This is a genomic window from Cohnella baijiui (assembly GCF_020731285.1).
In the GTDB taxonomy this organism is placed as follows: Bacteria; Bacillota; Bacilli; order Paenibacillales; family Paenibacillaceae; genus Cohnella.
This window is the reverse complement of record NZ_JAJFOW010000029.1, coordinates 1-57671: the sequence shown is the minus strand read 5'-3', so window position 1 is coordinate 57671 and position 57671 is coordinate 1. Positions and strand designations below refer to the sequence as shown.

General features: G+C 61.4%; 53 protein-coding genes and 1 riboswitch (1 of these 54 running past the window's edge). Of the genes, 16 read left to right on the top strand and 37 right to left on the bottom strand.

Going from position 1 to position 57671, the window contains the following annotated elements:
- From LKX83_RS22320 to yyaC, 8 genes are all read right to left on the bottom strand, one after another.
- Window positions 1–168 carry the 5' portion of a FimV/HubP family polar landmark protein gene (locus LKX83_RS22320; RefSeq protein ID WP_227885041.1) on the bottom strand. Its footprint begins 2094 nt before the window's first position, so only the first 168 of its 2262 coding nucleotides appear in the window; it begins with the start codon at window positions 166–168; its stop codon lies off the left edge, out of view.
- Between the two features lie 395 nt (window positions 169–563).
- Complete coding sequence (locus LKX83_RS22315; protein WP_227885040.1) at window positions 564–1286, bottom strand: PilZ domain-containing protein; 723 nt, start codon at window positions 1284–1286, stop codon at window positions 564–566.
- A 93-nt stretch (window positions 1287–1379) separates the two neighbouring features.
- A riboswitch (cyclic di-GMP riboswitch) is annotated at window positions 1380–1467 on the bottom strand.
- A gap of 83 nt (window positions 1468–1550) precedes the next feature.
- Entirely contained in the window at window positions 1551–2228 is a 678-nt protein-coding gene (locus LKX83_RS22310; RefSeq protein ID WP_227885073.1) for a GGDEF domain-containing protein, read from the bottom strand.
- A 42-nt stretch (window positions 2229–2270) separates the two neighbouring features.
- Complete coding sequence (locus tag LKX83_RS22305; RefSeq protein WP_227885072.1) at window positions 2271–3938, bottom strand: histidine kinase N-terminal 7TM domain-containing diguanylate cyclase; 1668 nt, start codon at window positions 3936–3938, stop codon at window positions 2271–2273.
- 90 nt (window positions 3939–4028) lie between these two features.
- Complete coding sequence (locus LKX83_RS22300; RefSeq protein WP_227885039.1) at window positions 4029–5231, bottom strand: class I SAM-dependent methyltransferase; 1203 nt, start codon at window positions 5229–5231, stop codon at window positions 4029–4031.
- Window positions 5228–5890 carry a DUF6483 family protein gene (locus LKX83_RS22295; RefSeq protein WP_227885038.1) on the bottom strand — a complete coding sequence of 221 codons (663 nt, stop codon included), beginning with the start codon at window positions 5888–5890 and terminating at the stop codon, window positions 5228–5230. The genes LKX83_RS22300 and LKX83_RS22295 overlap by 4 nt, the downstream gene beginning before the upstream one ends.
- Window positions 5883–6695 carry an alpha/beta fold hydrolase gene (locus LKX83_RS22290; RefSeq protein ID WP_227885037.1) on the bottom strand — a complete coding sequence of 271 codons (813 nt, stop codon included), beginning with the start codon at window positions 6693–6695 and terminating at the stop codon, window positions 5883–5885. Before LKX83_RS22290 ends, LKX83_RS22295 begins: the two co-directional genes overlap by 8 nt.
- Before the next feature lie 22 nt (window positions 6696–6717).
- Window positions 6718–7260, bottom strand: coding sequence for a spore protease YyaC (yyaC, locus tag LKX83_RS22285; protein WP_227885036.1), 543 nt, complete (start codon window positions 7258–7260; stop codon window positions 6718–6720).
- Between the two features lie 539 nt (window positions 7261–7799).
- On the opposite strand from yyaC, the gene LKX83_RS22280 reads away from it, so the two are divergent.
- Window positions 7800–8021: a DUF1128 domain-containing protein gene (locus LKX83_RS22280; RefSeq protein ID WP_227885035.1), complete on the top strand. Its 222-nt coding sequence runs from the start codon at window positions 7800–7802 to the stop codon at window positions 8019–8021.
- Window positions 8022–8525: 504 nt separating this feature from the next.
- Here the strand turns inward: LKX83_RS22280 and LKX83_RS22275 are convergent.
- Genes LKX83_RS22275 through LKX83_RS22265 form a run of 3 tightly spaced genes read right to left on the bottom strand, consistent with a single transcriptional unit; the run spans window position 8526 to window position 12321 of the window.
- Window positions 8526–10109, bottom strand: coding sequence for a UDP-glucose--hexose-1-phosphate uridylyltransferase (locus LKX83_RS22275; RefSeq protein ID WP_227885034.1), 1584 nt, complete (start codon window positions 10107–10109; stop codon window positions 8526–8528).
- Window positions 10110–10151: 42 nt separating this feature from the next.
- Window positions 10152–11138, bottom strand: a complete 987-nt coding sequence (galE, locus tag LKX83_RS22270; RefSeq protein WP_227885033.1) for a UDP-glucose 4-epimerase GalE — start codon at window positions 11136–11138, stop codon at window positions 10152–10154.
- 1 nt (window position 11139) lies between these two features.
- Window positions 11140–12321 (bottom strand): galactokinase, encoded by a 1182-nt coding sequence (locus LKX83_RS22265; RefSeq protein ID WP_227885032.1) that lies wholly within the window; start codon window positions 12319–12321, stop codon window positions 11140–11142.
- Between the two features lie 178 nt (window positions 12322–12499).
- Here LKX83_RS22265 and LKX83_RS22260 point away from each other — a divergent pair, with 178 nt between their 5' ends.
- Window positions 12500–13357, top strand: coding sequence for an AraC family transcriptional regulator (locus tag LKX83_RS22260; protein WP_227885031.1), 858 nt, complete (start codon window positions 12500–12502; stop codon window positions 13355–13357).
- 304 nt (window positions 13358–13661) lie between these two features.
- On the top strand, window positions 13662–14567 hold the full coding sequence (locus tag LKX83_RS22255) for a LysR family transcriptional regulator (protein ID WP_227885030.1): 906 nt from the start codon (window positions 13662–13664) through the stop codon (window positions 14565–14567).
- Between the two features lie 989 nt (window positions 14568–15556).
- Here LKX83_RS22255 and LKX83_RS22250 read toward each other — a convergent pair.
- Window positions 15557–16558: a glycosyltransferase family 2 protein gene (locus tag LKX83_RS22250; protein WP_227885029.1), complete on the bottom strand. Its 1002-nt coding sequence runs from the start codon at window positions 16556–16558 to the stop codon at window positions 15557–15559.
- Between the two features lie 38 nt (window positions 16559–16596).
- Window positions 16597–18390, bottom strand: coding sequence for a glycosyltransferase family 39 protein (locus LKX83_RS22245; RefSeq protein ID WP_227885028.1), 1794 nt, complete (start codon window positions 18388–18390; stop codon window positions 16597–16599).
- 142 nt (window positions 18391–18532) lie between these two features.
- Between LKX83_RS22245 and LKX83_RS22240 the strand changes: the two genes are divergently transcribed.
- Complete coding sequence (locus tag LKX83_RS22240; RefSeq protein ID WP_227885027.1) at window positions 18533–18844, top strand: YtxH domain-containing protein; 312 nt, start codon at window positions 18533–18535, stop codon at window positions 18842–18844.
- Window positions 18845–19008: 164 nt separating this feature from the next.
- Window positions 19009–19251 carry a hypothetical protein gene (locus tag LKX83_RS22235; protein WP_227885026.1) on the top strand — a complete coding sequence of 81 codons (243 nt, stop codon included), beginning with the start codon at window positions 19009–19011 and terminating at the stop codon, window positions 19249–19251.
- A 173-nt stretch (window positions 19252–19424) separates the two neighbouring features.
- Here the strand turns inward: LKX83_RS22235 and LKX83_RS22230 are convergent, their stop codons facing one another.
- The 8 genes from LKX83_RS22230 to LKX83_RS22195 all read right to left on the bottom strand — a co-directional run bounded on the left by LKX83_RS22230 (window position 19425) and on the right by LKX83_RS22195 (window position 26245).
- Entirely contained in the window at window positions 19425–21359 is a 1935-nt protein-coding gene (locus tag LKX83_RS22230; RefSeq protein ID WP_227885025.1) for an ABC transporter permease, read from the bottom strand.
- Window positions 21331–22116 carry an ABC transporter ATP-binding protein gene (locus LKX83_RS22225; protein ID WP_227885024.1) on the bottom strand — a complete coding sequence of 262 codons (786 nt, stop codon included), beginning with the start codon at window positions 22114–22116 and terminating at the stop codon, window positions 21331–21333. The genes LKX83_RS22230 and LKX83_RS22225 overlap by 29 nt, the downstream gene beginning before the upstream one ends.
- 105 nt (window positions 22117–22221) lie before the next feature.
- Window positions 22222–23304: a sensor histidine kinase gene (locus LKX83_RS22220; protein WP_227885023.1), complete on the bottom strand. Its 1083-nt coding sequence runs from the start codon at window positions 23302–23304 to the stop codon at window positions 22222–22224.
- A complete protein-coding gene (locus LKX83_RS22215; protein WP_227885022.1) occupies window positions 23301–24029 on the bottom strand; it encodes a response regulator in 729 nt (242 codons plus the stop codon). The genes LKX83_RS22220 and LKX83_RS22215 overlap by 4 nt, the downstream gene beginning before the upstream one ends.
- 198 nt (window positions 24030–24227) lie before the next feature.
- A complete protein-coding gene (locus LKX83_RS22210) occupies window positions 24228–24578 on the bottom strand; it encodes a hypothetical protein (protein WP_227885021.1) in 351 nt (116 codons plus the stop codon).
- An 83-nt stretch (window positions 24579–24661) separates the two neighbouring features.
- The gene (locus tag LKX83_RS22205) at window positions 24662–25438 is read right to left on the bottom strand and encodes a sigma-70 family RNA polymerase sigma factor (RefSeq protein WP_227885020.1); all 777 of its coding nucleotides are present in this window, start codon (window positions 25436–25438) and stop codon (window positions 24662–24664) included.
- On the bottom strand, window positions 25435–25878 hold the full coding sequence (rsbW, locus tag LKX83_RS22200; RefSeq protein WP_227885019.1) for an anti-sigma B factor RsbW: 444 nt from the start codon (window positions 25876–25878) through the stop codon (window positions 25435–25437). The genes LKX83_RS22205 and rsbW overlap by 4 nt, the downstream gene beginning before the upstream one ends.
- Window positions 25879–25918: 40 nt before the next feature.
- A complete protein-coding gene (locus LKX83_RS22195; RefSeq protein ID WP_227885018.1) occupies window positions 25919–26245 on the bottom strand; it encodes an STAS domain-containing protein in 327 nt (108 codons plus the stop codon).
- Window positions 26246–26419: 174 nt separating this feature from the next.
- Between LKX83_RS22195 and LKX83_RS22190 the strand changes: the two genes are divergently transcribed.
- Both LKX83_RS22190 and LKX83_RS22185 read left to right on the top strand, forming a co-directional pair.
- A complete protein-coding gene (locus LKX83_RS22190) occupies window positions 26420–26575 on the top strand; it encodes a hypothetical protein (protein ID WP_227885017.1) in 156 nt (51 codons plus the stop codon).
- Window positions 26576–26631: 56 nt separating this feature from the next.
- Entirely contained in the window at window positions 26632–27885 is a 1254-nt protein-coding gene (locus tag LKX83_RS22185; protein WP_227885016.1) for an NAD(P)/FAD-dependent oxidoreductase, read from the top strand.
- A 1450-nt stretch (window positions 27886–29335) separates the two neighbouring features.
- Here the strand turns inward: LKX83_RS22185 and LKX83_RS22180 are convergent.
- From LKX83_RS22180 to LKX83_RS22155, 6 genes are all read right to left on the bottom strand, one after another.
- A complete protein-coding gene (locus LKX83_RS22180; protein WP_227885015.1) occupies window positions 29336–29854 on the bottom strand; it encodes a general stress protein in 519 nt (172 codons plus the stop codon).
- Between the two features lie 106 nt (window positions 29855–29960).
- On the bottom strand, window positions 29961–30809 hold the full coding sequence (locus LKX83_RS22175) for a CheR family methyltransferase (RefSeq protein WP_227885014.1): 849 nt from the start codon (window positions 30807–30809) through the stop codon (window positions 29961–29963).
- Window positions 30806–33706, bottom strand: coding sequence for a response regulator (locus LKX83_RS22170; protein ID WP_227885013.1), 2901 nt, complete (start codon window positions 33704–33706; stop codon window positions 30806–30808). The genes LKX83_RS22175 and LKX83_RS22170 overlap by 4 nt, the downstream gene beginning before the upstream one ends.
- A 4-nt stretch (window positions 33707–33710) precedes the next feature.
- A complete protein-coding gene (locus tag LKX83_RS22165; protein WP_227885012.1) occupies window positions 33711–34859 on the bottom strand; it encodes a PP2C family protein-serine/threonine phosphatase in 1149 nt (382 codons plus the stop codon).
- Window positions 34860–35013: 154 nt separating this feature from the next.
- Complete coding sequence (locus tag LKX83_RS22160; protein WP_227885011.1) at window positions 35014–35337, bottom strand: YflT domain-containing protein; 324 nt, start codon at window positions 35335–35337, stop codon at window positions 35014–35016.
- 47 nt (window positions 35338–35384) lie between these two features.
- A complete protein-coding gene (locus LKX83_RS22155; protein WP_227885010.1) occupies window positions 35385–35948 on the bottom strand; it encodes a DUF948 domain-containing protein in 564 nt (187 codons plus the stop codon).
- A gap of 298 nt (window positions 35949–36246) precedes the next feature.
- On the opposite strand from LKX83_RS22155, the gene LKX83_RS22150 reads away from it, so the two are divergent.
- Window positions 36247–37632: a mandelate racemase/muconate lactonizing enzyme family protein gene (locus tag LKX83_RS22150; RefSeq protein ID WP_227885009.1), complete on the top strand. Its 1386-nt coding sequence runs from the start codon at window positions 36247–36249 to the stop codon at window positions 37630–37632.
- Window positions 37633–37732: 100 nt separating this feature from the next.
- On the opposite strand, the gene LKX83_RS22145 is transcribed toward LKX83_RS22150, so the two are convergent.
- The 4 genes from LKX83_RS22145 to LKX83_RS22130 form a co-directional block, all read right to left on the bottom strand.
- On the bottom strand, window positions 37733–38716 hold the full coding sequence (locus LKX83_RS22145; RefSeq protein WP_227885008.1) for a mannonate dehydratase: 984 nt from the start codon (window positions 38714–38716) through the stop codon (window positions 37733–37735).
- Window positions 38717–38791: 75 nt separating this feature from the next.
- On the bottom strand, window positions 38792–40117 hold the full coding sequence (locus LKX83_RS22140) for an ABC transporter substrate-binding protein (protein WP_227885007.1): 1326 nt from the start codon (window positions 40115–40117) through the stop codon (window positions 38792–38794).
- 54 nt (window positions 40118–40171) lie between these two features.
- Window positions 40172–41005 carry a carbohydrate ABC transporter permease gene (locus tag LKX83_RS22135; RefSeq protein WP_227885006.1) on the bottom strand — a complete coding sequence of 278 codons (834 nt, stop codon included), beginning with the start codon at window positions 41003–41005 and terminating at the stop codon, window positions 40172–40174.
- Window positions 41002–41862 (bottom strand): carbohydrate ABC transporter permease, encoded by an 861-nt coding sequence (locus LKX83_RS22130; RefSeq protein ID WP_227885005.1) that lies wholly within the window; start codon window positions 41860–41862, stop codon window positions 41002–41004. The genes LKX83_RS22135 and LKX83_RS22130 overlap by 4 nt, the downstream gene beginning before the upstream one ends.
- A 377-nt stretch (window positions 41863–42239) precedes the next feature.
- Here LKX83_RS22130 and LKX83_RS22125 point away from each other — a divergent pair, with 377 nt between their 5' ends.
- The 3 genes from LKX83_RS22125 to LKX83_RS22115 all read left to right on the top strand — a co-directional run bounded on the left by LKX83_RS22125 (window position 42240) and on the right by LKX83_RS22115 (window position 45051).
- The gene (locus LKX83_RS22125; protein WP_227885004.1) at window positions 42240–43145 is read left to right on the top strand and encodes an RraA family protein; all 906 of its coding nucleotides are present in this window, start codon (window positions 42240–42242) and stop codon (window positions 43143–43145) included.
- 212 nt (window positions 43146–43357) lie between these two features.
- Entirely contained in the window at window positions 43358–44425 is a 1068-nt protein-coding gene (locus LKX83_RS22120; RefSeq protein WP_227885003.1) for an alpha/beta fold hydrolase, read from the top strand.
- A gap of 35 nt (window positions 44426–44460) precedes the next feature.
- Window positions 44461–45051, top strand: coding sequence for a TetR/AcrR family transcriptional regulator (locus tag LKX83_RS22115; protein ID WP_227885002.1), 591 nt, complete (start codon window positions 44461–44463; stop codon window positions 45049–45051).
- Window positions 45052–45175: 124 nt separating this feature from the next.
- On the opposite strand, the gene LKX83_RS22110 is transcribed toward LKX83_RS22115, so the two are convergent.
- A complete protein-coding gene (locus LKX83_RS22110; protein ID WP_227884999.1) occupies window positions 45176–46342 on the bottom strand; it encodes a helix-turn-helix domain-containing protein in 1167 nt (388 codons plus the stop codon).
- A 48-nt stretch (window positions 46343–46390) separates the two neighbouring features.
- On the bottom strand, window positions 46391–47038 hold the full coding sequence (locus tag LKX83_RS22105; RefSeq protein ID WP_227884998.1) for a GntR family transcriptional regulator: 648 nt from the start codon (window positions 47036–47038) through the stop codon (window positions 46391–46393).
- Between the two features lie 379 nt (window positions 47039–47417).
- Here LKX83_RS22105 and LKX83_RS22100 point away from each other — a divergent pair, with 379 nt between their 5' ends.
- The 4 genes from LKX83_RS22100 to LKX83_RS22085 all read left to right on the top strand — a co-directional run bounded on the left by LKX83_RS22100 (window position 47418) and on the right by LKX83_RS22085 (window position 51473).
- Window positions 47418–47582, top strand: coding sequence for a DUF1328 domain-containing protein (locus LKX83_RS22100; protein ID WP_227884996.1), 165 nt, complete (start codon window positions 47418–47420; stop codon window positions 47580–47582).
- Between the two features lie 348 nt (window positions 47583–47930).
- The gene (locus tag LKX83_RS22095; protein WP_227884994.1) at window positions 47931–49007 is read left to right on the top strand and encodes a nucleotidyltransferase family protein; all 1077 of its coding nucleotides are present in this window, start codon (window positions 47931–47933) and stop codon (window positions 49005–49007) included.
- Window positions 49004–50185, top strand: a complete 1182-nt coding sequence (locus tag LKX83_RS22090; protein ID WP_227884992.1) for a glycosyltransferase family 4 protein — start codon at window positions 49004–49006, stop codon at window positions 50183–50185. Before LKX83_RS22095 ends, LKX83_RS22090 begins: the two co-directional genes overlap by 4 nt.
- A complete protein-coding gene (locus LKX83_RS22085; protein ID WP_227884989.1) occupies window positions 50175–51473 on the top strand; it encodes a hypothetical protein in 1299 nt (432 codons plus the stop codon). Before LKX83_RS22090 ends, LKX83_RS22085 begins: the two co-directional genes overlap by 11 nt.
- A 240-nt stretch (window positions 51474–51713) precedes the next feature.
- Here LKX83_RS22085 and LKX83_RS22080 read toward each other — a convergent pair whose 3' ends face one another.
- Both LKX83_RS22080 and LKX83_RS22075 read right to left on the bottom strand, forming a co-directional pair.
- Entirely contained in the window at window positions 51714–53519 is a 1806-nt protein-coding gene (locus LKX83_RS22080) for a hypothetical protein (protein ID WP_227884987.1), read from the bottom strand.
- A 221-nt stretch (window positions 53520–53740) separates the two neighbouring features.
- A complete protein-coding gene (locus LKX83_RS22075) occupies window positions 53741–54949 on the bottom strand; it encodes an RluA family pseudouridine synthase (protein ID WP_227884981.1) in 1209 nt (402 codons plus the stop codon).
- Between the two features lie 299 nt (window positions 54950–55248).
- Here LKX83_RS22075 and LKX83_RS22070 point away from each other — a divergent pair, with 299 nt between their 5' ends.
- A complete protein-coding gene (locus LKX83_RS22070) occupies window positions 55249–55494 on the top strand; it encodes a hypothetical protein (RefSeq protein WP_227884979.1) in 246 nt (81 codons plus the stop codon).
- Window positions 55495–55550: 56 nt separating this feature from the next.
- Here the strand turns inward: LKX83_RS22070 and LKX83_RS22065 are convergent, their stop codons facing one another.
- Together LKX83_RS22065 and LKX83_RS22060 are read right to left on the bottom strand one after the other, a co-directional pair.
- Entirely contained in the window at window positions 55551–56222 is a 672-nt protein-coding gene (locus tag LKX83_RS22065) for a tetratricopeptide repeat protein (RefSeq protein WP_227884976.1), read from the bottom strand.
- A gap of 136 nt (window positions 56223–56358) precedes the next feature.
- On the bottom strand, window positions 56359–57671 hold a 1313-nt coding region (locus LKX83_RS22060; protein ID WP_304518342.1), incomplete at its 5' end, for an ATP-dependent helicase C-terminal domain-containing protein.

Genomic DNA, 57671 nt, shown 5'->3' with positions numbered 1-57671 from the left:
CCCGACGACGAGCGCGCAGACGGCGGCAAGCGCGATTAAGCCCGCCTCCCAGCGGTACAACGATTCGCCTTCGAAAAACAATCCTTTCGCGTAGGCCGCCCAAGCCAACGCGCCGGCAAAGGCGATTCCGCCTGCGGCTGCCGTCGCCTCATCCCAACTCTTGCGCATAATCCTGCCCACCTTCTTCCGCCCTGCGCGACATTGATCCTTCTAGCGTAACGGCTTCGCCGCTTCGCCGCAAGGCGAGAAGCCCAAAGACCCGCCGGCGGCGAACCCCCGCTGGGGCGACGCCCAAGCCAAATAGGCGGCCCCGTCGGGTCCGCCCATGCTAGCCGTAATGTTTGTAGGATTTTTCGAATAGGTTTGCCGGTTCTCCGCGTCTGCATCGACAATGAGTATGATTTTTCGAGTACATCTGCCGGATTCAGCGCCTAAATCGAAATATGTGTATGATTTTTCGAGTACTTTCGCCAGGTTCAACACTTAAGTCGGTAATTGTGTATGATTTTTCGAATACAAATTGCCGGAGGATCCATATCTGGCACTGCCATCCAGATTCGCAGTCAGCCTTTAAACTTCTTGGACGCTTTCGCTTCGGCGCGATGCCGAACGTGCATGTGCACCTGTTGGCGAAGCAAAAACGCCCGCAGCGGCCGGGTCATCTCCGGATCGATCAGCTGCATCTTTGCCCCGCAGAACAGGTCGTCCTCCATCCGTTCCCGCCGCACGATATCCATATCGCAGGCAAAGCTGATGCCGACGTCGAGTGCGGCGCGCAGACGCATACCGACTTTGAACTCGGGCAGGTCCGGCGCGACGAAGCCGATCCCGGCGACGCTGACGTCCTTGATCAGCACCTCCATGGGTCGCGCAATCGGCCGCGGCTCTTCGTTACCCGAGGAAGCGAGATGCGTGATCAGTCCCGTTCCCGGCGCCTCGATCCGGGCATACTCCCGCTTTTCCTGGAACTTCTGGTGCAAGGCGGGCGGCTGGATCGTCGCGATCGCGCCCTCGTATTTGGCGAATACGATCGACTGGAACGTTTGGATGCCCGCCGGCGAGTAGACGGTCAGCTTGACCGTTTCGCCCAGCTCGAACAACTGGTACTCGTGAAGCTCGATCTCGAACAATTCCCCCTCCACTTGGGTCATAAGTCCCGTCGTGACGAAGTTTTTCCTTTCGACGACAGTACGGCAGTGCAGCAGCACCTTAAGCGGCGGCAGTTCACGCTCGCCTCCACTCAACCCTCTTTTGCGCAATGCTCCTTCTTGGACCATGCTGCGCATCCATCCCTTCTCTTACGCATGCTCGTCTAATATGAAAAAAGGCCGATTCCGAGACGGAAGCAGCCTTCACCATACGATCCCAAGCGGGAAGCGTTCGGCGGCCAGGCTGTCATTGTTCTCGCGAACATTAGACCCTATGGCTTTGCGTCCTTGCCTTTCGACAAGTTTGCCTTTATCGTTGCTCGATTTCCGCTTCGATATCTTCGATTCTACCATATTTTGCGATCATCCGTAAGTCCCTAGACCTACGTTCCACCTAAGACTTTAGGCATTCATCCGATGGGCAGGAGCGGGCGCTTTGGCGCGCCTTTTATTCTCGTACATGCAGCGGTCCGCGGCCGCCGCGAGGGCGTCCAGCGACTGTCCGTCCCCGGGATAAACGGCCGCCCCGAACGAGATGGAAAGCTTCAGTCCTTCCTGCGAGGAGAGGCTTTCGAGCTTGTCCGCGATCAGCCGCTCCAGTCCTTCGAGTTCCTCCCGTTCGGCGTAGGGACAAAGAACTAGAAATTCATCGCCGCCCCAGCGGCCGACGATCTCCCCGCGGCGGGTGCAGGACCTAAGAGCCTCCGCCAGCCGGAGCAAAGCCAGGTCTCCCGTGCGATGTCCATGGACATCGTTGATCGCCTTGAAGTCGTTCACGTCGATGAGCGCAACGGCGAAGCGCTTCTGCGCGTGTGCGGCCCGCTTGGCGAGCGCGGGGTAGCAGCGGGCGACGAATCCCCGATTAAACGCCCCTGTCAGGCTGTCGCGCTCTGCGCGGTGCTTCATCCGGTCGTACTGTCTGCCCAGCGACCAGCCTAGCGGATAAAGGACGGAAGCGAACCCCGCGCCAATCCACAGGTCGGATGGCAGGGGCAAAGTGTGGCCGTGCGAGATCGCAAGCGTCAAAACCACGGCCGTGCAAATGCCGCTGGCCAACGCCATGCCGAGAATGCCGCCCATTCGCTCCAAATGCCGCCCTCCTCTCCTTTGGCTTGTCCGGTTTTAACCGCTCTGCGCGTAGACGACCCGGTTTCGTCCTTCGTTCTTGGCGATATAAAGCGCGGCGTCCGCTCTGGAGAACAGTTCCCGCAAGTATTCTTTCACGTTGTCGATGTAGAGGGCGTCCTGCTCTTCGGAAACGATCCCCATGCTGATGGTGATGCTTACCCGTTCTTCGCCCGCTTGCACCACGTTGTCCGAAACAGCCTGCATGATCCGCTGAGCCAGCACTTCGGCCTGCTGACGGTTCGTATGCGGCAGGTAGACGGTAAATTCCTCGCCGCCGTAACGGGCGAAAATATCGGTGCGCCTCAGCTGAGACCGGACGGCGTCGCTCGTGGCCCGGATCACTTCGTCGCCGATGACGTGGCCGTAGCGATCGTTGATCTGCTTGAAATAGTCGATGTCGAACAGGAATACCGAGAATGGAACGCGGTGCCGCGCGTTCAGCAGCACCTCGTGCTCGAGCTGGTTCATGAGGAATCGGCGATTGTAGCAGCCTGTCAAGCTGTCGGTGACCGCCATCTGCTCGAGCTTCTGATTGACGCGGAACAGCTCTTCCTGAATGGCGATGAGCTCGAGATTGCGTTCGTGGAGCGCTTCGTTTTTGCGGTTCATCTCGTCGACCAGCTTGCGCAGCTCGGTCACGTCGTGGAACGTAATGACGCGTCCGATCGCCTGCCTCACGTGATCGAGCACGGGGGAGATCTGGATGGAGACGTGGCGCCCGCTCTCGCCGAGCGTAATTTCGGTCCGCATCCGCTCGCCGGGATGATGCCGGTATCGGTAAAGAAACTCGTTGACCTCTCCTTGCATCTGCAGGGGCGACAAGTACTTTTCCATCTCGAAGCGGTCTCCCTTGGACAGCCGGAAAAAAGGAGCGGCGCCACGATTGACTTCGAGCACTTTGCCGTTTTCGTCTACGACGACGATGCCGATCGCGATATGGTGAAAGAGGTCCCGCTGCGCCATACTGAGAATATCGAACATCCCATAGCGATAGATCGCCACGACGAAGCAAATATCGGAGAGCAAAATGCCGAGCGACATCAATCCGGGAATGATCGGCAGCCAGTCGGACAATAGCACGTTCACCATGAGATCGATGGCGGCGAACAGCGTCAGCACGAACATGCCCACGAGTGTCGTGGCGAGCTGCTTGCGCTCGTTCGAGGTTCGAACGGTGCGGATCGCTTGGAACATGTTGATGAGTGCGTAGAAAAAGTAAGCGAACTGCACCAGCGTGAGCAGCCAGAAGAGCGTTCCGTATTCCCGTTGATCGTACATGCCGTCTACGGGCTTCAGGAAAGCGTGACCAGGATTCCAGACGACCGACGCCACGCAGACGAGCGCAGGCGCCAGGCAAACGCCCAACCGCCAGGACCGGAGCTGATGGGAACGCTGGGTGAGGAAAAGGACGAAAATCAGCCACCCCGGCCCCAGCAGGGACAAGGCCACGAAAGACAGGTTGAGGTAGAAGAGCTGAAAGTCGGGAAAATCGGTCGTCCGAACCGCGAACTGTCCCAAAGGCCACAGCATCATGACGAAGTGAAACGCCAAATAAACTTTGTGCGTCTGACTTATCCGATGAAGGGCAACGACGCTAACGAACAGCGCAAAGAGACAGATAAAGAGAAGAAAGTCAGGCCGGAGAAATCCCAAACGGCTCACCTTTTCACGTATCAACGGCCCCTAAACGCCCGGGACTTAATTGCTTTATTCTACCATAGTATGGTTTTTTTCGACAACATGAACTTGTTGCTACCGGTCGTTTTTAAAAGACTCTTTAGAATTCCGCTCCATAAAAGGGGCAATCGAGAGAAAATCGCGAAACGCCTCGTATTCCCGCACCGCTTCGGGGGATGGCGCCTGCCCGGTGCGAACGGCGCGAATGAGCAAGTTTTTGGGCGTATGAGCCATGTCGATGAACTCCAGCAGCTGCGTGCGGTAGCCGGACAGATCAAGGAGCTGCGCCCGAACGGCGTCGGTCGCGAGCGCTGCGAACCGTTCCTTCAGCAGACCGTGCTTGAGCAGCGGCTTCAGGAGAGGCTGCGAGATTTGCCCGAACAGTTCGTGCTGGCAGCAGGGGACCGATAGAATGACCGACGCCTGCCAGCCGATCGCTTGCAGCAGCGCCGCGTCGGTCGCCGTATCGCAGGCATGGAGCGTAACGACCATGTCGACCGCTTCCGAACCGCCGTACTGCGAAATGTCTCCCACCGCGAACTTCAGCTTGTCCCATCCGAGCTTGCCGGCCAGCCTGCCGCACGTCTCGATGACGTCGGCTTTCAGATCGAGTCCGATGATGTTGACGTCCCGGCGCTCTTTGACAGCCAGCAGATGATAGAGCGCGAAGGTCAAATAGGACTTGCCGCACCCGAAGTCGACGATCGTCAGCTCGCGTTCTTGGGGCAAATGAGGCACGACGTCGGCGACCATTTCGAGAAATCGGTTGATCTGCCGGAACTTGTCGTACTTCGCTTTGACGACTTTGCCTTCCGGCGTCATGACGCCGAGCGCCTCCAAAAACGGAACCGGCTCGCCTTCCGGAAGGATGTAAGACTTGGTCCGGTTATGCGATGGGACATCGGAGGCCGTCCCCGCTGCCCGGGATGTGGGGGCGCCGCGCAGCAGCGCAGGCTTGCCCTTTTTGCTGATCAGCACCTGAATGTCCGCCTCGGGCGTCTTCAGCAGCGCCTGCCGGTAGTCGTCCGCGAGCAACCGGGCGATCTTTTCCTTCGCCGCCGCGGGCGCCAGATTGTCATGATACGCTTTGTTCCCGAGCTGGCGCTCGAATTGATAGTGCAATCCGTCCTTTAAGCGAATGGGGCGCACGGATACTTTGCGCGCCACTTCGGCATCCTTGCGTCGAGGCTGGCTCAGCGTCGCTTGCAGCAAGCGGCCTTCTTCCACCTCAGTTCGCAGCACCGTTTCCAAGTCGCCGTCCATCGTTTTCAAGCTCATGAAGCCGTCTCTCCCGTCAGCAGTTGCCATTGTCTTCGTCCGTCGCGCAGCTCGTCGCGCGTCAGCTCGCCCGAAGTCAGCGCCTCGTCGGCGAGCCGCTCCAAGCGATCGTAAAAATCATAGCCTTCCTCGGGGGATACCGCCCCGTCCTCACGCAGGTCGTACAGCAAGTCCTCGGCCTCGGCATAGCGGCCTTCGTGCTCTTGCCACGCCCACATGGCGCGTCTCGTCTCGGCCGTGCACCGTTCCGATGCGAGCGCCGCGAACAGCGCGCCCGCGCGTTCTTCCAAGCGCAGCCCTTCGACCGGCCCGCTCACGCGCAGCACGTACAGCATGAGGCGCAGCGCCTTCTCGTAGCGCGGCACGCTCTCCTCCTCCCGGCCGAGCTCGCGCAGCAGATCCCCTTCCTCCTGTAGAAAGGAAGCGATGATCGCCACCGACTCGGCATTCGGCACGCCGCCCGTCGAAAACATCGCCAGTAGATCCTTGTCGGACAAGCCCAGCGCGAGCCTCGCCCGCAGCCGCAGCTCGCGGCTCAAAAATTCGTCGATGTGCACGATCGCCTCTTCGTGCTTCTTTTGCTCCTTCAAGCCCATCAGCTGCCCGAAAGCAACCGACATCTGGTTGATGAGCCGCATCAGATAATCGCGGTCATGCATGGGCAGCCCCTTCCGCTGCCTTCAGGTACGCGATAACGGACTCGGCGAACGCTTCGGGCGCTTCGTACATCCCCATATGACCCGCTCCGGCGAGCAACGACCGCGTCACCTTCGGGCCATCGACGGGGAACCGCTTCTCCGGCCCGATGACGCCGTCCGACTCGCCGGCCAGCAGCAGCACGGGCAGCGCCGTCTCCTCCAGCACGCGCTTGCGGTCGGGCCGCGCCTTCATCCCGAGGGCGCCGCCGATCGCGCCGAGCGGCGACGTCGCATAGCCGATCTCCAGCGCGCGATCGACCTTCCCCGGCATCGCGTCCCGATGGGCGGGCGCGAACAGCTTGGGAATCAGGTCCGCGATATGTCCTTTAATGCCCTCTTCGGCGACGCGCATCGCGACTTTGTCTCGGTTCGCCTTGCCCGTCTCATCGTCCGGAAAGGTCGTGGAGTGCAGCAGACCGATGCCGGCGAGCCGATCGGGGAACCGTTCGGCGATCGCCAGTGCCGTATAGCCGCCCATCGAGTGGCCGAGCACGTAAGCTTGGCGGATGCCCAAAGCGTCCAGCAGCTGAACCGCGTCTTCCGCCAGCTGCTCCATCGGGTACGCGCCTTCCGTTGCGGCGGTCTCGCCGTGTCCGCGTGCGTCGGGCGCGATGAGGCGACCGTGGGGCGCCAACTTGGCCCACACGTCCTCCCAGTAATAGCGGCTTCCGCAATAGCCGTGCAGCAGAAGCACCGGCGCGCCTTGTCCTTCATCGGCGAAGGCCACGTTCAGACCGTTGGCCAAGGTGAGTTGTCGGGATTTCATCGCTGTCGCACTTCCTTCCATATTAAGTTTCTTTATTGTACCTAATGACGTCCGGCAGACACAAATAAGCCGCCGCAGCATCCGCGATCTGGCGCGCCATGCCCATTACGCGGTAAAGCGAGGTCGTCTGCAGCGTCCAATAGGGTTTGGGGCTGACGGCATTCACAACGGCCGCGATGCTGTAATCGCCGATCGCAGGGAACGGGCGTCCGACCGATCGGGCTGGCACGAGCGGACCTTCGGAGAGCAGATAGCGCCCTACATTCTCGGGTCGGCCCAAGCAAGCGTCGACGGCAACGATCGTCGCTTCGGGCGGCAGGGCGGCGACCGCTTCGGCCAGCCTGTCGGCGTCGCATGGCTCGCGCAGCGTGCCGACGACGCGCGGGAAGCCGCGCTCCTCGAGCAGCGTGCCGACCCAGGGGCCGAGGCTATCGCCGGTGGAGCGGTCGGTGCCGATGCAGACGAACGTGAGATCCGCCAGATCGCACTTCGACGCAAGTCCCGCGAAAAACGTCGCGAGCTCGACGGCATCGACGGCCGCCGGACGGCTGGAGAGAGGGTTCACGGCGCGGGCACAGCTCCTTCGCAAGCATTTGTCGCTATCAATGTATCACGCCTCGCACCGCAACGCCAACTGCCTCGGGGGCGGATGGTGTTACGCCGTTTCCTACGGACGAATCCATTCCGCAGCCCAGCTCCGCCGTGACTTCTCCAACTTCGGCGGGCCGCGCCATCTTCAACTTCGGTGATCCACGCTTTCTCCAACTTCGGCGTTCAGCCTTTTCAATTTCGAGAGATCCGCACTTTCCCCAACTTCAGCGTTCCGAACCTTCTCCAACTTAGGTGATCCATTTCTTCTCCAGCCCTGGCAATCCGCGCTTTCTCCAACTACGGCGTTCTGCGCCTTCTCCTATTTCGGCGATCCGCTTCTTCTCCAACTACGGCTATCTGCGCTTTCTCCAACTCCGGCGATCCTATGTACCCAACCTCGGCGCAGCCGGCGTGATGGCGAGTTTTTCTCCTTTACCCAAGGACGCGTTTAGCCGAACCTGCTTGCCTATGGTACAATGGGGGCCAGATCCCCATTGAAAGGAAGCGGAATCCATGGATTTATCCCAACCTACGCAAGCGAACGTGGAATACATGATCGAGGCGATCAAGACGAAGCTCCGCATGGCGTCGGGTGCTGCGATGCAGGCTTCGCACTTCAGCGTCGACAAATACGAGGACATCAAAGACATCTACGACATGGTCGCCTCCAAGGAGCGCTTCAGCATCAGCGAGGTCGAGGCGCTGGTGTCGGAGCTCGGCAAACTGCGGGGTTGATGCGTCGGTTTCGACCGTTTGCGTTTAAGCGTTCAGCTTTATTACTTAAAAAAGGACCTCCCATCGCACGCAGCGAGGGTCGGTCCTTTTCTATTGCTGTGCGGCAGGTCCATATGCTCGGGTGAGCTTGAGATGGTCGATTTTTTCGACGATCTCTCATCGCCAACCACGTTTTGAGCGGGCTTTAGTCGATTTTTTCGACGATCGAAACGCTGAGGTGCGTAGGACCACATAAGTTATGCGGGTTTTCCGCACATCTCTCGCACAATTTCGCCCCGCGTACCTGAGTTATGCGGTTTTTCCGCACATCTCCCGCGTATTTTCACCTTGCGCGCCGGAGTTATGCGGGTTTTCCGCACTTCTCTCGCACAATTTCGCCCCGCGTGCCTGAGTTATGCGGATTTTCCGCACATCTCCCGCCGCTAGCTAGCTCGCGTGGCTACGACACGCCGCGTTTCCGCGCCGCCCGCAGCCGCGCCGCACACCGGCGCTCGTATCCCGCGCCTAGCGCGCTTCCGCGAAGCCCACCGCGGCCAGGAACCGGCCGAAGGCCGCTTGGCCGGCGGCGTCGGCCTTGAACACGCCGGCGTCGCGCAGCACGGCGTGGAACTTGTCGCCCACCGCGCCGCGCAGCGTCGCCTCTGCCTCCGGCTCGGTCAGCGACGTGCCGTGCGCCCGGACGAGCTCGGCGATCCACGCCGCATGCTTGGCCAGCGGATGGCCCGGATCTTCGAGCGCATCCGCCTCGTAAGGCGAGCGCCCCGTCAGAATGGCCGCCACCTGGGCCAATTCGTCCTGCAGCCGCCCCGGCAGCACGGCGAGACCCATCACCTCGATCAGGCCGATGTTTTCCTTCTTGATGTGATGCAGCTCCCGGTGCGGGTGAAAGATCCCGTCCGGGTGCTCCTCGCTCGCGCGATTGTTGCGCAGCACGAGATCAAGCTCGTACTCCCCGTCGTCGCGCATCCGCGCGATCGGCGTGATCGTGTTGTGCGGCACGTCGCCGGTGAACGCATGCACCTCCGCCGACGCGTCGCTGTAGCTCCGCCAAGCCGCCAACACCCGCTCGGCGACGCGCAGCAGCGCCGCCCGGTCCGTCGCCCGCAGGCGCAGGACGGACATTGGCCAACGCACGATGCCGCCGCGAACGCCAGGCTCCGACGCATGCGCCGTCCACGCGAAAACCGGCGCCTCTTCCATCGGGAACACGTGTCGCCCGCCCTGGAAGTGGTCGTGGTTCAGAATGGAGCCGCCCACGATCGGCAGATCCGCATTCGAGCCGATGAAGTAGTGCGGGAACTGCTCGACGAAGTCCAGCAGCCTCGCGAACGTCTCCGGCGAGATGCGCATCGGTACGTGCTCGCCGCAAAAGATGATGCTGTGCTCGTTGTAGTACACGTACGGCGAGTATTGAAAGAACCATTGCTGCCCCTGCAGCCGCAGCGGGAGGATGCGCAGGTTTTGCCGCGCCGGATGGTCCGGCCGTCCCGCGTAGCCTACGTTTTCCTTGCAAAGGAGGCACTTCGGATATTTGGCGGGCGGGAGCGTCTTCAGCAGCGCGATCTCGCGCGGATCCTTTTCCGGCTTGGACAGGTTCACCGTGATTTCGATCTCCCCGTCCGCAGTCGGATGTCGCCAGTAGCCGTTTTTGCGGATCCGGTCCATGCGGATGTAGTTCGAGTCGACGTTCAAGCGGTAAAACCAATCCGTCGCCTCGCTTACGCCCCGTTCCCGCGCCAACGCCTCGAACCGCGCCGCCGTCTCCGAAGGACGCGGCAGGAGCAGCCCCATGATCCGGGCGTCGAACAGGTCGCGGCTCGTGACCGTGTCGTCGGCCGTAAGTCCGAGACGCACGGCGGCGTCCAGCAGCGGCTCCAGGATGGACGTGGGGCTCTCCAGCGTCTCGGACGGAACGCTGCCCTCGGCCGGCTCCGTCAGGCCGTACAGATCCAGCAGCGCGTTCAGGGCAGCGTCCGCGTCCAGCGCGTCGATCAGCCCCCGCTGCAGGACGAATTGCACGAGCCGCCCGAGGAGCAGCCCGATCCGTTCTCCTTCTTCGGCAGAAGGAATCTTGCGAGATTCGGTCATTGCGGATAGCCTCCCGTATTCCTTCTCGTAACCTTTCGGATCTTACTTTTCGTAGCCTTTCGGATGCGACTGGTGCCAGGCCCAAGCGCTGGCGACGATATCCTTCAGGTCCGGAAAGCGGGGCGTCCAACCCAGCTCCTGACGGGCGCGGTCGGACGAAGCGACCAGCACGGCCGGATCGCCCGCCCGGCGGGCTTCGATCTTGGCCGGGATCGCGTGCCCCGTCACCTCGCGGGAGATGTCGATGACCTGCTTCACCGAGAAGCCGGTGCCGTTGCCCAGGTTGTAAATCGCGCTCTCCCCGCCGTCGCGCAAGCGTCCCAGCGCCAGAATATGCGCGGACGCCAGATCGCTGACGTGGATATAGTCGCGGATGCAGGTGCCGTCCTCGGTCGGATAATCGTCCCCGAAGACGGAGATGTGCTCCCGCTGCCCCAGCGCGACCTGAAGCACGAGCGGAACGAGATGAGATTCCGGCTGATGGTCCTCGCCGATCTTGCCGCTCTCGTGCGCGCCGGCCGCGTTGAAATAGCGAAGCGAAACGGACTTGATGCCGTGGGCGACGTCGAACCACCGGATCATTTTCTCCATCGCCAGCTTTGTCTCCCCGTACGCGTTGGTCGGCAGCGTGCGGTCGTACTCGTCGATCGGCACCTTCTCCGGCTCGCCGTACGTCGCGGCGGTCGAGGAAAAGACGATGCGGCTCACGCCCGCCTTTTTCATCGCTTCGAGCAGGCACAGCGTGCCGTAAACGTTGTTGTGGTAATACTTGCCGGGGTTTTGCATGCTTTCCCCGACCAGCGAGTTCGCCGCGAAGTGGATGACGCCGTCGATGTCGTTTTCTTCGAACACCCGCGCAAGGAACGCCTCGTCGCGCAGGTCCCCCTCGTACAGCTTGCCGCCGAGCACCGCGTCGCGATGACCCTGGTACAGGTTGTCGACGACGACAACCTCCTCGCCGCGCGCAAGCAGCGCCGCTACCGTATGGGAGCCGATGTACCCGGCTCCGCCCGTCACCAATACCGCCATATTAAGCCTCCTCCTTCATTTCGCGCACGCCGTCGCCGATGTCGCACACATAGAAGTCCGGGTGCAGTCCCGTTGCCGCTTCGTAACGGCTGCCTACCTGTTCGATAAACGTCTCTACCGCGTCCTGGTGCACGAGGGAGATCGTGCAGCCCCCGAATCCGGCGCCCGTCATGCGGGAGCCGAGCACGCCGGGCACCGCTCGCGCGGCGTCCACCATCGCGTTCAGCTCGTCGCCCGTCACCTCGTACAGATCGCGCAGCGAGTCGTGCGAAGCGTTCATGAGCGCGCCGAACGCGGCCAGGTCGTTCGCCCGCAGCACCTCGATCGAGCGGCCCACGCGGTCGATCTCCTCCACCACGTGCCGCGCCCGCTTGCGCACCGTCTCGTCGGCGATCAAGCCTTCGTTCGCGTTGTATTCCTCAAGGGACAGTTGGCCGAGAAGCGTCAGCTCCGGGAAAGCCGCGCGCAGATCGCGCACCGCCTGCTCGCACTGGGCGCGGCGCTCGTTGTATTTGGAATCGACGAGGCCGCGGCGTTTGTTCGTGTTGCCGATGACAAGCTTGTAGTCGCCGGAGCGGAACGGCACCAGCTCGTAGCGCAGCGTGTCGCAGTCGAGGTGGATCGCGTGGTCCCGCTTGCCGTTCGCTACCGCGAATTGGTCCATGATGCCGCATTTGACGCCGACGAACTCGTTTTCGGCATGCTGGGACCAGACGGCGATCTCGACCGTGTCGGTCGGCTTGCCCTCGAGCGACAGCAGGGCGTACGCCGTTACGACCTCGATCGAGGCCGAGGAGGACAAGCCCGCGCCGTTCGGAATTTCGCCGTGATAGAGCAGATCGTAGCCGGTGGACAGCGCGATGCCCCGTTGGTTCAACTCCCAGACGATGCCTTTCGGATAATTCGTCCAGTCGTCCTCCTCGCGGAACGAGATGTCGTCCAGCGAAATGGTCAGCGTCTGCGGGAAGTTCGTGGAGGCGAGTCCAAGCGAACGGTCGGCCCGCGGCCGGACGATCACCGTCGTGCCGAAGGTGAGGGCCGCCGGGAAGACGGCGCCGCCGTTGTAGTCGGTATGCTCGCCGATCAGGTTGACCCGGCCGGGCGCCTGAAAGACGCGGATGCCGGCTTCGGAGCCTCCGAAGCGGGTGATGAAGTCTTGTTTGAGCTGCGGGATATGCGGCATAAGGCCAGTTCCTCCTATGAGGTGCGGATTTGCTATTAGTATAACGAATCGACAAGGGGGCGGGAAATGGTTCGAAGTGCGCATCCTATGGAGAAATGTGACTTCATCGGGTACAATGCGGGTAGGTACCGACACCCGCCGTTTTGCGACCTACGGCGAAAGAGCAGGAGGAACGACGATGCCCCGAGCACACACCTACCGCGTCGCATCCAACCCCTCGGCCATGGAGCCGCGCAGCCTGAACGTGCTGTTCGCCGGCGAAAGCCAAACCCGGCCGCAGCATCAGGTCGGCCCCAAGATCGTCGACTATTATTTGCTGCACCATGTCCTCTCCGGCCGCGGGCGCTTCCGCGCCGGCGATACGGACGCCGAGCTGAGGGCCGGCCACACGTTCTTGATCCATCCGCGCCAGCTGTTCAGTTACGAGAGCGACCGGGAGGCTCCTTGGCGCTACCGCTGGGTCGCCTTCGCCGGCGAGCCGGCCGCGGCTCTGCTTGCCGAAGCCGGCCTCGGTCCCGACCGGGCCGTCGCCGATACCCGCGGCGACCGCTCGCCCGGCGAATGCTGCCGCGCCATCTACGAGGCGCTGCGGGAGCGGCGCCGCTCCGCCTCCCTCGAAGCGGCGGGCCAGCTGCACCTGCTGCTGGCCGCGCTGCAAGAGGCGTCGCCCGAGTCCGGCCCGGCGCTCCCGCGGCCGAACTCGCACGAGGAAGAGCTCGTCCGGCAGGTGATCGTATACCTGTCCACGCAGTATGCGGAGCCCGTCACGATCGAAGCGATGGCCGAGACGCTCGGCTACAACCGCGCCTACCTGTCCCGGCTGTTCAAGCGCCATGCGGGCGTGACGCCGATGGGCTTCCTCGCCCGGCTGCGGATCGATCACGGACGCCGGCTGCTGCGCGAACGGCCCGAGCTCACGGTCGAGCAGATCGCCTCCTCCGCCGGTTTTCGCGACGCCCTCTACTTCTCCAAGCAGTTCCGCCGGGCTTACGGCGAGACGCCGACCGACTACCGTACTTCCGTCCTTGGGACATGATGGCGCTTCCATCGAGAATACCGATTCGGCCGATGAAAAACGCTCGACAACCCCCTCCCCGGCGCCGGTGATATGATGTTTCCACCGAAGTCCGAAGGGGGAGAAAAAAGGGTTGATTCACGACTACGCGGCTTATAAAATATGGGAAAGCGAGACGAAGGAACGTGAACATGATCGGATGCTCGCACAGTGCCGGGACGGCGGGCGGAGCGCCGGGAAGCGCCGGCTTCTCTCCCCCCTACTCGCTTATCTAGCGGTATCCGTGTTCCAACGGCCTTGACAACAAGCGTCGGGCGGTGATGGTTTGGATTTCATTTATATTAGATCCTTCATGGAAGTAGCCCGCTGCCAAAGCTTCACCAAGGCGGCGGAGAATCTCGGCTATGTTCAATCCAGCGTTACGGCACACATCCAAAAGCTGGAACAAGAGTACGGCGTCACCCTCTTTGAGCGCTTCGGACGCACGATGCGGCTGACCTCGGCCGGCGAGAGCTTGCTCGACACTTTTGAGCAGATCCTCGAGCTCTTCGACAACTCGAAGCACTTGATCTCCCGCCAGGCGCGAGGCCACCTCGAAATCGGCACAATCGAATCGCTCGTCTCGTTTTTTCTCCCGCCGGTGTTTCACCGTTTCCGGCTTACCTTCCCGAATATCAACCTGCAAGTCAATCCGTCCCACGACCGCCAGGTGATTCAGCAGGTCAAATCGGGCGCCATGGATATGGGCGTCATTCTCGACGAGATCGTGCGGGACGACGATCTGCAGGTCATTACGCTTCGCCAGGAAGAACTCGTCGTCGTCGCCTGTCCCGGGCACCCGCTTCAAGGCTTGAAGAAGCTGGATCCGAACGCGCTGCACGGCGAGTCCTACATCGCAACCGAGCAGTCATGCACGTATCGCGGCGCCTTCGAGCGGCTCCTCGGCCATCATGGCGTGGACTATGCGATCCATCACGAATTCGGAAGCCTCGAAGCGATTAAGCAGTGCGTCTCCTACGGCCTCGGCATCGGGCTGCTGCCCCGCATCGCCGTCGCGCGGGAGCTGAGCGAGGGCCGGCTCGTGGAGCTGGACTTCTCGCATCCGGACATCGCCTTCTTCACGCAGATCGTGCTGCACAAGAAAAAGTGGATCGATCCCGCCATCCGTCATATGATCGACCTGCTGTTCGAAGCGTCGGGAACGGACATCCCGAAAGCTTCGTCCTCTTGAGCGGGGGGCGCGCCCGACAGAAAACGGAAGGGTTTTGCTCCATCTGGCGACGCCGCCGGTTCAGCGGGTCCGTTTGTGGATACTGCCCAGGCTTTCGCACATCTCTTCAAATAACGTGCTGATGAACCAGGTCCCGTTGTCGAGCCGTATGATAGGCTTGGCTCCCCCACAGGAGCCACATGCCGCTGCATTACTCATCCTAGCGTTTGCAGGTGATCATGGAATCATGGTTCGGCACCTAGCTAAAATCCGATCTGCTGCTTCTCAATCGAATCGTCTCCCTAGGGAACTTTTTTGTCCCTGTTTCAGCGAAATGGCGGGAGTGCGGGGGGGATAAGAACAATTTGTTCCCTATTTCGGCAGAGTGTCGGGAGTGCATGGGGGATAAGGAACAATTTGTTCCCTATTTCGGCGAAATGGCGGGAGTGCGAGGAATAAGGAACAATTTGTTCCCTATTTCGGCGAAATGGTGGGAGTGCGAGGAATAAGGAAAAATTTGTTCCCTATTTCGGCGAAATGGTGGGAGTGCGGGAGAATAAGGAACATTTTGTTCCCTATTTCGGCGAAGCGGCGGGGGTACGCGATTCGTGCCCAGATGGAGCATTTTGCTCCATCTGGAGGCCCCGGGGCTTCCAGAACGCCCTAGTTGGAGCATTTCGCTCCATCTAGCAGAATCGCGGCTTCCCGGCCGCCCTAGTTGGAGCATATTGCCCCCTCTGGTGGCCTCGAGGCCATCTAATCGCCCTAGTTGGAGCATTTCGCTCCATCCGGCGGCGCTGCGGTCTACTGCTGCAAAAACGTTTGCCCGACAGAGGAGCATCCCGACAATCAAACAAAAGGACCTCAACCTCCGCTATAAGCGAGGCTGAGGTCCTTTTTTCTCGATGAAAATCGGTGCTATGCGAGGCTAAGAAAATCACAGCATGACTGTGGGACAGCCCCTGCGGGCCAGCCTCCGTCTATGATATGCACCTTGCTCCCAGCACCGCTCAATGCCTGATGCCCGTGTCGCCGAGCGGAGGCAGGTCCAGCTGCCGCGACTCCGGGGCGGGCTCGCCGAAATTCAACTTGTCCGCGACAAGATACAGCGGGCGGCGCTTCGACTCCTCATAGATGCGGCCGATATACTCGCCGAGCACCCCGAGCAGCGACAGCGTGATGCCGTGGAAAAACAAGCTGATGACGATTAGCGAGGACCAGCCCGCCGTCGTCGTGTTCGTAAAGATCCGTTGGCAAATGACGACGATCAAATAAATGAAGCCCGCCGCCGACATCAAAAAGCCCAACACGCCCGCGATTTTGAGGGGCTTCGTCGAGAACGACGTGATCGCGTCCAGCGACAGGCGCACCATTTTACGCAGCGGGTACTTCGTCTCGCCGGCGAACCGCTCGTCCCGCACGTACTCCACCGACGTCTGGCGGAAGCCCGCCCAGGCGACCATGCCGCGGATGAACCGGCTGCGCTCCCGCATGCTGCTGAGCGCGTCGCATACCTTGCGGTCCATCAGCCGGAAATCGCCGGTGTCCACCGGGATGTTCACGGACGTCATCGAAGCCAGCAGCCGGTAGAACGCCTTGGCCGTCACTTTCTTGAACCATGTCTCGCCGCGCCGGGCGATCCGCTTGCCGTAGACGACGTCGTAGCCTTGCCGCCATTTGGCCAACATTTCCGGGATCAGCTCCGGCGGGTCCTGCAGGTCCGCATCGATCAGGACGACGGCGCGGCCCGCGGCGTGGTCCATGCCCGCCGTCACGGCGATCTGGTGGCCGAAGTTGCGGGCGAAATCGATCATCTTCACCCGCTCGTCCTTGGCGCCGAGCGCGCGGACGAGATCCGCCGTGCGATCGCGGCTGCCGTCGTTCACGAACACCAGCTCGTACGTCTCTCCCGAGTTGGTCAGCACGTCGGTCAAGCGCCGGTACGTCGTCTCGATGACTTCTTCTTCGTTATACATCGGCACTACGACCGACAGCACTACCGGTCCGCCCATTCGACTCCCCCCTATTATTCCGTCAAAACTCTCTCTTGTTAGAATCCCCAACTAGGCAGCCAGCGAATCCCCAAATTCATCCATTCCCGACTGATCGTCATCCCCGTCAGTACCGGATAGAACCAGACGAAGAGCACCGCTGCCGCCGTCAGCGTGAGCGCCGTGAGCTGCTTGCCGTAACGCGACCGTTCCTCGAACCACCTCAGCATCCAAACGATCGAAATGATGAGCAGCGGCACCATCGGGAAGTAATGATAAAGGAAGGTGATGCTCCGCGGCGCCACCATCCAGGGCACGTAGAAGGACAGATACATGACCGCGACGGTCAGAACGATCCGATCGCGGCTCCTCGCCCCCAGCCACCACGAGACGAGGAGGGCGATCAGGCCGCCCCACCAGACGAGCGGATTGCCGATCGCCGCGATACTCTGCGCCTGTCCGCCCGCCAGATCCTTGCCGCCGTAATACCAGACCGGCCGCAGCATCTCGGGCCAGGTGTACCACTTAGACGCGTAGGGGTGCTTCTCTTTGACGCCCTTGTGATAGTCGTACATGTTCTCCTGGTAGCGGATCAGATCCTTGAGCCCGTCGTCCGCCTTCGTCGCCTTCTCGTACGGAATGTAGGACGCCGTATAGATGCCCGCGGGCACGGCGACGAACAGAATCAGGCACGAGAGCAGCGTAATGGCGGTCTTCTTGGCGTAGCCGCGCTCTCCGCCGAGCCGGGACTCCCGCTTGCGCCGCAGCAGCGCGATAAGGAACAGGATCGCGAGCCCGGCGCCGCCGTACAGATAGTTCCACTTGACGGCGGCGGCGCAGCCGAAGAACGCGCCGGACAGCGCCAGATAGCGAAAGCTTCGGCCGAAGCCTCCGTTGCGCCAGGCGGTCTCCCCGTACAAATACATCATGTAGTACATCAGGATGGTGAACGTAACGCCGAAAATATCGACGTTGGCCATCCGCGAATGCACGAGATGAAAGCCTTCGAGCGTCAGCAGGAGCGTCGCAATGAACGCATAGCGCGTGCGTCTGAACATGCCTTTCGCGGCCGCGTAGAAGACCGGCACCATCAGCGTGCCGCATACCGCCGCCATGAACCGCCAGCCGTACGGGGTCATGTCGAACAGCCGGATGCCGAAGGTGAGCAGCCATTTGCCGAGCGGCGGGTGCGTATTCTCGTAGGGCTCGATTTGGTGGATGAACTCGTAAGCCGTGCGCCCGTGATAGATCTCGTCGAAATACATGCTGTTGCGGTAGTCCGGCCGGTACGGCGTGACGTCCTGCTCGTCGAATACCTGCCCGCCGCCGCCTTCCGATTCGGCGCCCGGCTTGCCGACCGGGGTGATCTCCGTCACCGGAATCGGCTTGTCGTCGCCCTTCGCGAAAAACCCGGCTTCGTACAATCGGAAGCCCGTCCGTTCCGCCGTGAAGCGCATATAGCGAGCCTGCACGGACTTGTCAGCCGATATCCACGTGAATACCCGGTTCGTCTTATGCTCCACATCCTCGTACGGCTCCCAGACGACGCCGTCTACGGACGATTCGATTTTGCTTTTGCCGGTTGCGCCAGGCCCTTCGTACAGATTGACGCGATCGACGGCCCGTACTTCACCGAAGTCCGCGACGAACCCTTCGCCGGAGGCATCCGGCTTCCAGAACGTCTGCGGGCCGGTGCGGTTGCCCAAGTCGGTAAACGAAGTCAGCGCCGAAAACAGCATCAAAGCCAATACCAAGACCCAATCCGGCCGCCGCCAGCGGCGGCTTGTCCGCTCGTCGGCGGAAACCCCGCCCCATCCGAACGGCGACGGCCTTCCGTCGTCTCTCCAGTCCATGTACGCCCTCGCCTTCCTCCCTGTCTTTCCCTATTGTAGACCAAAGTCCATCCCGCGGAAAGTCCCGCCATGATTCAGCCCGATGCCGGTTGGGTAATGAAAAACAAGCACGGCAGTCACGAGGAATGGAGGAGGAATTCATATGGCAGGAATGATCAAAGGCGCATTGATCGGCGGGGCGGTCGGAGCTGCGGCGGCGCTGCTGTTGGCCCCGAAGACGGGTCGCGAGCTTCGTCAGGACCTGAAGGCGACGTACAACAAGTCGATGGACAAGACGAAGCAATGGGTTTCCGAAGCCGGCACCAAGACGCAGGAAGCCGCCCAAAAGGTGAGCCAGCAGGCGACGGATCTGATCGGTCAGACGAAATCCGCGATCCAGACGGCCAAAGACGGCATCCAATCCGCGAAAGACGACATGCAGGAATCGATGTCGAACGCGCAAAAGCCGAACTGACGTTTGCAAATTCAAGGCCTTTCCCGGGTCCGTCCCGCGGCGGGCCTTTGTTTGCGGTTGGGGAACGCCGCGGACAGTCCGGATTCCGCATGGGGCTTCCGCCTAGCCGGACCGCCCGGCGGCATGCCCCGACCGCAGCCATCCGAGAGGAGCGTGAAGCAAAGATGAATTCGTCTGCGAACCTCCCCGACCGGCCCGCCTCCCGCGGCGCGGATTACGAGCCCGACGCGGATCGCAAACCTTCCGGTCCCATGCCGACCCGCCCTGTCGAGGAAGCACGCAACGGCTCGATGGTGCAGGACCTCGACGATCTGAAGCGGCTCGGCGCCGACATGGAGCGGGTCAAGACCGGCCGGGAGCTCAAGGAAGAAGGACTGGTGCCCGATCCGGCCCAGGACGAGGTTTGATCGTTGTCTCGCCAACGCAGCTTCCGATCGCCGAGCCTCCATTCGATCCGTGCGGCCCGGCCAAGTTGATCTTTGGCATAGCGGATGCGCAAAGAAACCGTCCTTGCAAAGGGGAGCCCGACGCTCCTCCTTTATAAGGACGGTTTTGTTCGTTCGTTGCTGAAAATCCGCGTCTACATCGCGACGCCCGCGTCTCGGGCGACCGTGCGGGCGTACGCGCGCCGGGCCACGAGGAAGTAGACCGTCTGAAGCGCGAGGTAGATGCCCATCACCTCGACCGCAGAGACGAAGACGGCTTTCGAATCCAGCAGCACCCGGCCGAGCGCCACCATCGCGAACGAGGCGTGTAGACCGCCGACGAGGCACGGGATGAAGAACAGGATGGCAATCTGCGTCGTCAGAATGCGCCCCAGTTCTTTCGGGGAGAGGCCGATCCGCAGGAGCGAGCGGAATTGCGACTGCTCCTCCCGCAGCTCGGTGAACAATTTGAAAAAGAGTAGGCTTCCGGATGCCAGGAAGAACAACGCGCTCACGAATAGGGCGATAAACAGCGAGAGCGAAGTGAACTGCCGCGTCGACTCGTACTCGGCCAGCCGGGAAGAGATTTGCAGCGAAGGAACTGCCTTGATCGCCCTGTCGATCGCCGCGCCCGCGTGGCGCCAGTCGCGCAGCTCGTACCCGTAGCTGTAGACGAGGGTGCCCGCGGCCGCTCCCTTCCGCCACTCGGCGAATTGGCCGTCGTCCAGAACGACGACAAAAGTCGAAGGCCCGGTCGCCTGGACGATGCCGCCGTTGCGCTGGCCGTCCATTCGGAGCTTCAGCTCGCGGTCGCCGGTGCGAAAGACGGCGTCCGTTCCGGGCGCCACGACCGCCGGTGCCGCATCCGCATAGGGATAGACGAACCAGGCGTGGCCGGGCTTCACCTCCACCGACTCCACACCGGGGAGGCGGGCGGCCAACCCGTTGTACGCCGACGCGGAGACGACCATCGCCGCATCGAGCTTGCGGCCGCCGCCCAGCTGCAGCGAGCCCGCGATGCCCGTCACTTCCGCCCGGTAGGCGATTGCGCCGCCTTCGGCCCGGACGGCCGCTTCGATCTTCGCCAGCTCGGCCTCCGACACGGGCTTGCCCTGCTGTTGAAACGCCAGCGTTTGCGGGAAATGCCCGACGATGCTCGTTTCAGCTGCGTTCATGAACACCGTGATCGTTCCCGCCGCCGTCACGACGACGGCGCACAGCACGGACGTCAGGAACAAGACGCGCGCATTGTCCTTGATGCGGTAGACGAGCTGCGAGAGCACGACGAGATTCGTCCCCCGGTGGCTGAGCTCCCGATTCCGCTGAAGGCGCCGCAGCAGTCCCACGCTGAGCTGCGTGAACAGGAAGTACGTCCCCGTCGTGACGAGGAACAGGATCGGCAGCATGCGGAACAGCAAATTCCCGGCCGACATCGTGACGGCCATCGCATAGCCGCCGGCGAGGCAAGCCGCCGCCAGCGCGGAAAGCCAAGGGGAAGCGGCCGGCGCTCGCTTCGGCTGCTTCGCGGCGAGCAGCAGCTCCGCGACTTCCTTGCGTCCCGCCTGCCTCATCGAAGCCGCCGCGATGACCAGGAACAGGACGAAATACCCCCCCGCAGTAACGGCGATCGCTTTCCACGGCCAGTAAAACGGAATCGGGTTCGCGACGTTCATGAGCCAGGTCAGCACCATGAAGAACAGCTTGCTGAACAACAGGCCGACCGCGGTACCCGCAACGATCGCCGCCGTGCCGAGCAGCAGATTTTCGCTAACGATCAGCTTGCGCAATTGCCCGCGGGTAAAGCCGAACAGAAACAGCAGGCCGAATTCCTTTTGCCGCGTCTTCAGAAACGAGGAGCTGGCGTATAGGATGAAGAAGAAGGAAAACACGATAATGATCCATTCGCAGCCGATCAGGGCCAGCTTCGTGCCGCTCCCGCCCGCGATCTCTCCCCGGGCCAGGGACGGATGAAAGATGAAGGCGGCATAGACGAAGAAGATCGCGACGGCGAAAACGCTGCTCAGGAAAAACGATCCATACGCGTGACGGTTGCCCCAAATATTACGGAAGGCGAGTTGACGGAACGTCATGGAACTCCCCTCCCAACACGCTGAGCGAATCTAAGATTTGCTGGAAAAACGCCTGCCGGTTCGCGCCGCGGCGAATTTCCGAAAAGAGCCGGCCGTCGCGGATAAAGACGATTCGCTTGCAATAGCTGGCGGCGAACGGATCGTGCGTCACCATGACGATAGTGGCCCGCAGCCCCTCGTTCAGCCCGACCAGGGAGGTCATCACGTCCCGCGACGCCTTGGAGTCGAGATTGCCCGTCAGTTCGTCGGCGAGCAGCAGGGACGGGCGATTGACGATCGCCCGGGCAATGGCCGTGCGCTGCTTTTGACCGCCGGACACCTCGTACGTACGCTTATCGAGGATCGCTCCGATGCCGAGCAGCCCGGCGCTCTCTTGCACCCGCCGGTCGATCTCGTCCACGGGCAGCTTGTCCATGGCGAGGGGGAGAATGATGTTTTCCCGGATGGAAAGCGTGTCGAGCAGGTTGAAGTCTTGAAAGACGTAGCCGAGCTCCCGTCTGCGGAACAAGGCGAGCTGGCCGTCCTTGAGCGTCTGCGGCCGCACGCCGTTGATTTCGAGCAAGCCCGACGAGGGCTTGTCGATCGTGGACAGCAGGTTCAGCAGCGTCGTTTTGCCGCTGCCCGACGGTCCCATGATGCCGAGAAACTCCCCTTCCTCCACGTGAAGCCTGATCTCGTCTAGCGCCTTGTACAGGACACCGCTCTGCGAGCCGTATATTTTGGTCAAACCTTCCGCTTTCAAAATCGTTTGCGTCATGCCGAAACCCTCCCGTTTGCCATTCGTTAGCCTTAGTGTACCAAGCGAAGTCGGATGAACCTATGGATCAGGCTTACGAACGGGCCGAGAAATCTTACAGTTTCGTCACGTTTCCCCGTCTCCCTCGCCGGACGTCGCCATCCGGATCCGAACGGTCGTCCCGGCGCCCGGTTCGGACGAGATCGATAGCCGGTGTCCAAGCAGCTCGCAGGTTTCCCGGACGAGATAGAGCCCCATTCCCGTCGATTCCCCGCTTATTCTCCCGTTGGCGCCCGTAAAGAAGGGCTCGGTCACCCGCGGCAGATCCTCCTCGGGGATGCCGACTCCTTCGTCGGCGATTCGCAGCTCGCACCCTTTGGGGACCGAGGCGATCGCGATCGTCAGCCGCTTGGCGCCCGGCTTGGGCTTGGAATATTTGATGGCGTTCGAGAGGAGCTGACCGAGCACAAAGATGAGCCACTTGGCGTCCGTGACCGCATGGAGGTCCTCCCCTTCCAACTGGGGATAGACGGCCGCGCGGAGCAGGGCGTGCTTGTGGCGGTTGACAGCCGCGCGGGCCGCTTCGCGCAGCGAGACGGGCTCGATCTTCAGATCCCGTTCGAACCGCTCCAGCCTTGCCTGATACAGCGCGGTCTCGAGTCCTTCCTCCAGGCGGCCATTCTCCTCGCGGATGCTGTGCAGCATCTCCCTGGCTTCGGCCAGGGAGGACACTTCCTCCGCTTGCTGCGTCAAAAGGTCGATTACCGACACCGGCGTTTTCATCTGATGTACCCATTGCTGAGTGAAAAGGTGGCGCAGCTCGGCTCTTCTTCGGGCTTCGCCCAGTTCGCCGACGTGCGCGTCGTATTGGGTAAGAAGCGCCTGGCGATAGTCCCGCTGATCGAGACCGCCTCCCTCCGGAAGCGAGAGCACGCGGGCCGGATCGCCGGGCCGCGACTGTTCGATGTCGCGCAACCCCCGATCGAACGCCCGACGTCGTCCGTAATCAATCGTAAGGGCGGCGCCTGCCAAGACGATCGTCAGGAGCGCCATATACCCGGCGATGCGCCAGTCCATCGGCAGTTCCGCTTCCGTCAGGCGGAGCGCCAGGACGGCGACGAGGATGCCTGCGATGGCCAGGCAGACGAGCAAATAGACCAGGCGGTCTTTCACGAGGCGCCACCAAATGGACTCTCCCGCTCCCTTCATCTCAGCCCCCCCTCTTCCCGGCCCGCTCCTCCGTCCGTCCGCAGCCGGTAGCCTTGGCTTCGGATCGTGTCGATCGCGCCGGGAAGGCCGAGCTGCTCCAGCTTTTTCCGGAGCCGCGTCATATTGACCGAAAGCGTATTGTCGTCTACGAAGCTCACGTCGTCCCACAGCTTGGCGAGCAGCGCTTCGCGCGAAACGATCTCGCCTGCCCGCATGCCCAGCGCCTCCATCAGGATGCATTCGTTGCGCGTCAAGTCGGTTTGCCGATCTTTCCACCCGAGCCGGTTGCGCGTCCGATCCAGCAGCAGCCCGCCGAAGTCCAGCAGCTCGCGGGTCTCCGGCGGCATGGCGTACTCCCCGTACGCCCTGCGCAGGCTGCTCTTGACCTTGGCGAGCAGTACCTCCAGGTTGAAAGGCTTGGCGATGTAGTCGTCCCCGCCGTGCTCGATCGCCATGACCTGATCCATCTCGTGCGTCCGCGCGGAGACGAACAGGATGGGGACGTTCGACACTGTACGGATTTGCCTGCACCAGTAATAACCGTCGTAATAAGGCAAATTGATGTCGAGCAGGACGAGGTCGGGCTTGCGTTCGAGAAATTCGCGCTTGAGATCGTCCAGCCGGGAGGCGACATGCGCTTCGTACCCGTACCGGGCGAGATATTTGGTCAGCTGAGCTGCGATCTTCTCGTCGTCCTCCACAACAAATATCGAATAACGCCTCATGGCCGTTCGCGCCTCCGTCGTTCGTGAAATATCGAATAAGGGTATGAACGTTATTGTAAGGAACATCTCGCCGCTTTGCCAACCGGCGCGTCAAAAAGGACGGCGCACGGATGTGCGCCGTCCCTTTATGAGTGAAACTGTTTCGGATGGATAATAGAAGGATCGGCCTCGTCTCTCGCAATTTGAAAACGCTTTAGATTAGCCTGCCGTTTCTTGCGTGCCATACACGAGCGCTTCCTGGTTGAGCAGGTTCCGCAGGCCGGATGGCGTAAGCCCCATGTCCAGCAATTGGACGACGGGAATCGAAGGCATTTCGGCCTTCACGAACTCGCCTCCCGACAGATGGTACCCGTACTCTCTGGCTATCGTGTACGACTCGCACAGCTGGTCGGCTGCATGAACGGCTTCCTCTTCGGATCCGTAATCGGCCAACCGGTTGCCGTTGCCTAGCGGATTTTTGCGGGATTGGATGCTGAGCTGGTGAGCATCGTTGTGTTCGCGAACGATGATGTCGCACTCGAAGCACGCGAGACGATACTTGACAGTCATCGTTTCCACCGCCTTTGGTGAAGAGAATGTTGTAGCTTACCGATATGTACCCGCAAGGCGGGATCTCTAAACATCGGCGCAAGCTAATTCTCTTCTTCCTCCGGCTCGGCTAGCCATCCCTTGAGCTTGTCGATCGCCCGGCGCTGGATGCGCGAGATGCTCATCTGCGAGACGCACAGCCGCTCGGCGGCGTTGCGCTGCGAGAGCCCTTCCTCGTAAAGCAGGACAAGCACCTGGCGCTCTTCGGGCTTCAGCTTCATCATCGCTTCCTGGAGATCGATGCGCCTGTCGACGCCCGCGAAGTCGTCGGCCGGCGACCCGATCAGCTCGCCCAAGGTGGCGGTGTTCTCTTCCTGGGATACCGGCGTGTCCAGCGAGACGTAATGATGCAGCTCGCGGCCGGCCAGCACCTCAAGCGTATCCTCGACGCTCATCTCGAGAAATTCCGCAATCTCCTCCACGCTGGGCGACCGTTCGAGGCGCACCGTCATCTCGTCGATCGCTTGCTGGACGACGAGTCCCTTTTCCTTGATCCGCCGGGGGACCTGGATGTACCAAGACTTGTCTCGCAAGTAGTTTTTCATTTGGCCGACTATGCTCTTCATCGCATACGGCTCGAAGGGCATGCCGAGATCCGGGTCGAACTGCTTGAGCAGCCGGAACAGCGTCATGCGTCCGACCTGGAACAGATCCTCTTGCAAGCTTAGATGACTGCGGGACATTTTATGCGCAGCCATCCGGACGAGCGGTTCATAATGGCGGATCAGATCTTCCGCCAGATCGTTGCGCAGCGTGCGCTGGTATTCTAGCAATTTATGAATCGCATCGTCGGGCAGACGCGCGTTCGGTTGCACGCTCATACCGTTTCTTGGACAGCTCGCCGCTTGGTCAAGATCACGCTCGTGCCTTGACTGCTGCGGATTTCGACTTGGTCCATCAAAGCTTGCATGAGATAAAGTCCCAATCCGCCCGACTGGATCTCCTCGATGGACTTTCCATGCAGACTGGAAGTGCTGCGATCTGTCGCTTGTTCGAAGCTGACGCCCGAGTCGCTGACCGAGATTTGAAGCTCGTTGTCCCCGACGATCGTAAAGACCACTTCCACCTGTCCGGGCTCTTCTTGGTCGTAGGCATGCAGAACGGCATTGTTGCAGGCTTCCGAAACGGCAACCTTCATATCCTCGATTTCTTCGAACGAAAATTTCATTCTCGCGGCAATGCCGTACAGCGTCAAGCGGACGATATCTACATATTCGGCTTTCGCCGGAACCGTTAGCGTTACGTTCGCGTCGTTTTTCATCGTTGTTTCGTCCTCGTTCCCTTCATTAATGAGTTCGCCGTTACGCATTATGGGAGGCGGCAAGAAAAGGCGTAATGCCGGTCATGTCGAACAGTTTTTGAATGGTGGGCGGGACGTCCTCGACGCCGAACGGCGCATTGCGCGCATGCCTCGCCTTGACGATGCTGATGAGGATCCCGATGCCGGTGCTGTCGATATACTTCAAATCGCGCAGATTCAAGACGAGACGCCGATCCGACAGCTCCACCAGCGGCTCCATCACGGAGCGCATTTGCGAAGCGACTTCAAGATCCAGCTCGCCGGCGATATGAACGACCGTCAATCCATCCAGGTTCTCTGTGTGAAAAGACAATTTATCGGTATGCATACGAAACCCCTCTCCAATGAATAAATAAGCGGATAAGAACATTTACCCCGTGTTTCGCCCTTTGAAACGAAAGGGGGCATTCCCGCTCGAATATGTTTCGGGTCCGCCGCCGGACGGGTAATCGGACATAGCGGAGCCCTCATCCATTTAATAACAAAAAAAGGAGCGATCGTCATGGACAACAACGTCGATATCGAGAGACGCGAAGTGGAACATAAGTCGGATTCCAGTGTGGTCTGGTCTTCGTTCATCAAATATGCGGCTTACCTGGTCATCTTCTTCGGGCTGTTGTACCTCATCATCTACTATTTGCTGCCCATGTTCAAGTAAAGATCGATGAAACGGCACATACTGGGTAAGCACAGATAACGGATGGAGGCGCAGACTTGAGACCGTTGCATTTCGGATCGTTATTTTGGCCTGCGAACAATCCTTCGATGCCGATCTACCCGTCTCTCAACGGCCGGACGGATTGCCAGGTCGCGATCGTGGGAGGCGGAATGACCGGCACGATCATCGGATACGTGCTGGCGCGCAGCGGCATCTCTACCATCTTGATCGAGCAGGATCGCGTCGCGTCAGGCAGCACGTCCGCCAATACGGGACTGATCCAGTATTCGAACGACATCATGCTCTCCGAGCTGGCAGGCCAGATCGGGGAGCCTGATGCCGTGATGTTTTACCGCGCATGCAAAAACGCCGTGGAAAAGCTATGCGATGTCGCGGAGGGCTTGCCCCAGGACGTTCATTTCCGGCGGCGCAGCAGTCTTTATTACGCAAGCACGCCGAATGACGTAGCGCCGCTGCGGCGTGAATACGAAATGCTGCACCGTCACGGCTTCGACGCCGAATGGTGGGACGCGGACCGCATCGCGTCGGTATTCCCCTTCCGCCGCGAAGCCGCGATCGTTACGCAAGGGGACGGAGAGATCGATCCGTACCGTTTCGTGTCGGAGCTCGCCCGGGATGGGGTTCAGCACGGACTGCGCATCCACGAGCATACGACGCTGAAGTCGGTGGAAGGGGAAAAGGGCGGCATCGTCTGCCGGACCGAGCGTGGGGAAATCCATGCGGAGCGCATCGTGTACGCGGTCGGTTACTCGCCGGAGTCGGCGGGCGGCCGCTGCGTGCGGGCGCTGCTCAACCGCTCCTACGTCATCGTCACCAAGCCGCTGCCCTCTCTCGCGGAATGGCATCAGCGGTGGCTGCTGTGGGAGACGGCCAGACCCTATCTCTATCTGCGGACGACGACGGACGGCCGCATGATCGCCGGCGGACGGGACGAGCCCGTGCGGCAGCCCGTACAGACCGATCGGGAGCTTGGCAATTATACGGCCCAGCTCATGAACGACCTGCGGGAGCTGTTCCCGACGTACGACGTGGAACTGGCCTACGAATGGTGCGCCACCTTCGGCGAGTCCGCGGACCAGCTGCCATGGCTCGGAGAGGATCCCGATCGCTCCGGGCAGTACTACGCACTTGGCTACGGCGGCAACGGCACCGTCTATAGCCAGATGGCCGCCCAGCTTCTACTCGACGATATACTAGGCATCGACAATTCGATCGCCCGCATCGTCAGCCCCGGCCGAACGCCGTCGCAGCAGCTGCCGGAGAGGACGACCGCCGTGACGAACGGGTAGCGCTGCCGCTGCCGGATCTGCGACGGCCGGGGATCCATGGGTGGAGCAATTGAAGGGCTGGGTGCGCAGCCCTTTTTGCTTGCGATGCCAGGTTCGGCGGTTGAGCGGATGAGCCAAACTTTTTACAGCACCTCGCATTCGCAGCGCCATTCGGGGCCGGTGAGAGGAACTTTTCACCACTCATCCGGCCGAGCCGGCACCTGGAGGGCCATGAGCGGTAAAGCTTACCGCTCATCCGGCCGAGCCGGCGCCCGGAGGGCCATGAGCGGTAAAGCATACCGCTCATCCGGCCGAGCCGGCACCTGGAGGGCCATGAGCGGCAAAGCTTACCGCACATCCGGCCGACTAGCGCCAGGAGGGCTCATGAACGGCAAAGCTTACCGCTCATCCGGCCGAGCCGGCGCCCGGAGGGCCATGAGCGGTAAAGCTTACCGCTCATCCGGCCGACTAGCGCCAGGAGGGCCATGAGCGGTAAAGCTTACCGCTCATCCGGCCGAACTAGCGCCAGGAGGGCCATGAGCGGTAAAGCTTACCGCACATCCGGCCGAACTAGCGCCAGGAGGGCTCATGAACGGCAAAGCTTACCGCTCATCTGGCCGAGCCGGCACCTGGAGGGGCCATGTGCGGTAAAGCTTACCGCTCATCCGGCCGAGCCTGCTCGTTCCCAACTCTCCTAGCCGAAGTTTCTCTACCCCGTCACGTGTCGTCTCCCCTAGCTATACGCTCGCCCTTGATTAGTTGCATTCGTACATCTAATTTCCCTATAAAAGGGGCTCGACGGCAAATAGTTGCGTTCGTGCATCTAATATTGGCGTTTGATCCGGTTTCGCGCCTTTTCGTGCCTTTTAGTTGTACTTTTGCAATTAATGAAGGGTTGAGAGGCGAATTAGCTGAAATTAGTTGTACGTTTGCATTAAACCGGTCCAACGTGCCTCAGACGAACCTATCGCGATTCACATACTGCCGTAACAATACTCCCTGCATACAACCGCCAACTACACTGCCACGAACATACTTCGCCTACAGTACCGTCACCAACAATACTTCGTCTACAGTACCGTCACCAACAATACTTCGCCTACAGCACCGTTACCAACAATACTTCGCCTACAGCACCGTTACCAACAAATCGTCCCCAACATACAGTTGCCAACAATACTTCGTCTACATTACCGTCACCAGCCTACCACACCCGCCCCCCCAGTGTCGTTCGGAGCCGATGAGCGGCACTTATTACCGTGCTTCGTCCTCGCAGCGCCGATCAAGCGTATCGTTTCTCGAAAATGGCGTGATCAGTTGGCAATGCGCAAATTCCGGCTGATCTTGATGCCTCATCGGTGTTTCGAATCGTCCGCCGGCAGCGGAAAAAGGCGGCCTTTGGGAATCCTCCTGGGCCGCCATTGCATCCTATTCCTTTTACAACTGCGATCTACCGCCGCCCAGCCATCCTTTAATGCAGCGTATCGATGGCGCCGGCCTGCCGGAGAATGCGCTCGGTTTGGCCGTCCGGGCGTTCCTCGGCTACCAGCACGTATTTCCCGCCGACCAGCTCCTCGGCGACGCGATCCGCTGCCCCGTCGGGCAAGCCCATGTCGGACAGCACGCGTTCGGAATCGGGGGCTTCACCGCCGTCCCAGTCGAACAGTCCCACCACCGGAACGAGCGGCCCCGATCCCGGGTAACCGGCCGTCCCCGTCATCTGCGGCGCGGCAGCCACGCCCGCGACCGGGAGGACGCCCTCGTCTCCCGTCCACGAACCCTCGTCTTCGCGAGCGACGCGTTCCCGCGCTTCGCGCACACCCGCGACGCCCTCTACGGGAACGTCGCTGTTCGACGAGAGCAGCGGCGCGTCCGATTCGCTCTTCACGATGACGCGCAAATCTTCCTTGTGCGCGCCTGCGGAACGCAGCATCTCGATCGCGTCGATCACTTGCTGCTCCTGGTTAAAGATTCCGATTGTCATCCCCAAGGGAAAGACCTCCTCTCGGCTCGGCGAAACTTCCGCCATCCGTCTTTCCCTTATTTTACCCGACCGGGACCGGTTTGAACCGAAACCTGTCCTTATCCGTGCGGCTTCAGCGCGTTTTGCGGTAGATCCGGAACTCGTCGTCCCATGTCTCGTACCGACCCGCGAAACCCGTATAGGCGACCGATTCCTTGCCGCCCAGGACGAGGAAGCCGCCCGGCGCCAAGCTCTCGTACAGCAAGCCGTGCACCCGCTCCCGCAGCGCGGCGTTGAAGTAAATCAAGACGTTTCGGCAGAAGATGACCTGAAACTCGTTGAAGGACCGATCCGTTACCAGGTTGTGCTCCGCGAAGACGATCCGCTCGACGAGCCCGGGATGAAGCTTAGCTCCCCCATGCGATAGCTCGTAATAGCTCGAAAGCGTTCGCTTTCCCCCGGCCGCTTGGTAATTTTTCGTATATAGCCGCATCCGGTCGATCGGGATCGCGCCCTTGCGCGCTAGCTGCAGGCACGCCTTGCTAATATCGGTGGCGTAAATGTGGGACCGGGCGAGCATCCCTTCTTCCTCCAGCTGAATCGCCATGGAGTACGCCTCCTCGCCGGACGCGCAGCCCGCGTGCCACACCCGCAGCAGCGGAATTTCCCGCATCGCCGGAATCAGCCGCCGCCGCAGCGCCTCGAACATGCCCGGGTCGCGGAACATCTCCGTCACCGGGATCGTCAGATCGGACAGCAGCCGCTCGAACGCCTCCCGCTCGTGGAGTACCCGGCTTTGAAGAAGAGAGATGGTTCCGAGCTGCTCCAGCGACAGACGGTGCCAGATGCGCCTGCGCAGCGATGGATATGCATAGTCGCGGAAGTCATAGCCATAGCGCAAATAAATCGCTTCGAGCAGCACCTCGATTTCGATTTTTTCCAGCTTCTCGTCGTACGGGGGAGAGGCTTCGATATCGGTCACGCATATAACCACACTTTCAGTAAGGAGAGCAGCTGATCGGTCTGGATCGGCTTGGCGACATAATCCGATGCGCCTGCTTCCAAGCATTTATTCCGGTCTTCCTTCATCGCTTTCGCGGTGACGGCCAGAATCGGCAGATCTTTCCAGCGCTCCTCGCTTCGGATGCGGGCTATCGCCTCATACCCGTCCATTACCGGCATCATGATGTCCATCAACACGAGATCGACGTCGTCCCGATGATTCAGCACCTCGAGCGCTTCCCTCCCGTTCTCCGCCGTCAGCACCGTCATCCCTTGATGCTGCAGCAAGCTCGTCAGGGAGTAGACGTTGCGCGCGTCATCGTCGACGAGCAAGATCGTCTTCCCCTCGTAGGAGGGGAAGATTCTTCCCCACTCCCGCGTCCCGCGAGCCGGAGCCGGCCGTTCCGTCAACGCCTCGGCCGCCGGATCGCTCATAGCGGCATCCTCCTCCGGCGCTTCGGCCGTCGCCGCCGACTCCAGATCCTCTGTCGGTGCATGCGCCGCCAAATCGTCCGAACTCGGCTCCGGCTCGTCTGTCGCCGGATCCGGACACGTCTCCGGCACGACCAAAGTGAAGACGCTGCCCCGACCGGGCTCGCTCTCAAGCGAAATCCAGCCTCCGAGCAGATTCGCCAGCTCGCGGCTGATGGCGAGACCAAGTCCGGTCCCTCCATAGTTGCGGCTCGTCGTGCCATCGGCCTGACGGAACGCCTCGAAAATGAATTCGCGCTTATCCGATGCGATTCCGATCCCGGTGTCCGACACCTCGAATGCGACATACCTTCCCTCCGCGCCCGCGGGACGCTTTTCCGCCTCCTGCTCCTCCGCCAGGCGCACATGCAAAGCGACGGAGCCTTCCGGCGTGAACTTCATCGCGTTGGACAGCAGGTTTTGCAAGATTTGCTTGAGCCGATAACCGTCCGTATGAAGCACCTTGGGCACGTCCGCCTCGGTCCGCACCTCGAAGCGCAAGCCCCGCTCCTGTGCGACCGGCGTGTACACCTGCTCCAGATGCGACGTGATGTCCTCGAGCACCGTCGACTCCGGATAGATATCCATCTTGCCCGCGTCGACCTTGGCCAGATCGAGGATCTCCTCGATCATCTTGAGCAGGTCGTTGCCCGAGGCGTGAATCGCGGCCATGTATTCCAGCTGCTTCTCCGTCAGGTTGCCTTCGCTGTTGTCGGTCAAAAACTGCGACAGAATAATCATGCTGTTCAGCGGCGTCCGCAGCTCGTGGGACATGTTGGCGAGGAACTCCGTTTTGTACTTGGACGCCAGCGACAGCTGCACGGCCTGGCGCTTGAGCGAGACGTTCGCTCTGGCGACATCGTGGTTCACCTGTTCCGTCTTGCGGATATGCTCCTCGAGCTCGGCGGTCTTGTTGGTCAGCTCGTGGTTGGCGTATTCCAGCTGCTCCTGCTGGCGCTGCAGCTCTTCCTCCGAGCGCTTCAGCTCCGACGCTTTCTTCTCGAGCTTCTCGTTGGTCTGCCGGAGCTCTTCCTGCTGGGAGATCAGTTCCTCGGACTGCACCTGAAGCTCCTCCGTCATCGTCTGCGACTCCCGCAGCAGCTCTTCCACGCGCAGCCGGGATTGGATATTGCCGACGAGATAGGCGAACTTCTCGCACAGCCTTTCCAGCAGTTCGCGATGGAGATTTGTAAACGGTTGGAGAGAAGCCAGCTCGACGACGCCGATCGTCTGCTCGTTGAGCTTGAGCGGATAAAGCAGCAGCTGGGTCGGTTCGGCGGAGCCGAGGCCGGAGCCGATGCGGATATATCCGTGCGGCAGGCTTTCGAGCGTCGTCTCCTTGCCGCTCGCCGCGCATTGGCCGACGAGGCCCTCGCCGATGCGGAACGAGCGGTGCGCCGAGTCCCCGGCGAAGGCGCCGGCCAGCACGAGGCGGACGCCGGCGATCGGATCTTCCTCGCGGAGGTACACCGCGCCGTACGCGGCGTCCAGCTCCGGGGCGAACTCTCCGATGAAGGACTGGGAAACGGCATTCAGGTCGATGCCGTTGTGCAGCTCCGTGAGTCTCGCGAGCTGGGCGGCGATCCAGGCTTGCTGATCCTTCGCCTGATTGTAGAGCGCTTCGCGCTCCTTTTGCATCTGAAGGTCCATCGCGATGCTGCGGAATACGCGGGCGAGATCGCCCAGCTCGTTGGCCGAGCGAACTTCGTACCGCTCGAAGCCCCGAAGCCGGCCCTGTCCGAATTTCCGCGCCATCATCTCGAGCAAGGCCAGGCCTCTCGTAATGTCCGGGAACACCCAGCGGATGACACCGAAGCCGAGGAGCAGCCCCGCGGCCGTCAAGCAGACGGCCCAGCGGACCGAACGTTCGTACATCCGCTTGGCCGTGGCTTGTTCTTGCTCCATCGACTTCTGTTCGTACGCAACGAGCACATTGACCGATCCGACGACATCATCCTGCTTGATCCGGCCTTCATCTCTATGCAGCTTGAGTGCGCTCTCGCGGTCCCCGTTCCGGACGGCCAGCTCGAACCGCTGCAACCAGGCGACGTAGCTGCTTAGATCGAGACTGACCCGATCGACCATTTGCTGCTCGTCGGCGTCGTTGTTTCCGTCCTTCAGCTGCGCCATCACTTGTTGGATGTCGCCGAGTTGGTTGTCCAGCCGCTCTCCGGCCAGCCGCTCGTCGTCGATCGAGCCGGTCAGGATATCGCTTACCGTCCGGCCGGCGACGTTGACCTTGCCTCTCAACTCGATCACGTTTTCCACCTTGACGAACCGATGTTCGTAGAAGCTGTCGAGCCGTTCGTTCATGCGCGTCAGCCGGTCGTAGCTGATGGCGGCGATTCCGACCAGGAGAACGAGCAGGACCCCGAATCCCCAGATGAGTTTCGTTTTGATCTTCATCGGTTCACCGCCTTGCCTTTTTCACCTCGACGCGAACCAGGCAGCGGTCGTCGGGACGCCGATCGAGCGATTCGGAGGCGATAAGCTGCTCCATTGCCTCGGTGCACGAGTCGGCTTCCGATACGCGCTGCTTGAGAAGGTCGATTCGCTCGTCCATATCGCCGGGAAACAGATCGAGCAAGCCGTCGGTGAACAGATGGAGGACGTCGCCCGTCCGCAGGATAGACGTCTCCATCTTTGCGTCCAGCTCCTCGAACAAGCCGATCGGCGGAGCCGTCGCGACGAGCAGATCCGTCTCGTTGCCGTCCGCGCGGGTCAGCAAACCCGGCGGATGTCCGGCGTTCACGTATTCGATGACGCCGTTCTCCAGGTCGATCCAGGCGCAGATGCCCGTGCAATAGTACTGCATCATCTCGCTGTCGTATTGGAGCTGCAGCAGCCGCCGGTTCAGCTCTTCGACGATGCGCTTCGGAGTGACGGTCGTGCGCATCGCTTCGTGCAGGACGGAAGCGGTGTACGTGCTGATGAGCGACGACGAGATGCCGTGCCCCATCGCGTCCATGACCGCGATCAGAAAGTGTTGCGAATCGAACACGTGCCAGGCGTACAAATCGCCCGCCAATCCTTCGGAAGCGCGGAAAAAGGCGTTGACGCGCAAATTTTCCTCGTCGACGTCGTTGGGCAGGACGGCTTCCTGGACTTGGCGGGCGAGATTCAGCTCCTCGCGCAGCCGTCGGTCCCGCTCCTTGTGCCAGTCCAGTTCCTTCTTCAGGCGGAGCGCCGAGCGGATGCGCGCGAGCAGCTCGATTTTGTTGATGGGCTTGGTGACATAGTCGGTCGCGCCCGCGTCCAGCGCCTCCGCGAGCTTGCGCGAGTCGCCGATCGCGGTCACCATGATGACCGGGATGTCCCGCAGCTGCTCATCCTTCTGCAGCATGCGGCAAGCCTTGATCCCGTCGATGGCGGGCATCATGAGATCCAGCAGGATCAGATCGACGGAGCCGCCTTCGACCGATGTTTCGGAAGGCCGCAGCAGCGCGAACATTTCCTCCGCGGAGTATGCGACCTGGACGTTCTCGTAGCCGGACCGGTTCAGCATCTCCCGGACGACCATGACGTTCATCGGATTATCGTCTACGACCAATATGCTCATGGAATTGAATTCTCCTCATTCTTCTCTTGCTCTCAGCCTATCGTAGGGGGGCGCGGTGTGTAAAGCACAAGCGGCAAACGGGAATAAGGAATGAGCGATTCCTCATTCCTTATTCCCGGGTGCCCTACACGCCTGCCGACTCGACGGACGGGGATCAATGCTTCGCCAGCACGAGCACTTTGCCGCGATCCAGCTCGGATTCGTACATCTCGGCTTCGCCGTCTTCAAAGCCCATCGCTCGGATCTTCGAGCGCAGCTCGTCCCCGCGGTCGCGGAACAAGTTGGCTACCGATTGCAGCACGCCTTCCTCGGATGCTCCGATCGTGTTGGCGTGAGAGACGTCGGCGATCCGGTCGGTCCGGCCCTCGCCGTGCGCCAGCACGTAAATTTCTTCTTCCCGATATCCTTGGCGATGCAGATCCTTCACGGCATCGAATGCTTCCAGTCCGTTGTTGACCAATTTGGCGTAAGCTTTCATCTTGCATCTCCTCCTTGGATCGAGCGTTTCGGAATGATTGATTTGGGTTAACGATTCAGCGTCAGGCTGTTCTGACCTTTATATACCCGGCCCGCCCGCGGCTGAAACGGCTCCGGCACGTAAGCGGCGCGCTCCTCCGCTTCTTCCCTTTCGTCTGCCTCCGACTTGCTGCGGCGGGCGTTGCGGATGGCCGCCGCGACTTTCATGCCGGCCTTGATCCAGGCGACGAGCGGTTTCTCCTTGGCCGGATCCGGCTCCTCAAGTGCAGCGACCTGCTCGCGCACGGCGCGGGTTAGCGTGCCGGAAATTTCCCGGACGGCGCCCGTCGTTTCCTTCAAGGTGACGCCCGCGTTGCGCGCGGCCTGGAAAAGCTCGTTCGTCGACCGTATTTTGTTTTTCACGTCTTCGGAGATCGTCTTCACGTTCTCCGTCAGCTCCTCCACCTTGCCCCGCATCGACTCCACGGTATCGCCCGCCTCCTTGACGGTGTTCTGCACCGAGAGCAGCGCCTCGCGTGCGGCTTTAAGCGTGACGATCAGATAGACGCACAAAGCGGCGAAGCTGACGGCGATGAGAACGACGCTCCAAGCCATGATCGCTTGGTTGCTCATGCGTATCACCTTCCTTTCCGATTGGGGGCGCGTGCGCCCGTGATAGCCCTTCTTTACCCGGCGGGCAGCGCCCCGAAACCGTTCGAGCGCCTTCGGCCGGAGCGTCCGCGTCCCAGCCCCGCCCCTGATCGATCCCCTTTCGAATCGTTGAAAAAAATCAAACAAAATCGTAAGTTTACGGCATCGCCTCGCAGTCGTCCCGATCTTAAGATGAAGGTGCGGCAAGGCGCCGTTCCGTGCGATCCGCAGGCCGGTCGCCGGCGCGGCACCCGCAACATCCGTTCGAGGGGGGTTACGCGTGATCGACAAAACGTACGAGGAGACGCTCGCGCACGTGAAGACGCACTCCAATCCGTCCGGACTTCGCATCACGGACATCCGGTTCGCCGACATCGTCGGCGGCCCTTTCCACAGCAGCCTGATCAAGTTGTGCACCAACCAGGGGCTGGTCGGGTTCGGCGAAGTGCGAGACGGCGCCGACAAGGTCTATGCGCAGATGCTGAAGGGCAGACTGCTCGGGGAAAATCCGTGTCACGTCGACAAGCTGTTCCGGCGAATCAAGCAATTCGGAGGGCATGCGCGGCAAGGCGGCGGCGTGAGCGGAATCGAGGTGGCCTTGTGGGATCTGGCCGGCAAAGCGTATGGCGTACCGGTCTACCAGATGCTCGGCGGCAAATTCAGAGACCGGGTCCGGATGTACTGCGACACGGAAGTCGTCGGCAAAAATACCGGTACGGCGATGGGCGAAGCGCTGAAAAAACGGATGGAGGCGGGCTTCACCTTCCTGAAGATGGATCTGGGCATCGGCCAGCTCCTTCACGTGCCGGGAGCGCTTAGCGCTCCGCTTGGCTTTCTGGAGGAGATGAGGGCCAAGTCCCAGCTTCGTTACAATCAAAATTACGACGGGCTGACGGACGACGAGATTCGGGAAATCGCGAACAGACACTACGATATTTACAATATCCCGCACCCTTTCACCGGCATCCACGTCACGGAGAAAGGGCTTGATTTGCTGGAGCAGTACGTCGCCGAGGTTCGCGCGGTCATCGGCTACCAGGTGCCGCTCGCAATCGACCACTTCGGCCACATCGGGCTCGAGGACTGCATTAAGCTCGGCCGACGCGTGGACAAATACAGCCTTGCCTGGATGGAGGACCTGATCCCCTGGCAGTACACGGAGCAGTACGCCCGCCTGTCGCGCGCGGTGACGACCCCCATCTGCACGGGCGAGGACATCTACCTCAAGGAAAACTTCAAGCCGCTGCTCGAGGCCGGCGGCGTTTCCGTCATCCACCCGGACGTGCTGACGGCGGGGGGCATCCTGGAGACGAAAAAAATCGGCGACATGGCGCAGGAGTACGGCGTCGCCATGGCGATCCATATGGCGGAAAGTCCGATCGCCTGCCTGGCCGCCGCCCACGCGGCCATCGCGACCGAAAACTTCCTCGCCCTCGAATACCATTCCTGCGAGGTCGCGTGGTGGGACGACATCATCGTCTCCTCGAAGCTGCCGAAGAAGCTCGTCCAAAACGGCTTTATCTCTCTGCCCGACGCGCCCGGCCTCGGCATCGACGATCTGAACGACGAAGTGCTGGCCGAGCATCTGCACCCGGACATCCCCGGACTCTGGGAGCCGACGGACGGCTGGAACAAGTTTTACGCGAATGACCGTTTGTGGAGCTGAACCGGTTCATGCGAACAAAAACGGCTTCGCCTTCTTCCGGGAAGAGGGCGAAACCGTTTTTTCGGGTTGCGGCGAGCCAGAGCGGATCGGGCCGCCCGGCTTAAGCCGGCGCGGTCGCGTGGGCGCTTTTCACGGCAGCCTCCATGAGGCCTTTGATGTATCCGACGCCGTACAGCCGCCCGAGCAGCTCGTATCCGGGATTCGCGTTGTCCTCGCCCTCCATCGTCGGGACGTGGTCGGGCCTCGCCGGACCGTCGTAGCCGACCTCGTAATACGTCCGCATCGCCTCGAACATATCCGTCTGTCCGTCGTCGTGGAATGTCTCCTCGAACTTTTCCTTCGTGCCCCGCACATCGCGGAAATGCACGAAAAACAATTTGCCCGGCCCCGCAAAGCGGCGGATCGCGGCCGGAATATCGTCGCCCGCGGTCGCCAACGTCCCCTGGCAGAGCGTAATGCCGCTATTCGGGCTCGGCACGAGCTGAATCGCCCGCTCCAACGCTTCCGCGTTGCGCAGGATGCGGGAGACGCCGCGGATCGGCGAGATCGGCGGATCGTCCGGGTGCAGCGCCAGCTTGACGCCCGCCGACTCCGCCACCGGGACGACCCGGCTCAGAAAGTAATGGAGGTTCTCCCACAGCCGATCCTCCGAGACGATGCCCGCTTCGGTAAGCGGCGCGTCCCGCATCAAGCTGTGATCGTAGCTCGAAACAAGGGCGCCGCCCCGGGTCCGGGTCGTCGTCGACGTGCGGAACCAGTTGAACTGCGCCATAAAGTTGTAGCACAGCACGGGGATGCCGGCGGCGCCCATGTTCTCGAGCAGCGTCTGGAATACCTCGATCTCTTCGTCGCGTCCCTCCGTGCCGAGCTTGATGCAGTTGCTGGGCGGCATCGATTCGATGACCGACAGCGTCAAGCCGAAGTCCGCGTATCGCTGCTTCATCCGGATGAGCGGCATGAGGTCCCACGGCTTCTCCGTCTGTTCTTCCCAAGGCAGGCCGCCGACAGCTTCGCCTATGCCCATCTGCCTGGCCAGGTGCCAGAGACGGGTCGGCTGGGACGGGAAATACTCGGCTAATCGCACATTGCATGCTCCTCTCTCGAATGGGATCAACCGCGGGCGAAGCCTCCCCGCGCGATGCGGGGAGGCATGCCGCCTTTACTTGGCGCCCGCCTTGGCCGCCAAATCCTTGCCCAGCTTGTCGATCTTCGCGTAGGCGTCCTCGATCGACTGCTGCCCGAACGTGACCGCGTCGAGCTCCTTCTTGTACGTATCCACCCATTCCGAATAACCGGCCGCCGCGGAGTAGAACGGGAGCGCCTTGCCGACCGCCAGGTCGTAGAGATCCTTGCCGAGCTTATCCTTCTGCTCGAGCGTCGGCTCGAGCGCCTGGTAGATCTCCGGGTTGATCGGGATGCCGCGGGTGAGACCGAGCGCGGCGCCCGCTTCCTTGTCGGAGACGAACCACTTCACGAACGCTTTCGCCTCGTCCTTGTGCTTGGAGCCCGCGCTGACGCTGAGGAAGATGGTCGACTGCGCCCAGCCGCCGCCCGCGGGGCCGATTGGCATGTTGACGACGCCGACCTTGCCCGGCATGAGCTGCTCCAGCGCGCTCACCGACCCCGTCGTCGCGCCGCGGGTCATGACGGCGCCCGACGCCATCGGGTCCGCCTTCGGGTCGTTCTCGAGGAACGCGGCGGACTGCTCCGCCGGGGGCACGATTTTGGCTTTGCGAAATTCCTCGTACGTTTTGTAGAACTTGACGAATAAGTCCTTATCGAGATGGAACGTCTTGCCCCCGTCCGTCATGACGGGCGGCCCGCCCATCGACGTCTGGTAGAAGTTGAAGCCATCCCAAGTCGTGCTGTCGCCGATCGGATATTTGCCTTCCGGCAGCTTCGACTTGGCGTCGCGCGCCCATTGGAAAAATTCGTCGTAGGTCCAATTCTGCTTGGGCAGCGGAATGCCGTACTGCGCGAGCTCCTCCTTGTTGAAGGCGATGCCTTGCGCGTTCTGGCTGAGGGGGATGCCGTACAGTTTGCCGCCGATCTTGCTGTTCTCGACGACGTTCGGGTCGACGATTCCGCTCAGATCGACGCCGGACAGATCCTCCAGCTGGCCCCGCGACACGTACTCCTGGATGTAGGCGGCGTCCATCTGCAGCACGTCCGGGATGGACTTAGACGCCGCGAGCGTCGGCAGCTTCTGCCAGTAGGCGTCCCACGCCATGAACTCGGGTTTGAACTTGACGCCGGGATGTTGCTTCGTATAGATCTCCAGCGCCTTTTTGGTCGCCTCGTGCCGCGCGTCCGGCCCCCACCACATGATGCCGAGTGTCGTCCCTCCGCCCGTCCCCTTACTGCCTTCCGCCGTGCCGGACGGACTCCCGTCCGCGTCGCCGCCGCTTTTCCCGCCGCAGGCCGCCAGCAGCAGCGCCGACCCGAGGAGCGCCACCGCGGCGCGATACGCCTTTCTCGTCTTCATTCGTTCATCCCCTTTGATATAAAAATGGGTTGTTGCCTCTAGCCTTCGGGTGGCTCAGCCCTTCAAGCCCGTCGTCGCGATCCCCTCGACGAAGTGCTTTTGCGCGAGGAAAAACAAAACGACCGACGGCAGCACGGACAGCAGCGACATCGCCAGCAGCTGGCCCCACTGGATATCGAACTGGTCGATGAACATGCGGAGGGCAAGGCCGACGGTGAATTTGTCGACCGAGCTCAGGTAGAGCACCTGCGCGAAAAAGTCGTCCCAGCTCCAGATGAACGTGAAGATCCCGACCGTGACGAGCGCGGGTTTGATCAGCGGAAAGACGATCCGCAGGAAGATGCCGTAGACGGAAGCCCCGTCGATCTTGGCCGCCTCGTCCAGGTCGCGGGGGATGCCCCGGATAAATTGAACGAGGAGGAAAATGAAGAAGGCGCCCCCGCCGAAAAAGTGCGGCACCACGAGCGGCACGTAGCTGTCCACGAGATTCAGCTTGTTGAACAGGATGTACTGCGGCACGACCGTCACTTGCCCGGGAAGCATCATCGTCAGCAGCAGGATCGAAAACCAGAAGCCGCGAAACTTGAAGTTCAAGCGGCCGAAGCCGTAAGCGACGACGGCGGCGGTCAACACGCCTCCGACGACATTCCCCAGCTCCATGAGCAGCGTGTTGGCGAAAAAATGGCCGAACGTGTACTCGCCCGAGAACCGCCATCCATTCGCGTAGTTCTCCCACATCGGCGTGGACGGCCACAGCGTCGGCAGGCTCAGCTCCTCCGTCTTTTTCAGCGAGGCGCCGACCCACCAGATGACAGGGTACAGCATCAGGAGCGAGAACAGCGTAAGCAGCAGATGTCTCGTCCACTTGGAACCGCCCGCGGTCGTCATCCCGGCTTGCCCCCTTCCGATTCGTAGAACACCCAGTAGCGGGAGGCGGCGAAGTTGATAGCGGTCAGCAGAGCGACGATGGCGAGCAGGATCCAAGCCAGCGCCGAGGCGTATCCCATCTGGTAATGCTTAAACGCTTTTTCGTAAAGGAACAGGGCATACATGTAGGTCGAGTTGACGGGTCCGCCCTTGGTGATGATGAACGCCGAGGTGAACGTCTGGAAGGAGCCGATGACCCCCAGCACGAGGTTGAAGAACATGACCGGAGACAGCATCGGCAGCGTGATGCGGAAAAACTTGCGCACGGCCCCGGCGCCATCGACGGAGGCCGACTCGTACAACTCCTGGGGAATCTGCTTGAGCCCGGCCAGGAAGATGACCATCGTCGAGCCGAACTGCCAGGTGTTCAGCAGGATCAGCGTGGCGAGCGATGTGTCGGGATTCGAGATCCAGCCGACGCCCGGAATGCCGAACCAGGCCAGCACTTGATTGACGTAGCCGTCGATCCCGAACATGCTGCGCCAGAGGGCGGCGACGGCGATGCTTCCCCCGATCAGCGAGGGGAAGTAGAAGGCCGTGCGGTACAGGTTCATCCCTCGCATGTTGCGGTTCAGCGCCATCGCCACGAGCAGCGAGAACAGCAGCTTCAGCGGGACGGAAAACAGCACGAACAAAAACGTCACGCTCAGCGACTTGGCGAAAGTCGCGTCCTCCGCGAAAATCTTCGCGTAGTTGGCCGTGCCCGTCCAGACCGACTCGCTCAGCAGCGAGTACTCGGTAAACGACAAATAAAACGATTGCGCGATCGGCCACAGCGTCAGCAGCAGAAAGCCGATCAGCCAGGGAGAGATGAACAAGTACCCCGCCCCGTTGACGGTTCCCGCCGCGCTCCGTTTCTTCTTCGCGGCCGAAGGACGGACGGCCGCCGCCGGCTCGGCAGCTACCCCATGTGCCCCATCTCCTTTGCGGATCGTTCGCAGTTGGCTGCGCGTAGACTCATGATAACGAAAGCGATTACACCGTCATAGGCGACGATTTTATGAAATGGTTTGATTTTTTTTATTCCTTCGCCGGCGGTCTTTCCTGCGGCCAGCGCCGGTCTTCGGGGAGGGCGAGAAAATTATGGCCGCAGGCGAAATGCCTTAAAAAAGTCGCATCGACAAATGCCGCGCCGTCCCTAACAATAGACCTCGGGAATGTGGTCCATCACCCTATCGGGAAGAGGTGCTTCGGCATGAAATTCGATCATTCGGAAGATATCGTCCAGCTCACGCCCTTGTGGGAAGGCGAACGGTTTGCGAACGGCCGGCCCAAAGTGCCGGCGGACTTGCTGCGCCGGATGCGCAAAATTACGCTGGAGGAAGCCTGGGGCCCGCTGTGGAATCGGGGCTATCGGTTCCAGTTCGAAGGCGATCTCAAGATCGTCCACCCGAACCGGGTCATGGTTGGCCGCGCCGTGACGGCCGTGCTCGTGCCGATGCGGCCCGATCTGCACGATACGCTGCTGCGTTATGGACACGAGGAAGAGGGGCGGCGGGGATTTTTCAATCAATGGGTCGTCGACGCGCTCGAGGAGGACGACGTCGTCGTGGTCGACCTGTTCGACAAAGTGCATATGGGCACATACGTAGGCGGCAATCTGTCGACGGCCATCGCCGCGCGGACGAAGCGGGGCGGCGCGGTCATTTGGGGCGGCATCCGGGACAACCAGCAGGTCGCCGAGATCGACGAGATCAATATTTACTATCGCGGCAGCGATCCGACCGCGATCGCGGACGTGACGATGGTCGGCATGAACGTCCCGACGCGCATCGGCCGCGCCGTCTGCCTCCCGGGCGACGTCGTGCTCGGCACGCCGGCCGGCGTCATCTTTATTCCGCCGCATTTGGCCGAGCTTACCGTCGTCCAGGCGGAGAAATCCCAGGCGCGCGACGTGTTCGGCTTCGTTCGGCTCAAGGAAGGGCGGTATTCGACCGCGCAGATCGACGCTTTTTGGGGCGTTCCGCTGTGGGAGGACTTCCTTGGGTGGTTCGGGCGGGACGAAGCGGCCGCGGACTACCGCCACCTGACCTGGGAGAGCGAACTGGAAGAGGCGAGACGGCGTGCGGAGGACGGCCCTGCCAGCGACGTCCGGCTCTGATTCCCCTCCTCGCGCCACATGCGGCGCCCCGTTGCCGCGCCGCTTGCAGGAACGCCATCAGGCTCCGCCGATCCTACCGGCGGAGCCTGATTCGCGTATCGGCGCAACGCCGCCGCATCGTTCTCAACTTCATCTTGTCAAGCCGCACCATTGGTGTTATCTTCTAAAGTGAGTGAGTGACTCACTCACAAAAAAGATGAAGGAGCGTACTCATGCCCAAAACCAATCTTTTACCCGACCTGATCTTCCGCGGATTCAATCGGCGAAGAAACGCTCGAAAGCTTATCGTCCATGCGTCGAACGGTATCGTGGAAAGCCGATTTGTGCCGATTGGCGGTATGGATCAATGGATTACGATGCGCGGCGAAGACCGCGATCATCCCGCTTTGCTTTTTATCCATGGCGGGCCTGCCTCCCCCTATTCCATTTTCAGTCCGTTATTGCGTTCGTGGGAAAAGCATTTCACCATCGTGCATTGGGACCAGCGCGGGGCAGGGAAAACATTTCGCAAAAACGGGAGGTTCGGAAGTGGAACCATCACCTTTGATCGTCTTGCTCGGGACGGGATTGAAGTCGCGCAATATGTGTGTTCCAGGCTCGGACACGAAAAAGTGATTCTTATCGGCAGTTCCGCAGGCAGCCTGATCGCGACCATGATGGCCAAGCGCTGCCCGCACCTGTTTCATGCCTATGTCGGCACGGATCAGAACGCATCGGATCCTCAATTTGATTCCTACCGTTTATCGCTGGACTTTCTTCGCGCTTCAGGGAATGCAAAGGGCGTTCAACTGGTAGAAAGGATGGGACCGGATCCCGCCAAATGGAGCCGCAAGGATTTCGAAGAGAAGAACCGGCATATTGTTCGATCCAAGAACCACACGGTTCCGAATATGATTATGGATCTGATGCTGCCATCCATGCTTTCGTCTCCGGATCACAAATATCGGGATCTTCTCGATATTTTCAAAGGAATGAGCTTTTCATTGGATCATCTTTTCAACGAATTAATGACCTATCATATCCGCGATCTGGGCATGCGATTTGAATTGCCGTTCTTTGTTTTTCAAGGCGATGCGGACCTCTTTACGCCTACCGTGGCCGCCAAAGCGTATTTCGATGAAATCGAAGCTCCCCGCAAGGAATTTGTGCTAATCAAGAACGCCGGCCATCTTGCTTGTTTTGCCCGGCCCGATCAATTTCTTGAAGAACTGATCGAACGCGTACGCCCGCTGGCCTTCTCGTCCGAAAAGCGTAACCGGGATGCTTTTATGGTACAATGAATGCAATAAACCGAATGATCGGAGTTTGACGTTCATTGTCCTTCTCAAATAAGCAGCAGCCCGGTCGGGTACGTTCGGATCGCAAACAACAAATCAAGCAAGCCGCGCTTCGCATGTTTGCGCGCCGCGGGTTCGCAGGGACGAAAACGAGTTTGATCGCCGTTGAAGCCGGGGTCAGCGAAGGTTTGATTTACCGCTATTTCAAATCCAAAGACGAACTCTATACCGTTCTTGTGCGGGAATTGATCGAAGAAGCGACAAAAGAACTCGATCACATTCATCTTCTGCCGGGAACGCCGTATGAACAAATGAAAGCTTTGACCCAGGCCATGCTTGCAGAGAGCAGCAAATCTTCTTTTTTGCTGATTCTTCGGGCACGAAAAGAAGTCGAGATCCCCGAAGAGGCACGGCAAGTTCTGGAGCAACATGCGGCAAATGCGCTGATCGACCGACTCGTCCCCATCTTTATCAAAGGGCAACAAGCCGGCGATTTTTCCGAAGGGGACCCTCAAAAACTATTGTCTTGGTATTTCAATATTATTAACAGCCTGATCATGCAAGAAATAGAAAAAGAGGCATACGGCATACCCGACACGGATCGCTTGATGCGTTTTTTGTCCAAATGACGGCTCTGGGACGCTCCTAAAATCGAACGGCAGCGCAGAACTCATCTTCGCGTTTTGCGCTACCGTTTTTTGCCGCTCGCGGCGGGGCGTGTCGGCTATATCAAACCGTTTCCCTGAAGCGCTTTCAACTTCCAATGGATTCGCGGTATTCGCTCGGGGAAAGTCCCACCCTTTTTTTGAAAATCTGGCTGAAATACCGGGAGTCCTGATAGCCGACCCGCTCCGCCACCTCGTAGTTTTTGAGATGCGTCTTTTTCAGCATATCCTTGGCCTTGTCGATGCGGATGTCCGTGAGGTGCTCGATGAATGTCTTGCCGGTGTTCGTCTTGAACAGCAGACTGAGGTAGGTCGGCGTCATGTACACCTTTCGGGCGACGCTGTTCAGCGAGGCGTTCTGGCACTCTTGCTCCATATAGTGGATCGTCTTCTTGATGATGCTGCGATGGCTGTCCTTGGCGTTCAGCTCGCCGACTTCGCGGAGACGGACGAGAAAGTCCGCGACGTAGCGCTTGAGCGCCTGCAGCGTCTCGAGCTTGGTGACGGACAAAATTTCGAGACGCCGGTAGTCTCCGAGCTTTTCCGCCGCGGCGAGCACGAGTTTCTCCGTTCCGGCGAGCAGCCGAACGGTCCACTCGTGGACGGCCGGGATCTCGACCGGGCCGTCCCGCAGCAGCGCGGCGTAGAACCGCTCGACGGCCTCCGCCAGCGCTTCGTCGGAAGCGCCGGAGCGGACGGCCTCGCCCAGCTCTCGCTCCATCGCCGCCGCTTCCTCGCCGGGCGGGGCGAAGCGTCCGAGCTCGCCGTCGTACAAAATCTTGCCCGTCCCGGCGTAAAACTTGTTCGACAGCGCGCGGGCGGCTTGGCGGTGCGAGCGATGGAGGTCGGCGAGCCGGGAACCCGGCTGGCCGACGCCGATCGGAACGGCCCTCCCGATCCATTCGCCGAGCGCCGCATGCACCGCCTGCAGCGCTTCCTTGGCCGGCCAGGAAAAAATAAGGCCGAGCCTGCCCTCCTCGCTTGCAAACAGGGCGGCGCCTTCCGGCAGATGCCGTCCGGCGGCTTCGCGCATCCGTTCGGTATACTCGCGTCTGTCCGGGACCGTCTCATCCGGCTCGGGCGGTTCGATCAGCGCGACGGTCGGCAGCGTCCAGCAGGGGTCGAGCTTCAGGCGGCTCATGCTCTCCCGGAAACCCGGCTTCGCCTCCCCTCTGCCCGACACCAGCTCCCTTAACAGGTGATCCTGCATCCAAGTCCAAATCCGATCTTCGAACGACAACGGATGGCCATGCATCTTCCCAATCCCCCTCCGTGACGACGGTCATCGGGACGGGCGCTCGCCCTACGCCAGATGGATCGCCTTGTAAGCGTGCATGTGTTCGATGAACGCATGTTCGGCCGCTGCCTCGTCGCCTTGGCGAAGCTTCTCGATGAGCAGCCGATGCCATTCGACCAGCCCGTCGGTCGTATAGTGCCGGTTCGAGATGGCCATGAACCGCATCACCTTCGTCCGCATCTGGCCCCACAGTTCGAGAATGGCTTGATTGTCGCACCGCCGATAGAAATAGCCGTGAAATTCCATGTCCTGCTCCAGAATGTCGAGCAGATCGTTCCGCTTGATCGCGGCGTCCATGCAAAGGATGATGTCCTCCAGCCGGCGATAGTCCTCCTCGGTCAGCAACGGCATCGTCGTCCGAACGGCGAACCCTTCGATGATTTCGCGAAGCACGAAGATGTCATGAATCTCCTTGGACGAAATATCGGAGACGACCGAGCCCTTGTTCGGAACGCCGACGATCAGTCCTTCCTGCTTCAGCCGCTCGAGCGCCTCGCGGACCGGCGCCTGGCTGATGCCGAACTTGCCCGCGATGTCGAGAACGATCAGCCGAGCGCCCGGCTGCAGTTCGCCGGACAGAATCTCTTTCTTCAACGCATGGTACACTTGCGTGCTGATCGAGTGGATTTGCAAGTTCGGCTGCTGCTCCAGCATAGGTCCTCCTTCTGCGTTATCGATTATCGATAATGCACTTCGCAATCTGATGAGAAATCCTTCATCCACCCCCATTTTATCGATTATCGATAATCTATTTCGCCTCTCTATTATAAAACGCGCCCTTCTCCTTGACAACGATGAAGATTGTCGAAACTCCATATTACCCGTGCTTGGCAGCCGGCGAAACGGCGCCGGCTTTCGGCCGATCGCCGGCTCGATTTCCCGGTTTCGAGACTGATTCAGCCCCCCGACGGCCGTGGTAAGGAGGAGGCAAGTTCATACCGGCGCCACCGGCGAGATAGATTCGCCGCTTCCGGCGTCGGGCAAGGGATGAGCGCTCCGCTCTATCCATTTCATCTTCGAAGGAGGCGTTCTTATGCTATACTGGGCATTCGTATTTCTGCTGATCGCCATCGTGGCCGCGATCTTCGGCTTCGGAGGCATCGTCGGCGCCGCGGTCGGCGTCGCGAAGTTCCTCTTCTTCCTGTTTATCATCCTGTTCGTCATTTCGCTCATCTTCGGCCGCCGAAGAGGGGTCTGACCCGGGGAGGAAAGCGGCGCTGACCGGATTGTCCGCCCGCGGCGGCGATTAGAACTCTTGCGGGATCAACCATTTTCCGGTAAAGTAGGCGATAGCATCGACCTTTACACCCAACCGATCGAGCCTATCGTCCACTGCCGGGAAGCCGCAATCGACGCCGCCTCGAACGCCGCCTTTTCTCCCTACCATTTCCAGATTTTACATGACGCCCTCCCTGCGCGCAAGCGATCGGGAGGGCGTTTATTTTGTCATTGCAATGTTTCGTTCTATCCGAAATGCGTTAAAAAGAGACATGCGCCCGACAGACATGTGAAGGGTACAGAAACAGAAACGGAGGCTGATGATTCCATGCAAGCACTTCTTCTCGCCGGGGGATTAGGTACCAGATTACGGCCGCTCACCGAAAATTTGCCGAAGCCGATGGCGCTCGTAGGAAATCGGCCTTGGCTGGAGCATCTGATCCTCGACTACAAAGATCAGGGCGTGGACGAATTCGTAATCGCCGTCAAGCACTATCGGGAATTGATTGAGTCCTTTCTCGGAGACGGCTCTAAATATGGCGTTCGCATCGAGTACGCCGTGGAGAAAGAGTTGCTTGGCACCGCGGGAGCCATCAAAAACGCCGAGCATCTGCTGGGCGACCGGTTCATCGTCGTGAACGCCGACATCATTCACCAGATCGACCTTCAAAACGCGATTCGCTTCCACGAAGATCACAACGGGCTCGTCACGATTTGCCTGACGGAAGTCGAAGACCCGTCCCATTACGGCGTTGTGGAGAAAGGCGAGGACGGCCGGATCTCGAGCTTCGTGGAGAAGCCCAAGAAGGAAGAGGCTCCCTCGAATCTGATCAACGCCGGCATCTATGTCATGGATCGGGCCGCGCTGGATCATATTCCCGCCCGGAAGGTCGTATCGATCGAGAAAGAGACGTTTCCTCTGCTGATCGACAATGGAAGCGGGGTGTTCGGATACCCCGTGAGCGGCTACTGGATGGACATGGGCACGAAGGACCGCTACCGCCAGCTCCACTGGGACGTGCTGGACCGAAAGTTTCCGCTCTCGATCAGCGGCAAGGAAATGAACGAGAAAGGCATCTGGATCGGGGAGAACGTCCACATCGGGCAGGGGGTGCTGCTCGTGCCGCCGGTCATGATCGGGGACAACGTGACGATCGGAGACCGCAGCATCATCGGTCCGTACACGGTCATCGGCAACAGCTGCCGGATCGGCTCCCATGCGAGAATGTCCAAGACGATCCTATGGGACCGCTGCAAGGTCAGCGCGGGTGCGCAGCTGAACGAGTGCATCTTCGGCACGGGCATGCAGATCGCAGGTCCCCATATGATGCGCGAAGAGGTGCTAAGCAGCGCGGGCAACGCCGCCATGGGCGGCAACAGAACGTTGGAGGTGCACAACCAATGAGTCCCAAAACTTTTCAAATCGCGTATGTAAGCACCTATGTGCCAAAAAAATGCGGCTTGGCTACGTATACGCACCATTTGCGCGACGCGGTCCGGCAGGCGAGCAGCGGTATTTTCCCCGATCCGGTCGTCGCGCTCTGCAATGAGGACGAAATGGAGCTGTACGGAGAAAATTGGCACCTTCCGCTGCTCAAACAAGAGCGCGAGGACTATCGCAAAATGGCCGACTATCTGAACCGCAGCGCGGTCGACATCGTCTCGCTGCAGCATGAATTCGGCATCTTCGGCGGGGAGGCGGGCAGCTATGCGCTCGATTTGATCGAACGTCTGAACAAACCGGTCGTGACGACGTTCCATACGGTGTTCGAACAGCCCCAAGAGCCGTACTCCGCCATCCAGGCGGAAATCGCAAGGCGCAGCGACCATATCCACGTCATGAACCGCAAGGCGCTGGGTTATCTGCACGAGCACTTCGGCATTCCGGAGGGCAAGGTAACCTTCATCCCGCACGGGACGCCGGTACCGAGCAGGGCCGACCGGATCCGCACCCGCCATGCCAACGGCTGGGAAAACCGCAAGGTCGTCTTCCAGTTCGGCCTGCTGAGCCGCAGCAAAGGCGTGGAACTCGTGCTCCGCTCGCTCGCCACGGCGGTCAAGGCCGTGCCGGATCTGCTCTATGTGCTGGCGGGACAGACGCATCCCGAAGTGCGCAAGCACGAAGGCGAGTCCTATCGCGAGGAACTGAACGCGCTAATCGAGGAGCTCGGACTGCAGCACCACGTTCGGATGATCGACCGATACATCCCCGAGGAAGAGCTCGTGTCGCTCTTGATGGCCTCGGATCTGTACGTGACGCCGTACCCGGGCATGCAGCAAATCACAAGCGGCACCCTCGCCTATGCGGTCGGCCTCGGCCGTCCGGTGCTGAGCACTCCTTATATTTATGCCAAAGACCTGCTCCAAGGTTACGACGAACTCTTGCTACCGTACGGGGACGCCGATGCCTGGAGCACCAAAATCATCGAACTGTTCACCTACCCCGAAAAGCTGGCGTACACCGAGCAGCGGATGGCCGAGACCGGCCGCAGCATGCAGTGGCCGGAAGTCGGGAATCGATATTTGCAGCTTTTGGAGCGGATGGCTGCGGAAAAGCGCTGGAGGATGGCCGATGTCATTTAAGCGGAAAAGGCGGGCTGCCCCGCCTTCTTTTGTCCACTTGAAACGCATGACGGACGATACCGGACTCCTCGAACACGCGCTGGGCCGCATCCCCCGGCGCCGGGAAGGGTATACGACCGACGACAACGCAAGGGCGCTTTGGACCGTCACCGAGTGGCTGAGCGCCGCCGACGAAGCCCGGCTGGGACGCGAGGACCGCGAGCTCCTGCTCTCCCTGGCATCCAATTATCTCGCCTTTCTCCTGTGGAACCAGCGGGAAGACGGCTGGTGGCACAACAACGTGGCCTACGACCGCTCGCCGGAGCCGGAGGAGATCTCCCACGACTGCCAGGGACGCTCGATCTGGAGCGTCGCCGACGCCTGGGTGCGGCTCCCCGCCACGCACAAGGACGCCGCGCTCTGCATGCTGGAGCGGGCGCTGCGCACGATCGGACGGATCGACTCCCTCCGGGGCCAGGCGTTCGCGATGGCGGCCTGCGCCCATATCCTCGAGGCGGACCGCGACGGCGCCGTCAAGCTTCCCAACGGCTGGCGCGAGGAGCTGCGGCGTCACGTGGACCGGATCGAAGACCTGATGATCGGCGCGTTTCGCCACTTTTCGGACGACCGTTGGCGCTGGTTCGAGCCGGCCATGACCTACGGCAACGGAGCGCTGCCCTGGGCGATGCTCCGCGCCTACCGGCTCACCCGCCGTCCGGAGACGCTCGAGGCCGGGCTCGACAGCCTCTCCTCGCTGCAGACGGTCATGACAAGCGACGAAGGCTGGTTCCGTCCGATCGGCAACGACGGCTGGTGCACCTCCAAGGCGGTCAGCCGCTGGGACCAGCAGCCGCTCGAAATGTTCAAGCTGGCGCTCGCCCTTGAGGAAGCCGCGCGCGCGCTGGAAGCGGGCGAACGCGAAGGCATCTCTCTCCTCCTGACGTACGACGCGACCTTTGACAAGCGCAAGCGCCCCCGGACGGGCGCGCAGCCGTCGGAACGGAGCGGAGCGGAAGAACCGCTCGCCACGGTTGGAGTAGCGCTTGCCGTCCAGCCGGACGGTGCCGAGACGGAGGCGCCAGACAACGCGCAGGTCGTGAGTCCGGCCCGCCACGCCGCCTTCCTGCGCGAGTCGCGGGACCGGTGCTTGGATTGGTTCTTCGGCGACAACGACCTGGATGCCCCGATGGCCGACGCGTCGGACGGCAGCTGCTGCGACGGCTTGCAGGCGAACGGCCCGAACGTCAATTGCGGCGCCGAAGCTACGTTGTCCTACCTCATGACCGAGGCGCTGTGCCGGCACGGATGAGCGAGCCGCTGCGGAATCGGCAATGGACTCTTATGGCAATAGACTCCTATATAGAAGCTTTCGATAGGGAAGAAAAGGACGGAGCGCTGCACGCTCCGTCCTTTTCGGCGAGCGGGGCCGCAGGCGGCTCCTTTTTTCAACGGATCAGAAAGATAGGCTCACCCATCCTTCACTGATCCGTCTCCGATAAAAACGGTTCCGCCATCTTCCTTGAAGACGGCGGAACCGTTTTTACTTGAGTCAGAGAAATTGGAAATTCAGCGCGATCCGCAGCGTCGAAACGACTGGTTTCCGAACGTGGAGATCGATCGTATAATAGCGCTCGTCCGCGCCGAAATGGTTGCGGAAAACGCGGCTCGCGATTTCGGGTTCGAGAATGTCCGCATCGTACGCAAGCCGCACCGACCGCCGCTCGCCCCGGAGCAGAATGACGCCAGGCTCCGCCGGCTCGGGAACGGTGCGGCTTACGAGGCGCTCCGTTACCCGATCGGGCGAAGCCGCGAAGTCGTACTCGTCGGTCAGCATCAGCGTCGGTCGCGCCGACTTGCGCCAGACGAACCGCCGAACAAGCGATCGAAGGCCCGGGTGGCCATAGGTTCCGGCCAGTTCGAGCGCAAGCCGATCCTCCGCCGGCTCCGCCGCCGACTCGAGGACGACGGCCGCGCGGTTCGCGCCGATCTGCTGCAGCCGGCCGTCCACGATCGGCAGCGAGTGGCCTTGCGGCCCGTTGCACGCATACGCGTACCGCCCTTCCCCGAAGGAAGAGGCCGTGTATTCGCCGCTGCCGAGGTCCGCCGCAAAGGCCGGCTCCTCGTCCGCGAGCAGTATGAAGTGCCCGACGTCCGCATGGTTGTGGGGCTCGTCGTTGTGCCCGCCTTTGGCCGCGAAGCCGTACGACCCGTCCGCTTCGGCGTGCCGGGATACAAGCCAAGCCGCGTTTGGCAAATACCAGCTGCCGGACGGCCAGTCGGCAGCCTGCTCGTTCGGCCGCGCCCAGATCAGGTTCCGCAGCGCGTGCGCGAACCGACTGCAGGCGTCGTCCGTATACTTCGCGCGGATGGCGCGGGGAGGCGCCGAGACCTCCGGGTACCGCGCGGCCAGATAGTCCGACAAGCCGATCTGGACGGGAAATGCGGGCAGCGCGTCCGAAAAGTTGGCCGTCCGGTCGCCTGCCAGGTAGCAGCGCTGCTGGAACAGGGCGATCCGGCCGACCTTCGGCGCCGCGAGCAGGTCGATCGCGCCCCGGGTCCGGCGTCGCAGCAAGTCGGCGAAGTAGACGAAATAGCCGAAGCCGTAGTTCCAGTAACCCAGCCCTTCCGGACAGGCTCCGTCTTCTCCGTACCCGGCGAGGAAGCAGTCCATGCTGTCGATCACGCGCCCGACGACGTCCGTCATCCGCTCGGGATCGGACAGGAGCAGCAGCGCCGCCGAGCCGATCGATCCGGCGCAGACGGCCGACCAATTGTGCTTGGCCGTCTCCCAGCCGTAAGGACCGCGCGTCAAATACGGCGTAAACAGCCTTGCCTCGATCTCCCCCCGGATGCGCTCGCGCAGCGCCGGCGGCAGCCGATCTCCGCCGATCGCCAGCATCTCGGCCAGCGTAAAGCCCGTCTCCGCCGCGAACAGGTCGATCTGGCCGTCCGTCTCCAGCCCCTTCACGTGCGCGGGCAGGCACCAGGTCCGCTCCGCGCATACCTCGGACGCGATCTCCGCCCAAGCGGCAAGATCATCCGCCCGCTCGGGCCGCATCCACGACAGCAGCGCGAACGTGTTCAGCCTCCGCCTGCGGGCGAAGTAGACCCGTTCGTAATCGAGCCGGACGCCGGTGCGCTCGAACGACAGAAACAGCTCCTCCGTCAGCGCCGGAATCGGCTCCCGCAGCAGCCGCTCGCCCTCCTCCCGGATCTCGCCGGACGCTGCCGCCGTCGCCGGAGCGTCTGTCAGCGACCGCCAGTATCGCTCCGGATCGGCGCCATCCGGCGCATACAGCCCCGGTCCGGCCGGAGCGAGGTGCGACAGGATGCTGCGCAGTTCCGTTCTCTCCATTTTTCCTCCCCCTTCTCTCGCTCCGGCTTGAAGCCGCTTGTTTCCTTTTCGCCGTGCCGCTTTTCCATTTTTTCCGTTTGTTCTCGCTTCTTATTTCGAGACGAACATACCCAGGCTCCTGCCCGCGCGGCGGTTCGAAAATAAAAAAACCGCCACCGGCGGGGTAGCGGTACGAAACAAGCTGCCTGCGATCGCGGGGCCGATCGCGCGAAACGCGATTTCTATTTCTTCTCGAGCTTGGCCAGCGCCGCCTCGAAGTCTTCGGGCAGCGGCGCGCGGGCCGTCAGCCGCTCGCCCGTCCATGGGTGATGCCAGATCAGGCGTTCCCCGTGCAGGGCCTGGCGGGAGATGACGGCGCGCTTGCCCCCGTACAGTCCGTCTCCCGCGAGCGGATGGCCGATCGCCGCCATGTGCACGCGAATCTGGTGCGTCCGGCCCGTCTCGAGCCGCAGGCGGACCAGCGTATAGCCCTCGTACCGCTGCACCACCTCGTAGTGCGTGATCGCGGGGTCGCCGGTTTCGCTGACGCGGCGGCGCGTGGAGTGGTGGCGGTCCTGGCCGATCGGCAGGTTGATCGTGCCCTTGTCCTGCGGCAGCTCCCCTTCGGCCAGCGCGAGATAGATGCGCTCGATCTTTTTCTCCCGCATCTCTTTGTCGTACTGGTAATGGGCGAATTCGTTCTTGGCGTACAGGACGGGACCGGTCGTCTCCTTGTCGATGCGGTGGATGTGGCGGATCCGCACGTCCTGGTTCGTCATCTCGTAATACGCGGCGACGGCGTGCGCAAGCGTGTGCCGCTGCCCCTTCTCGCTCGGATGCACCTCGTATCCGGAGGGCTTGTTTACGACGAGCGTAAAGTCGTCTTCGTACAGCACGTTCAGCTCCATCCAGTCGGACGGGAAATCGCGCTTCTCCCGGGCGAACAGCTGCAGCCGCAGGTTCGTGCCCTGCAGCACGACGCCCTTGGCCTGCAGCAGCTTGTGCGCCAGCTTCGGCACGAGCGGCGTGTGCTTCAGCACCTGCGGGATCGGGGCGCCCGCGAGCCCTTCCGGCACCCGGAACTCCATCCAGTCGCCCTTGCGCCGCCCCAGCTTCAGATAGGCGGCCGGTGGAACGGCCTGTCCCGGACTTCCCGAACGGTCCGCCCGCGGACCGCCTCCGGCTCCTCCCGCTGTCGGCCGGCCAGGCCGTCCCTGCGCCTCTCGCCCTTCACGCGCAAAAGACGGCGCGCCGCCTCCGCGCTCCTTGCGGACGGATGCCTTGCCCGCACCGCCTCTTCCGGCGGCAGCCGCGTACCGGTCTTGTCCTCTTCCGCCGCCGCTGCCGGCCTCTCTCCTGCCCCCGTCGCGCGAACCCTGCGGCCCTTGCGGCCGGCTCGGCTTACCCGGCTGCTTGGCCCGGCTTTGCTGGTTGCGTCCAGCACCTCTCATCCTGCTCACTCCGTACGGTCTGATATGTTCTTCGCCACAATATACGAGAATGCGGTCGGGATGTCAAACCGCCGCATACGACGGCATTCCCGCCTTAGGGACGGCGTTCGGTACGATCCGAGTCCGTTCGCCGGCTGTCGAACGTTAGCGAATATATTACCGTTTGTTTACAAATGGCGATTTCGCCGAAACCCTACAAAATACGCTATTTTCACACCGTATCTCGTTTTTCGAAGACGTGCTAACTTAGGAATAGGGGGCAAGCCCCCGACCATTCTATCGATCGAGGAGGATTTAACATGAGCGCACCGGAAGACGAAATCGTAGGGTCGGAACTGGAAGCGGAAGCCGTGGCAGCCGAAGAAAATGAGGTGGCCGAGGAAGCGGAAGCCGTGGCAGCCGATGAAGACGCAGTAGCCGAGGAAACGGAAGCCGTAGAAGCGGAGGCGGAAGCCGAAGCGATCGAGGACATCGCGGACGACGAAGCGGATGAGGCGGAAGCCCCCGCCGCCGAGCTGGAAGAAGCCGAAGAAGTCGCTGATTGAAGCCCTCATGTTGAATCGCTCCTAACAACGGTAAGGGAGCCGTGCGGCCGGCTCCCTTATGCTTTGGCGAATGCGGCGAGCAGCGCCCATTTGCGCTCTTTGCGCCGCATGTAGCGGGGCAGCGTGCGGTACAGCTCCCGGCAAGCGCGATACGCCTCTCGCGCCTCCTCCGTTCTCCCCATCGTCCGGTATACGGTCCCCAACCGATAGAAGGCCTCGCACGACGATGCGTTCATGCGCTGAAACTCCTGCAAAAAGCCGATGGCTTTATCGGCATCCGTCTTCGCATAGGCCTCGCCCAGCTTCAAATAGGGCAAGCCGTACTTCACGCGGGGGCTGATCTCCAGCGCCCGATTCATCGCGCGCTCCCCCTCCTCCGTATGTCCGATCGCCAGCTCCGCGATCCCCCGATCGCTCCAATACTCCGCCGAATGCTCCATTTTTGCCTCGATGTCGAGCAGCACGTCCCTCGCATCGCGGAATCGCTTGCTCTCGATCAACAGCCGGGCCAGCTCGGACTGCGCCGACACGTCATGCGGGTTCAGCAGCAGCTGTCTGCGTGCTTTGCCGATCGCCCCGCGGCGCTTGAATGGCTTCACGAGGCTCGGCGTCAGGCCGATATATCTGCGTTCCAGGAAATAAAAGACGACGAGCAGGACCAGGATCGCAAGGAACGGGTTGCCGAGCACCCGCCACAGCAGAAAGAACAGCAACGCTTTAACGAACATGCGCTTCCTTCCTTTCCTAAGATCGATTGCGCGCATGCGGCATGCGCGGCCGCGATAGGGTGTCCGAATGAATGCTCGACCCCGTATCGGAAGCTCTATCCTTTCCTATCATAGCATGAAAGAAGGCCCGGCCGCTTTAATTCGGCGTCCCCGGCGGGCGGACGCGGCGGGTAGCCTGCGCCTCCAGCGGATCGTCCGGCCAGTAATGCTTCGGGTACCGGCCTTTCAGATCCTTGCGCACTTCGAAGTAGGCGCTCCGCCAAAAGCTCGCCAGATCCTTCGTTACCTGCACGGGACGCTGAGCCGGAGACAACAGATGCAAGGTGAGCGGCACGCGGCCTTTGGCGATTCGCGGCGTGTCCGGCCGTCCGAACATCTCCTGCAAGCGGACGGCGAGCGCGGGAAACTCCGGATCGGCGTAATCGATCGGCAGCCGGGATCCGCTCGGCACCGTCAGGTGCGTCGGCGCCTCCCGGTCGAGCGCGCCGCGCAGCTCCCAGATCAGCATGGACTCGAGAACGGACGTCAGGTTCAGCCGCGCCAGGTCGGCGCGTTTGCGCATGCCGCCGACGTAAGGCGCGAGCCATTCCTCCAGGGTGTCGACGAGCGCTTCGTCCGAGACGTCCGGCCACCCGCCCTCGGGCTCGTGCCGGCGCAGGAAGAGCACCCGCTCCTGCAGCTGGCGGGCCGCCCGCGTCCAGGGCAAGATGCCGAGCCCGGCTTGGCGGATGCCCGCGAACAAAGCGGCGGCGACGCGATCCGGATCGGGCGCGCCCGCCGGTCCCTCCCACAGCACGACGGCGCCGATCCGCCGCGACTGGCGGGCGCGGACGGCCTCGGCCTCCGCGTCCCATTCGACGGTCTGCACGGTGCGGATCGCGTCCGCGAAGTACGTCTGGAGATCCCCTTCGCTCAGGGCGGCCGCCAGTTGGATCCGCCCTTCGACGCCTTGGTCGTCGAGCTCTGCGACGACGAGGTATTCCGCCTGCGCGAGCGTCTGTCCCTCCGCGATTTGCGCTCCCCGTCCGCCGGACAGCGTATAACGGCCCGGCGCGCGGCGCCTGCCGATGCGGTCCGGGTACGCGAAGCCGAGCAGCACGCCGCAGGCGGCCAGATCGTCGGCAAAGCGGGGTCCGGAGCCGTTAGTCGAGGCAGGGACGGGCTGCTGCGCGGAGCCGACGAGCGGGGCCGAGTCGGCCCGGGGCAACGAGCCGGCGGACGAAGGCGGAGCAGCCTGCTGCGCGGAGTCGGCGAGCGGGGCTGAGTCGGCCCGGGACAACGAGCCGGCAGATGCGGGCGATGCAGACTGCTGCGCAGAGCCGGAGAGCGGGGCCGAGTCGGCCCGGGGGGCGCCGCCCGCGAGCGCGCCGAGCTCGCGAAGCCGCTGCTTCGCCTCGGCGAGCACGCGCTGCCGCAGCCGGTCGTCGGGCTGCGGCTGGCCGGGCGCCG

Coding starts and splice junctions, on each gene's coding strand:
- LKX83_RS22300 (WP_227885039.1), bottom strand. CDS start 5,231: ATGAGCTTGAAAACGATGGACGGCGACTTGGAAACGGTGCTGCGAACT.
- LKX83_RS22265 (WP_227885032.1), bottom strand. CDS start 12,321: ATGCCGCATATCCCGCAGCTCAAACAAGACTTCATCACCCGCTTCGGA.
- LKX83_RS22205 (WP_227885020.1), bottom strand. CDS start 25,438: ATGAGCGTGCAACCGAACGCGCGTCTGCCCGACGATGCGATTCATAAA.
- LKX83_RS22090 (WP_227884992.1), top strand. CDS start 49,004: ATGAGTCCCAAAACTTTTCAAATCGCGTATGTAAGCACCTATGTGCCA.
- LKX83_RS22075 (WP_227884981.1), bottom strand. CDS start 54,949: ATGAGAGGTGCTGGACGCAACCAGCAAAGCCGGGCCAAGCAGCCGGGT.
- LKX83_RS22195 (WP_227885018.1), bottom strand. CDS start 26,245: ATGCATACCGATAAATTGTCTTTTCACACAGAGAACCTGGATGGATTG.
- LKX83_RS22295 (WP_227885038.1), bottom strand. CDS start 5,890: ATGCATGACCGCGATTATCTGATGCGGCTCATCAACCAGATGTCGGTT.
- LKX83_RS22155 (WP_227885010.1), bottom strand. CDS start 35,948: ATGAGCAACCAAGCGATCATGGCTTGGAGCGTCGTTCTCATCGCCGTC.
- LKX83_RS22235 (WP_227885026.1), top strand. CDS start 19,009: ATGAATTCGTCTGCGAACCTCCCCGACCGGCCCGCCTCCCGCGGCGCG.
- LKX83_RS22250 (WP_227885029.1), bottom strand. CDS start 16,558: ATGGGCGGACCGGTAGTGCTGTCGGTCGTAGTGCCGATGTATAACGAA.
- LKX83_RS22120 (WP_227885003.1), top strand. CDS start 43,358: ATGCCCAAAACCAATCTTTTACCCGACCTGATCTTCCGCGGATTCAAT.
- LKX83_RS22140 (WP_227885007.1), bottom strand. CDS start 40,117: ATGAAGACGAGAAAGGCGTATCGCGCCGCGGTGGCGCTCCTCGGGTCG.
- LKX83_RS22280 (WP_227885035.1), top strand. CDS start 7,800: ATGGATTTATCCCAACCTACGCAAGCGAACGTGGAATACATGATCGAG.
- LKX83_RS22070 (WP_227884979.1), top strand. CDS start 55,249: ATGAGCGCACCGGAAGACGAAATCGTAGGGTCGGAACTGGAAGCGGAA.
- LKX83_RS22210 (WP_227885021.1), bottom strand. CDS start 24,578: ATGACTGTCAAGTATCGTCTCGCGTGCTTCGAGTGCGACATCATCGTT.
- LKX83_RS22135 (WP_227885006.1), bottom strand. CDS start 41,005: ATGACGACCGCGGGCGGTTCCAAGTGGACGAGACATCTGCTGCTTACG.
- LKX83_RS22190 (WP_227885017.1), top strand. CDS start 26,420: ATGGACAACAACGTCGATATCGAGAGACGCGAAGTGGAACATAAGTCG.
- LKX83_RS22260 (WP_227885031.1), top strand. CDS start 12,500: ATGCCCCGAGCACACACCTACCGCGTCGCATCCAACCCCTCGGCCATG.
- LKX83_RS22160 (WP_227885011.1), bottom strand. CDS start 35,337: ATGAAAGCTTACGCCAAATTGGTCAACAACGGACTGGAAGCATTCGAT.
- rsbW (WP_227885019.1), bottom strand. CDS start 25,878: ATGAAAAACGACGCGAACGTAACGCTAACGGTTCCGGCGAAAGCCGAA.
- LKX83_RS22085 (WP_227884989.1), top strand. CDS start 50,175: ATGTCATTTAAGCGGAAAAGGCGGGCTGCCCCGCCTTCTTTTGTCCAC.
- LKX83_RS22125 (WP_227885004.1), top strand. CDS start 42,240: ATGAAATTCGATCATTCGGAAGATATCGTCCAGCTCACGCCCTTGTGG.
- LKX83_RS22290 (WP_227885037.1), bottom strand. CDS start 6,695: ATGAAATCCCGACAACTCACCTTGGCCAACGGTCTGAACGTGGCCTTC.
- LKX83_RS22230 (WP_227885025.1), bottom strand. CDS start 21,359: ATGACGTTCCGTCAACTCGCCTTCCGTAATATTTGGGGCAACCGTCAC.
- LKX83_RS22220 (WP_227885023.1), bottom strand. CDS start 23,304: ATGAAGGGAGCGGGAGAGTCCATTTGGTGGCGCCTCGTGAAAGACCGC.
- LKX83_RS22170 (WP_227885013.1), bottom strand. CDS start 33,706: ATGAAGATCAAAACGAAACTCATCTGGGGATTCGGGGTCCTGCTCGTT.
- LKX83_RS22310 (WP_227885073.1), bottom strand. CDS start 2,228: ATGGGCGGCATTCTCGGCATGGCGTTGGCCAGCGGCATTTGCACGGCC.
- LKX83_RS22165 (WP_227885012.1), bottom strand. CDS start 34,859: ATGAGCATATTGGTCGTAGACGATAATCCGATGAACGTCATGGTCGTC.
- LKX83_RS22275 (WP_227885034.1), bottom strand. CDS start 10,109: ATGACCGAATCTCGCAAGATTCCTTCTGCCGAAGAAGGAGAACGGATC.
- LKX83_RS22215 (WP_227885022.1), bottom strand. CDS start 24,029: ATGAGGCGTTATTCGATATTTGTTGTGGAGGACGACGAGAAGATCGCA.
- LKX83_RS22105 (WP_227884998.1), bottom strand. CDS start 47,038: ATGCTGGAGCAGCAGCCGAACTTGCAAATCCACTCGATCAGCACGCAA.
- LKX83_RS22080 (WP_227884987.1), bottom strand. CDS start 53,519: ATGGAGAGAACGGAACTGCGCAGCATCCTGTCGCACCTCGCTCCGGCC.
- LKX83_RS22225 (WP_227885024.1), bottom strand. CDS start 22,116: ATGACGCAAACGATTTTGAAAGCGGAAGGTTTGACCAAAATATACGGC.
- LKX83_RS22245 (WP_227885028.1), bottom strand. CDS start 18,390: ATGGACTGGAGAGACGACGGAAGGCCGTCGCCGTTCGGATGGGGCGGG.
- LKX83_RS22110 (WP_227884999.1), bottom strand. CDS start 46,342: ATGCATGGCCATCCGTTGTCGTTCGAAGATCGGATTTGGACTTGGATG.
- LKX83_RS22315 (WP_227885040.1), bottom strand. CDS start 1,286: ATGCGCAGCATGGTCCAAGAAGGAGCATTGCGCAAAAGAGGGTTGAGT.
- galE (WP_227885033.1), bottom strand. CDS start 11,138: ATGGCGGTATTGGTGACGGGCGGAGCCGGGTACATCGGCTCCCATACG.
- LKX83_RS22065 (WP_227884976.1), bottom strand. CDS start 56,222: ATGTTCGTTAAAGCGTTGCTGTTCTTTCTGCTGTGGCGGGTGCTCGGC.
- LKX83_RS22095 (WP_227884994.1), top strand. CDS start 47,931: ATGCAAGCACTTCTTCTCGCCGGGGGATTAGGTACCAGATTACGGCCG.
- LKX83_RS22240 (WP_227885027.1), top strand. CDS start 18,533: ATGGCAGGAATGATCAAAGGCGCATTGATCGGCGGGGCGGTCGGAGCT.
- LKX83_RS22100 (WP_227884996.1), top strand. CDS start 47,418: ATGCTATACTGGGCATTCGTATTTCTGCTGATCGCCATCGTGGCCGCG.